Source organism: Caulobacter sp. GW822-FHT07D08, from assembly GCF_058798735.1.
In genome coordinates, this window is record NZ_JBXAKU010000005.1 from 1 (window position 1) to 57,671 (window position 57,671).

General features: G+C 68.9%; 45 protein-coding genes (1 of these 45 running past the window's edge). 22 read left to right on the forward strand and 23 right to left on the reverse strand.

From position 1 onward, the window contains the following. Positions 1–264 precede the first annotated feature (264 nt). Together AC1RJ9_RS11030 and AC1RJ9_RS11035 are read right to left on the reverse strand one after the other, a co-directional pair. A complete protein-coding gene (locus tag AC1RJ9_RS11030; RefSeq protein ID WP_492836930.1) occupies positions 265–2,205 on the reverse strand; it encodes a hypothetical protein in 1,941 nt (646 codons plus the stop codon). Between the two features lie 88 nt (positions 2,206–2,293). Next, on the reverse strand, positions 2,294–4,045 hold the full coding sequence (locus AC1RJ9_RS11035) for a DUF6311 domain-containing protein (protein WP_492836931.1): 1,752 nt from the start codon (positions 4,043–4,045) through the stop codon (positions 2,294–2,296). A gap of 166 nt (positions 4,046–4,211) precedes the next feature. Here AC1RJ9_RS11035 and AC1RJ9_RS11040 point away from each other — a divergent pair, with 166 nt between their 5' ends. Both AC1RJ9_RS11040 and AC1RJ9_RS11045 read left to right on the forward strand, forming a co-directional pair. Then, a complete protein-coding gene (locus tag AC1RJ9_RS11040) occupies positions 4,212–4,748 on the forward strand; it encodes a hypothetical protein (protein WP_492836932.1) in 537 nt (178 codons plus the stop codon). Positions 4,749–4,851: 103 nt separating this feature from the next. Beyond that, the gene (locus AC1RJ9_RS11045; RefSeq protein ID WP_492836933.1) at positions 4,852–5,985 is read left to right on the forward strand and encodes an alkaline phosphatase; all 1,134 of its coding nucleotides are present in this window, start codon (positions 4,852–4,854) and stop codon (positions 5,983–5,985) included. 176 nt (positions 5,986–6,161) lie between these two features. Here the strand turns inward: AC1RJ9_RS11045 and carB are convergent, their stop codons facing one another. The 3 genes from carB to AC1RJ9_RS11060 form a co-directional block, all read right to left on the reverse strand. Further along, on the reverse strand, positions 6,162–9,461 hold the full coding sequence (carB, locus tag AC1RJ9_RS11050) for a carbamoyl-phosphate synthase large subunit (protein WP_492836934.1): 3,300 nt from the start codon (positions 9,459–9,461) through the stop codon (positions 6,162–6,164). A 287-nt stretch (positions 9,462–9,748) separates the two neighbouring features. Continuing rightward, positions 9,749–10,948 (reverse strand): patatin-like phospholipase family protein, encoded by a 1,200-nt coding sequence (locus tag AC1RJ9_RS11055; protein WP_492836935.1) that lies wholly within the window; start codon positions 10,946–10,948, stop codon positions 9,749–9,751. Positions 10,949–11,245: 297 nt separating this feature from the next. Next, positions 11,246–11,455 carry a cold-shock protein gene (locus tag AC1RJ9_RS11060; protein ID WP_099575950.1) on the reverse strand — a complete coding sequence of 70 codons (210 nt, stop codon included), beginning with the start codon at positions 11,453–11,455 and terminating at the stop codon, positions 11,246–11,248. Between the two features lie 296 nt (positions 11,456–11,751). Between AC1RJ9_RS11060 and AC1RJ9_RS11065 the strand changes: the two genes are divergently transcribed. Next, positions 11,752–11,961, forward strand: coding sequence for a hypothetical protein (locus AC1RJ9_RS11065; RefSeq protein ID WP_492836936.1), 210 nt, complete (start codon positions 11,752–11,754; stop codon positions 11,959–11,961). Positions 11,962–12,279: 318 nt separating this feature from the next. Here AC1RJ9_RS11065 and AC1RJ9_RS11070 read toward each other — a convergent pair whose 3' ends face one another. Both AC1RJ9_RS11070 and pgsA read right to left on the reverse strand, forming a co-directional pair. Next, the gene (locus AC1RJ9_RS11070) at positions 12,280–14,061 is read right to left on the reverse strand and encodes an SLC13 family permease (protein ID WP_492836937.1); all 1,782 of its coding nucleotides are present in this window, start codon (positions 14,059–14,061) and stop codon (positions 12,280–12,282) included. 84 nt (positions 14,062–14,145) lie between these two features. After that, the gene (pgsA, locus tag AC1RJ9_RS11075) at positions 14,146–14,763 is read right to left on the reverse strand and encodes a CDP-diacylglycerol--glycerol-3-phosphate 3-phosphatidyltransferase (protein ID WP_492836938.1); all 618 of its coding nucleotides are present in this window, start codon (positions 14,761–14,763) and stop codon (positions 14,146–14,148) included. A gap of 231 nt (positions 14,764–14,994) precedes the next feature. Here pgsA and AC1RJ9_RS11080 point away from each other — a divergent pair, with 231 nt between their 5' ends. Both AC1RJ9_RS11080 and AC1RJ9_RS11085 read left to right on the forward strand, forming a co-directional pair. After that, positions 14,995–16,680, forward strand: coding sequence for a sensor histidine kinase (locus AC1RJ9_RS11080; protein WP_492836939.1), 1,686 nt, complete (start codon positions 14,995–14,997; stop codon positions 16,678–16,680). 239 nt (positions 16,681–16,919) lie between these two features. Then, a complete protein-coding gene (locus AC1RJ9_RS11085; protein ID WP_492836940.1) occupies positions 16,920–17,246 on the forward strand; it encodes a hypothetical protein in 327 nt (108 codons plus the stop codon). Between the two features lie 84 nt (positions 17,247–17,330). Here the strand turns inward: AC1RJ9_RS11085 and AC1RJ9_RS11090 are convergent, their stop codons facing one another. Beyond that, positions 17,331–17,621, reverse strand: coding sequence for a hypothetical protein (locus AC1RJ9_RS11090; RefSeq protein ID WP_492836941.1), 291 nt, complete (start codon positions 17,619–17,621; stop codon positions 17,331–17,333). A 784-nt stretch (positions 17,622–18,405) separates the two neighbouring features. Here AC1RJ9_RS11090 and AC1RJ9_RS11095 point away from each other — a divergent pair. After that, positions 18,406–18,855: a hypothetical protein gene (locus tag AC1RJ9_RS11095; protein ID WP_492836942.1), complete on the forward strand. Its 450-nt coding sequence runs from the start codon at positions 18,406–18,408 to the stop codon at positions 18,853–18,855. Here the strand turns inward: AC1RJ9_RS11095 and AC1RJ9_RS11100 are convergent. After that, positions 18,852–19,262, reverse strand: coding sequence for a hypothetical protein (locus AC1RJ9_RS11100; protein ID WP_492836943.1), 411 nt, complete (start codon positions 19,260–19,262; stop codon positions 18,852–18,854). The genes AC1RJ9_RS11095 and AC1RJ9_RS11100 overlap by 4 nt on opposite strands. A 153-nt stretch (positions 19,263–19,415) precedes the next feature. Here AC1RJ9_RS11100 and AC1RJ9_RS11105 point away from each other — a divergent pair, with 153 nt between their 5' ends. Beyond that, a complete protein-coding gene (locus tag AC1RJ9_RS11105) occupies positions 19,416–20,507 on the forward strand; it encodes an HPP family protein (RefSeq protein WP_492836944.1) in 1,092 nt (363 codons plus the stop codon). Here AC1RJ9_RS11105 and AC1RJ9_RS11110 read toward each other — a convergent pair. Beyond that, positions 20,504–21,157, reverse strand: coding sequence for an arylesterase (locus tag AC1RJ9_RS11110; RefSeq protein ID WP_492836945.1), 654 nt, complete (start codon positions 21,155–21,157; stop codon positions 20,504–20,506). The genes AC1RJ9_RS11105 and AC1RJ9_RS11110 overlap by 4 nt on opposite strands. A 57-nt stretch (positions 21,158–21,214) precedes the next feature. Between AC1RJ9_RS11110 and AC1RJ9_RS11115 the strand changes: the two genes are divergently transcribed. From AC1RJ9_RS11115 to AC1RJ9_RS11125, 3 genes are all read left to right on the forward strand, one after another. Beyond that, positions 21,215–21,904, forward strand: coding sequence for an ABC transporter ATP-binding protein (locus AC1RJ9_RS11115; protein ID WP_492836946.1), 690 nt, complete (start codon positions 21,215–21,217; stop codon positions 21,902–21,904). Further along, entirely contained in the window at positions 21,901–24,423 is a 2,523-nt protein-coding gene (locus AC1RJ9_RS11120; protein WP_492836947.1) for an ABC transporter permease, read from the forward strand. The genes AC1RJ9_RS11115 and AC1RJ9_RS11120 overlap by 4 nt, the downstream gene beginning before the upstream one ends. 105 nt (positions 24,424–24,528) lie before the next feature. Next, complete coding sequence (locus AC1RJ9_RS11125; RefSeq protein ID WP_492836948.1) at positions 24,529–25,191, forward strand: glutathione S-transferase family protein; 663 nt, start codon at positions 24,529–24,531, stop codon at positions 25,189–25,191. Between the two features lie 223 nt (positions 25,192–25,414). On the opposite strand, the gene AC1RJ9_RS11130 is transcribed toward AC1RJ9_RS11125, so the two are convergent. After that, complete coding sequence (locus tag AC1RJ9_RS11130; protein WP_492836949.1) at positions 25,415–26,311, reverse strand: hypothetical protein; 897 nt, start codon at positions 26,309–26,311, stop codon at positions 25,415–25,417. Positions 26,312–26,456: 145 nt separating this feature from the next. On the opposite strand from AC1RJ9_RS11130, the gene AC1RJ9_RS11135 reads away from it, so the two are divergent. From AC1RJ9_RS11135 to AC1RJ9_RS11165, 7 genes are all read left to right on the forward strand, one after another. Further along, positions 26,457–26,741, forward strand: coding sequence for a toxin-antitoxin system TumE family protein (locus AC1RJ9_RS11135; RefSeq protein ID WP_492836950.1), 285 nt, complete (start codon positions 26,457–26,459; stop codon positions 26,739–26,741). Next, a complete protein-coding gene (locus tag AC1RJ9_RS11140) occupies positions 26,738–27,088 on the forward strand; it encodes an HVO_A0114 family putative DNA-binding protein (protein ID WP_492836951.1) in 351 nt (116 codons plus the stop codon). The genes AC1RJ9_RS11135 and AC1RJ9_RS11140 overlap by 4 nt, the downstream gene beginning before the upstream one ends. A gap of 285 nt (positions 27,089–27,373) precedes the next feature. Then, positions 27,374–27,847 (forward strand): transcription elongation factor GreA, encoded by a 474-nt coding sequence (greA, locus tag AC1RJ9_RS11145; RefSeq protein WP_492836952.1) that lies wholly within the window; start codon positions 27,374–27,376, stop codon positions 27,845–27,847. A gap of 100 nt (positions 27,848–27,947) precedes the next feature. After that, positions 27,948–29,093: a mitochondrial fission ELM1 family protein gene (locus AC1RJ9_RS11150; RefSeq protein WP_492836953.1), complete on the forward strand. Its 1,146-nt coding sequence runs from the start codon at positions 27,948–27,950 to the stop codon at positions 29,091–29,093. A gap of 46 nt (positions 29,094–29,139) precedes the next feature. Then, entirely contained in the window at positions 29,140–29,367 is a 228-nt protein-coding gene (locus tag AC1RJ9_RS11155; RefSeq protein ID WP_492836954.1) for a hypothetical protein, read from the forward strand. A gap of 114 nt (positions 29,368–29,481) precedes the next feature. Then, positions 29,482–30,492, forward strand: coding sequence for a UDP-2,4-diacetamido-2,4,6-trideoxy-beta-L-altropyranose hydrolase (gene pseG / locus AC1RJ9_RS11160; RefSeq protein ID WP_492836955.1), 1,011 nt, complete (start codon positions 29,482–29,484; stop codon positions 30,490–30,492). A 51-nt stretch (positions 30,493–30,543) separates the two neighbouring features. Next, positions 30,544–31,398: an SDR family NAD(P)-dependent oxidoreductase gene (locus AC1RJ9_RS11165; protein WP_492836956.1), complete on the forward strand. Its 855-nt coding sequence runs from the start codon at positions 30,544–30,546 to the stop codon at positions 31,396–31,398. On the opposite strand, the gene pseI is transcribed toward AC1RJ9_RS11165, so the two are convergent. Further along, positions 31,395–32,447: a pseudaminic acid synthase gene (gene pseI / locus AC1RJ9_RS11170; RefSeq protein ID WP_492836957.1), complete on the reverse strand. Its 1,053-nt coding sequence runs from the start codon at positions 32,445–32,447 to the stop codon at positions 31,395–31,397. The two genes, AC1RJ9_RS11165 and pseI, sit on opposite strands and share 4 nt — an antisense overlap. 120 nt (positions 32,448–32,567) lie before the next feature. Here pseI and trxB point away from each other — a divergent pair, with 120 nt between their 5' ends. Next, positions 32,568–33,575, forward strand: a complete 1,008-nt coding sequence (gene trxB, locus AC1RJ9_RS11175) for a thioredoxin-disulfide reductase (protein ID WP_492836958.1) — start codon at positions 32,568–32,570, stop codon at positions 33,573–33,575. Positions 33,576–33,753: 178 nt separating this feature from the next. Here the strand turns inward: trxB and AC1RJ9_RS11180 are convergent, their stop codons facing one another. Then, positions 33,754–34,983, reverse strand: coding sequence for a cell wall hydrolase (locus AC1RJ9_RS11180; protein WP_492836959.1), 1,230 nt, complete (start codon positions 34,981–34,983; stop codon positions 33,754–33,756). A 15-nt stretch (positions 34,984–34,998) separates the two neighbouring features. Continuing rightward, positions 34,999–35,478, reverse strand: coding sequence for a Dps family protein (locus tag AC1RJ9_RS11185; RefSeq protein ID WP_492836960.1), 480 nt, complete (start codon positions 35,476–35,478; stop codon positions 34,999–35,001). A gap of 60 nt (positions 35,479–35,538) precedes the next feature. Between AC1RJ9_RS11185 and AC1RJ9_RS11190 the strand changes: the two genes are divergently transcribed. Further along, entirely contained in the window at positions 35,539–37,938 is a 2,400-nt protein-coding gene (locus AC1RJ9_RS11190; protein ID WP_492836961.1) for a hybrid sensor histidine kinase/response regulator, read from the forward strand. Positions 37,939–38,075: 137 nt separating this feature from the next. On the opposite strand, the gene AC1RJ9_RS11195 is transcribed toward AC1RJ9_RS11190, so the two are convergent. After that, positions 38,076–38,825 carry a helix-turn-helix transcriptional regulator gene (locus AC1RJ9_RS11195; RefSeq protein ID WP_492836962.1) on the reverse strand — a complete coding sequence of 250 codons (750 nt, stop codon included), beginning with the start codon at positions 38,823–38,825 and terminating at the stop codon, positions 38,076–38,078. Between the two features lie 133 nt (positions 38,826–38,958). Between AC1RJ9_RS11195 and AC1RJ9_RS11200 the strand changes: the two genes are divergently transcribed. After that, positions 38,959–41,451: an FG-GAP-like repeat-containing protein gene (locus AC1RJ9_RS11200; RefSeq protein WP_492836963.1), complete on the forward strand. Its 2,493-nt coding sequence runs from the start codon at positions 38,959–38,961 to the stop codon at positions 41,449–41,451. A 164-nt stretch (positions 41,452–41,615) separates the two neighbouring features. Beyond that, positions 41,616–44,954 (forward strand): amidohydrolase family protein, encoded by a 3,339-nt coding sequence (locus tag AC1RJ9_RS11205; RefSeq protein WP_492836964.1) that lies wholly within the window; start codon positions 41,616–41,618, stop codon positions 44,952–44,954. 113 nt (positions 44,955–45,067) lie between these two features. Here AC1RJ9_RS11205 and AC1RJ9_RS11210 read toward each other — a convergent pair whose 3' ends face one another. The 3 genes from AC1RJ9_RS11210 to AC1RJ9_RS11220 form a co-directional block, all read right to left on the reverse strand. Next, on the reverse strand, positions 45,068–46,336 hold the full coding sequence (locus AC1RJ9_RS11210; protein ID WP_492836965.1) for an MFS transporter: 1,269 nt from the start codon (positions 46,334–46,336) through the stop codon (positions 45,068–45,070). Between the two features lie 128 nt (positions 46,337–46,464). After that, entirely contained in the window at positions 46,465–47,262 is a 798-nt protein-coding gene (locus AC1RJ9_RS11215) for a DUF1868 domain-containing protein (RefSeq protein WP_492836966.1), read from the reverse strand. After that, a complete protein-coding gene (locus tag AC1RJ9_RS11220) occupies positions 47,262–49,511 on the reverse strand; it encodes a TonB-dependent receptor (protein WP_492836967.1) in 2,250 nt (749 codons plus the stop codon). Before AC1RJ9_RS11220 ends, AC1RJ9_RS11215 begins: the two co-directional genes overlap by 1 nt. A 172-nt stretch (positions 49,512–49,683) precedes the next feature. Here AC1RJ9_RS11220 and AC1RJ9_RS11225 point away from each other — a divergent pair, with 172 nt between their 5' ends. After that, the gene (locus AC1RJ9_RS11225) at positions 49,684–50,841 is read left to right on the forward strand and encodes an ROK family transcriptional regulator (RefSeq protein ID WP_492836968.1); all 1,158 of its coding nucleotides are present in this window, start codon (positions 49,684–49,686) and stop codon (positions 50,839–50,841) included. Here AC1RJ9_RS11225 and AC1RJ9_RS11230 read toward each other — a convergent pair. The 5 genes from AC1RJ9_RS11230 to AC1RJ9_RS11250 all read right to left on the reverse strand — a co-directional run. Next, complete coding sequence (locus tag AC1RJ9_RS11230) at positions 50,838–51,620, reverse strand: DUF1868 domain-containing protein (protein WP_492836969.1); 783 nt, start codon at positions 51,618–51,620, stop codon at positions 50,838–50,840. The two genes, AC1RJ9_RS11225 and AC1RJ9_RS11230, sit on opposite strands and share 4 nt — an antisense overlap. Further along, positions 51,620–54,295, reverse strand: a complete 2,676-nt coding sequence (locus AC1RJ9_RS11235) for a TonB-dependent receptor (RefSeq protein ID WP_492836970.1) — start codon at positions 54,293–54,295, stop codon at positions 51,620–51,622. The genes AC1RJ9_RS11230 and AC1RJ9_RS11235 overlap by 1 nt, the downstream gene beginning before the upstream one ends. Before the next feature lie 98 nt (positions 54,296–54,393). After that, positions 54,394–55,527, reverse strand: a complete 1,134-nt coding sequence (locus AC1RJ9_RS11240) for an ROK family transcriptional regulator (protein ID WP_492836971.1) — start codon at positions 55,525–55,527, stop codon at positions 54,394–54,396. Positions 55,528–55,688: 161 nt separating this feature from the next. Then, positions 55,689–55,901, reverse strand: a complete 213-nt coding sequence (locus tag AC1RJ9_RS11245; protein WP_492836972.1) for a hypothetical protein — start codon at positions 55,899–55,901, stop codon at positions 55,689–55,691. Between the two features lie 67 nt (positions 55,902–55,968). Then, positions 55,969–57,671 carry the 3' portion of a beta-glucosidase gene (locus tag AC1RJ9_RS11250; protein WP_492836973.1) on the reverse strand. The gene runs 484 nt beyond the window's last position, so 1,703 of the gene's 2,187 nt are visible here — the last part of the coding sequence; the start codon falls outside the window, past its right edge — the gene reads right to left on this strand; the stop codon is at positions 55,969–55,971.

Genomic DNA, 57,671 nt, shown 5'->3' on the forward strand with positions numbered 1-57,671 from the left:
CCATTCATCGTCACGCGAAGCGCTTGCCCGGCCTTGTGTTCACCGGCTTGGAAGACGCGTTTCCACACGGCCTCGGTGGGTCTCTGACGTTGAATTTCGGATGTGCTTGACTGAGATTGGCGAGGGTTCTGCTAGGGGTCGAAGCACGCCATAGGCTTCCGGCCGGCCGGCGGACATTCAGATCGCGACCGCCGACCACTGTCCGCCTCGGCGAACGTCCGCCTTGTGGCGGGAACGACCACCGTGGCGGCGCCTCCAGGTCCCCTACCGCATCACCGGCGTCGGGATGATCCGCATGGCCTCCAGGCCAGCGCCCAATTGGCGGTCGTCGGGACCCGCGCCCAGTTCGCGCGGGGTCTTCGGGTCGAGGATGTCGAAGGTCACCTTCACGGTCTGCCCCTTCAGGGCTTCCGGCGGCAGGGCCAGCAGGTAGTCGTGGCGCAGCGCCGTGTGCAGGCCGAAGGTGAAGGTCTCCGGCTGACCGCCCGGCACGGAGACCGTGACCGTGCGCGACGGCGACTGCGGCGGCAGGAAGCCGAAGGCCGCGACCTGCACCGAGGCGCTGGAGAGCGTCCGCTGGGACGGCGAGATCGGCAGTTCGACGACCGCGCGCTTGCCGCCGGACCAGACGCCGCCGCCCTCGGGCAGGCCCCAGCCCTCGCGCAGATAGGGCACGCCCGAGCCGCCCGCCTTGAACAGCAGCGACCGCGGCTCGATGCACGGGCCGATCACCACCACCACCAGGCCGACGGGCTTGCCCGAGCGGCAGCCGGGCTTGTCATAGGCGTCGCCCGGCAGGGTCACGACATAGTCGACATCGCCCGGGCGGTCCGGACGGCCGTCGGCCAGCAGGCTCAGCACATTGCCGCCGTGGGGCGAGCGCAGCATGGCGATGGTGGCCATGTAGGTGGTGACCGGCTTGGTGTCGGCCGCCGAGAACATCACCTTCTCGCCCTGCAGGCCGCGCGTCAGGCGCACCTCGCGCACGTCGTGCAGGATGGCGTTCAGCCGGGGGACGTCCAGGACGCTGGGCCGCAGGAACAGGCACAGCATCACCACCAACTGGGCGGCGAAGGCCGGGGCCGGGCCGATGGCGGCGACCCAGGCGGGCGCGATCTTGTCGGAGGCGGCCTCGGCGGCGGTGGCGCGCACGCCCAGCACGGTCAGGAACCAGAGCGGGGTCACGAAGGCCAGCAGGGTGAAGACCCCGAAGCTGTGCTTGAGAACGGCGTATTCCGAGCCGTCGCCCTTGAACACGTACATGCCGTACTGGGCCAGCGCGGCCAGGGCCGCGGCCGCGCCCAGCGAGGCCAGCAGCACGGTGGCGGCGGTCGGGCCGGCGTCCTCCTGGACCGCGCCGGGATCGCGGCGCAGCTCGACCAGCAGCACCCAGGCCGACAGCAGGGCCAGCACGATGGCGGCGGCGGCGAGACCGTTCAACGGCATCTCGCTGGCCAGGTGCAGGCTGCCGTTGTTGGCCGCCATCCAGCGCATGCGCCAGAAATAGGGGCTGCCGACGACGCCGCCGGCGATGGCCAGCAGGCCGACCAGGCCGACCCAGTCGAAGCGGCGGGCGTGGATCAGGTCGCGCAGCCAGGCCAGGCCGAGCATGGCCATCAGGGCGCCGGCCAGTTTCAGGGTCGGCACCAGGTGGAAGCAGCCGCAGAACAGCACCGCGGCGGTGGCGTAGACCACATACAGCGGACGCGAGCGGGGCAGCAGCGCCGCGCCGCCGGCCAGGCACAGCATGGCCACGGCCTCGCCGACGATCTGCGGGAAGAAGAAGTTGTCGACCAGCTCGGCCCCGAACGCCCCGCGCACGGCGAAGATGTTGACGACCATGAAGCCGAGGCTGGCGATCAGATAGGTCAGCGACACCCGCCGCGCCTGGTCGAACAGCACGAGCCAGACCACCGCCGCCGACAGCACCCCGGCCATCAGCAGGGCGTTCAGCTCGGACCAGCCCAGGGTGGCGAACAGGGCGGCGACCCGATGGCTGAGCTTGGGGTAGATGAACATCTCGGCCATGAACTCATGGCCCTGCTGCGGGATCAGGAAGGCGTGGCGCACGATCTCCATGACCTGCAGGTGGTAGGAGCTGTCCACCGACAGCGACAGCAGGCGGTCGGTCGACAGCAGGCCGGCCAGCAGCAGGCACCAGACGGCCGCGCCGACGCCCCAAATCCACTTGGTGTTGTTGCCCACCGGATTCCCCAACTCGATTCTCACGCGCCCCACGCGCGAAGTTTTCTAGCAGCAAAACGCCAGGACGAAAGCTTGGAGGGTGAAAGCTCTAGGGGACCGCCGCCAGCTCGCCGGGCTTCACCGGCGTCAGGCCGGGGATCCCCGCCAGGTCGCGGCCGCAGGCCACGCCGGAGCCGAAACGATGGCAGTCGGTGCGCTTGGCGACCGGCTCCAGCACGCCGCCGCGCGTCACGCCGTCGGCCACCACGACGGTGATGCGCCGATCGCCGGGGGCTGCGTCGACGAAGGTCTCGGGACGGGTGACGATGCAGGGCGGGTCGCTGTCGCGCGCGGTCGGGAAGGTGTTGCCCGTGCCGCCAGTGCGGCCGATGGCCTGGAACATCTGCCGCATGACCCTCAGGTCGCGCCAGTTGGCCGAGCAGTAGTAGGTCGGCGCGAACACCCAGGGCCGGTTGGCCATCCTCGGGCTGGAGACCAGGGCGACCGGATAGCTCAGCGGGTCCAGCGAGGCGAAGGTCTCTCGCACGCCGTGGCGCAACGCGCTGGTGTCGATCGCCTGCACGACCAGGGCGGAGGCCAGCACCGCCAGCGCCGTCCGGCGCGGCAGGCGGCTGGCCCAGGTGACGGCCAGGGCCAGCAGCAGGTAGCCGACCGCCCAGAAGAACCGTCCGTAGGCGCGGAAGCCGCCGATCACCTCGGCAATCTCGCCCTTGGGCCGCGGCAGGTCATAGACGTGGGTCTTGAAGGCGTAGGCCGACCAGCCCACCGCCCAGACCGTCAGGCCCAGCAGGGCCAGGGTCATCGGCGCCCAGCGCACCCAGAAGGCCTTGGAGACGCCGCGCCGGCGCACGGCCAGGGTCGCCTGAAAGCCGGCCATGGCCAGGACCAGCAGCAGGGCCCCCGCGCCCAGGTACTGGAAGCCCTCGAAGCTCTGACCGCCCGTGGCGTCCATCACGCCCTCGTACCACGAGCCGTTCCAGGCCTGGCCGGCCAGGGTCGAGGCCTGTGGCCAGAACGGCCCGACCAGGTTCATCGAATAGAGGCCCAGCGCCGTCGACGCGCCCGTCCAGCCCCGGCCGTCCTGGTAGTCCAGAAACCAGACCGAGACGGCGATCGCCGCGCAAGCCAGGGCCGCGGCTCCGGCGACGCGCGCCACGGCGCCGGCCCGGCGCTGCAGCAGCTCGGCCAGCAGGGCCGCGCCGAACAGCGCCCCGACCGGCGGCAGGTGATAGGCATGGACCCCGACCACCAGGGCCAGCAGGGCCGCGAAGCCGCCGATCCGTCGCCAGGTCAGGCCCTCGCGCGCCGACCGCACCGACAGGGTCAGGGCCAGCAGCAGGATCCAGTGACCCGACAGGGCGATGTGGCCGAACTGCCGGGCGATCCAGGCCGGGACCATCAGCGCCATCAGCCCGCCCAGCAGCAGCGTCCAGCGGTCGGTGACGCCCAGGGCTCGCAGCAGGGCGATCATGCTCCAGGCCTGCAGCGGATAGGACAGCAGCAGGAACAGGCCGATCGGGTTGAACACATGCGACAGGCCCGTCGCCTTCAGGATCAGGGACAACCAGGGGATGCTGTCGGTGAAGACGATCGAGATCGGCTTGTCGCCCAGCCCGCTCACCGCGGTCAGCGGCCAATGCCAGGGCTGGCGAAGGAAGGCCTCGTAGCCCGCGTTCATCACGGCCATGTCGCCCTTGGGCCGGGTCCAGAACGCGGCATGGGCGAAGGCGATGTCGAAGCCGAACATGAAGCCGCACAGCACGACCGGGATCAGCGTCGCCGCCAGGGCGAACAGAATCCGGCTCCCATCGCTTTTGGGATCGACCTTGAACGAAACCATGCGCTCCCCCGAGAACTCGAGGACCTGCTTAACATCGAAGCTTGGCCCCGCGCAGCCCTGGCGACGTCCGGGTGTCGCCTATGATAATTACATATGTAAATAATTTAGACTTGTAATTCTCGGAATCCCCGCCAAACCTCCCTCGGAAACGAATGGAGGCCAGGCCATGGCGGTGCGGGATTTCGGAACGCGGACGACAAGGCGGCTGTGGACGCCGCTGATCTTCTCAGGCCTGGCCGTGGTCGGGATGCTGGGAGTGCTCCTGTTCACTGGCTTCGACCTGGCGCTGTTCGAGCGCGCCAACGCCTTCCTGCCCCGGCCCCGTCCCGAGCAACTGGCCCGCTATCGCCCCCTGGCCCAGACCGAGTGGCGGATCGTGCAGGCCAATCTCGACGCCCGCCTGAAGCAGACCCTGCCGCTGGAGCTGGGCGCGGTGTGGTCCACCCGCACCGGCCAGATCTGCGGCCTGGTCAACGGCCGTGGCAGCTTCGGCGGCCTCTCCAGCATGGTGCGGTTCTACACGGTCGACCAAAAGCCGGTGTTCCACCGGGACGTCGAGCACGTCGCGTTCCAGAAGGCCTGGTTCGAGTGCCGCCGCGACCAGTACGTGACCCTGCACGCCGGAACCATGGAGCCCGGCTTCTGCGGCAGCGAGGCCGGGCGGCGGCACTGCTACACCGTGCGCGGCGGGGCGCGCGAGTAGGTCGACGGCCTCGGGCGCGCTGTCATACTCATGTCACACCGATCGCGCGCCACAGCCGCTAGAAGCCGTCTCCATCGAAACCTTGCTTCCCTGGGAGACGCCTATGTTCAAAGGTCTTTTGGTCGCCGCCTCTTTGTCGCTGGCGATCGGATCGCCCGTTCTGGCGGAGCCCGTCTCCCCTCAGAAGGCCAAGAACGTCATTCTGTTCCTGGCGGACGCGGGCGGCGTTCCGTCGGTGCACGCCGCCAGCCTGCTGGGCTATGGCGAGCCCTTGAAGCTGCACGTCCAGCAGTGGCCCAATCTGGGCCTCAGCGAGACCTCGCCGGTCGACCAGTTCGTCTCGGACTCGGCCAACGGCATGTCGGCGATCATGACCGGCGTGAAGACCCGCAACGGCGTGATCAGCCAGTCGCCCGCCGCCGTGCGCGGCAAGACCGACGGCGAACCGACCAAGACCCTGCTGGAATACGCCGAGGAGCGCGGCCTGCGCACCGGCGTGGTCACCTCCCAGCCGATCACCGACGCCACGCCGGCGGCGACCTACGCCCATTCGAACGATCGCGGGAAGTGGGGCGAGATCTTCCAGCAGGCCTTCGCCCCCCGCTATGGCGACGGGGTCGACGTGCTGTTCGGGACCGGCCGCGCCAAGATCGGTCAGCAGCTGGCCACGGCGGGAACCGGTTTCGACCAGATCGCCAAGGCGCATGAGCGTCCGATCTACGCCCGGCTGGAGGACGCCCCGGCCGCCAACGCCCGTCCCGTGGTCGTGGCCGACGAGATCGACACCCGCGCGGCGACGCTGCGGGCGCTGGACCTGCTGAAGGGCTCGCCCAAGGGCTATCTGCTGGTGGTCGAGTGGGACGCCCACACCGACGACCCGCGCGAGGGCCTGCAGCACATCGTCGATTTCGACAAGCTGATCGCCGAGATCGAAAAGCGCGTCGACCTGAAGGACACCCTGCTGGTGTTCACCGCCGACCACTCCTTCGGCCTGCAGGTGGACGGCGGCCGGCGCGGCGAGCCGCTGCTGGAAGGCTACGAGGCCTGGAAGGCCAGCCAGAAGGACGAGGACATCATCCGCCTCAAGAACGTCATGGTCAACCGGAGCCACACGGGCGAGGAAGTCGCCGCCCTGGCCACCGGCCCCGGGTCCGAGCGCGTGCGCGGCTACTTCCCCAACACCCACCTGTTCGACGTGATGATGGACGCCTGGGGCTGGAAGAAGGACGCGAAGTAGGGTCTGAGCGGCCCTGTTCTTCTTGTCATCCCGGGAGCCTCGAAGAGGCTGACCGGGACCCAGGGACCGGCGCAGTGCGGTCGCCCCTGGGTCCCGGCCCTACAGCCCGCTACGCGGTCTTCCGGCCGGGATGACAAGAATTTGGAGTTCTCCCCCGCATCGCGGGGAAGGCCCCCCTACTCCGCCGCATAGCTCTGCAGCGGGCGGACTTCCAACGCCTCTTCCGGGGCGCCGGCGATGGCTTGCGCCGCCGCCAGGGCTCCGGCCGAGGTCGTGTAGTACGGCACCTTCATCATCAGGGCCGTGCGGCGGATCTCGAAGCTGTCCTCCAGGGCCTGCTTGCCCTCGGTGGTGTTGAACACCAGCTGGACGCCGCCGTTCTTCATCACGTCGACGATGTGCGGACGGCCCTCCAGGACCTTCTTCACATAGTCGACCTGCACGCCCTGCTCGGCCAGATAGGCCCGGGTGCCCTCGGTCGACAGCACCGTGAAGCCGGCCGCCTGCAGCAGCTTCACCGGCTCGACGATCCAGGGCTTGTCGCTTTCCTTGACCGAGACGAAGGCCACGCCCTTTCGGGGCAGCTTCACGCCGCCGCCCAGCTGGCTCTTGGCGAAGGCGCGCGCGAAGGCGGGGGCCATGTCGGCCTCGCCCTCACGCTTCCAGTCCAGGCCCATGACCTCGCCGGTCGAGCGCATTTCCGGGCCCAGCACCGTGTCGACGCCGGCGAAGCGGGCGAACGGGAAGACCGCTTCCTTGACCGCGATGTGGTCATAGGGAACGTCCTTGAGGCCGAAGCTGGCCAGGGTCTCGCCGGCCATGATCTTGGCGGCGATGGCGGCGACCGGTTGTCCGATGGTCTTGGCCACGAACGGCACGGTACGCGAGGCGCGCGGGTTCACTTCCAGCACATAGATGCGCGGATTGGCCGAGTGCGGCTCCTCGATGGCGAACTGCACGTTCATCAGGCCACGGACGTTCAGAGCCAGGGCCATCTGCACCGTCTGGCGCTTCAGCTCCTCGATGGTTTCGGCCTTCAGCGAGAAGGGCGGCATCGAGCACGCCGAATCGCCCGAGTGGACGCCGGCTTCCTCGATGTGCTCCAGCACGCCGGCCACGAACACGTCCTTGCCGTCGCACAGGGCGTCGACGTCCACCTCGGTGGCGCGGCTCAGATAGTGGTCCAGCAGGATCGGGTGCTCGAACGAGATCTCGCCGGTGTTGGCGATGTAGCGTTCCAGATGCTCGTGGTCGCGGATGATCTCCATGCCCCGGCCGCCCAGCACGTAGGACGGACGCATCACGAACGGGAAGCCGATCTGCTCGCCGGCGGCGCGGGCCTCGTCCCAGGTGCGGGCGATGGCGTTTTCCGGCTGGGCGATGTTCAGGCCGTTCAGCAGCTGCTGGAAGCGCTCGCGGTCCTCGGCCAGGTCGATGGCGTCGGGGCTGGTGCCCAGGATCGGGATGCCGGCTTCCTCAAGGGCGTGGGCCAGCTTCAGCGGGGTCTGGCCGCCGAACTGGACGATGACGCCGGCCAGCGTGCCCTTGCTCATCTCGACATGCAGCAGCTCCAGCACGTCCTCGGCCGTCAGCGGCTCGAAGTACAGGCGGTCGGAGGTGTCGTAGTCGGTCGAGACGGTCTCGGGGTTGCAGTTGACCATGATCGACTCGACGCCGATCGCGTCCAAGGCAAACGCGGCATGGCAGCAGCAGTAGTCGAACTCGATGCCCTGGCCGATCCGGTTGGGACCGCCGCCCAGGATCACCGCCTTCTTGCGGTCGGTCGGCTCGCTCTCGCACTCGGGGACCTGGCCCAGGGCCCCGGTCTCGTAGGTCGAGTACATGTAGGGCGTCGAGGCCAGGAACTCGCCGGCGCAGCTGTCGATGCGCTTGAACACCGGACGGACCGACAGTTCCTGGCGCAGGGCGCGCACGGCGCCTTCGGTCGAGCCGGTCAGCTTGGCCAGGCGGGCGTCGGAGAAGCCTTGGGCCTTGAGGGCGCGGAAGCCGGCGGCGTCCTTGGGCAGGCCACCGGCGCGGACCCAGCCTTCCTGGCGGATCAGCTCGGCGATCTGGCGCAGGAACCAGGGCTCGTAGGAACAGGCGGCGTTAACCTCTTCCACGGTCAGGCCGTGGCGGAAGGCCTGGGCGATGACGCGCAGGCGGTCCGGGGTCGGGGTGCCCAGGGCGCGGATCACCGCGGCCTTGCCGGTGTCGGGATCGTCGGCGCCGTGGATTTCCACCTCGTCGAAGCCCGACAGGCCGGTCTCCAGGCCGCGCAGGGCCTTCTGGACGCTTTCCTTGAAGGTCCGGCCGATGGCCATCACCTCGCCGACCGACTTCATGGCCGTGGTCAGCAGGGGCTCGCTGCCCGGATACTTCTCGAAGGCGAAGCGCGGGATCTTGGTGACGACGTAGTCGATCGAGGGCTCGAACGAGGCCGGGGTCGCGCCGCCGGTGATGTCGTTCTTCAGCTCGTCCAGGGTGTAGCCGACGGCCAGGCGCGCGGCGACCTTGGCGATCGGGAAGCCGGTGGCCTTGGACGCCAGGGCCGACGAGCGCGACACGCGCGGGTTCATCTCGATGACGACCATGCGGCCGTCCTTGGGGTTCAGGGCGAACTGGACGTTCGAGCCGCCGGTCTCGACGCCGATCTCGCGCAGCACGGCGATCGAGGCCGCGCGCATCCACTGGTATTCCTTGTCCGTCAGGGTCAGGGCCGGGGCGACGGTGATCGAGTCGCCGGTGTGGACGCCCATCGGGTCGATGTTCTCGATCGAGCAGACGATGATGCAGTTGTCCGCCGTGTCGCGGACCACTTCCATCTCGTATTCCTTCCAGCCGAGGACGCTTTCCTCGATCAGGACTTCGGTGGTCGGCGACAGGTCCAGGCCGCGTTCGACGATCTCCTCGAATTCCTCGAGATTGTAGGCGATGCCGCCGCCGGTGCCGGCCAGGGTGAACGATGGACGGATGATCGCCGGCAGGCCGACGAAGGCCAGGCCTTCGCGGGCCTCGTCCATGTTGTGGGCGGCCTTGGACTTGGGGCTCTCGAGGCCCAGCTTGTCCATGGCGTCGCGGAACTTCTGGCGGTCCTCGGCCTTGTCGATGACCTCGGCCTTGGCGCCGATCATCTCGACGCCGTACTTGGCCAGGGTGCCGTCGGCTTCCAGCGCCAGGGCGGTGTTCAGAGCGGTCTGGCCGCCCATGGTCGGCAGCAGGGCGTCCGGGCGCTCCTTCTCGATGATCTTGGCGACCATCTCCGGGGTGATCGGCTCGATATAGGTCGCGTCCGCCACGTCCGGATCGGTCATGATCGTGGCCGGGTTCGAATTGACCAGGATGATGCGATAGCCCTCGGCGCGCAGCGCCTTACAGGCTTGCACGCCCGAATAGTCGAATTCACAGGCCTGACCGATGACGATCGGGCCCGCGCCGATGATCAGGATCGAGGAAAGGTCTGTTCTCTTGGGCATGGCTAACTCGCGCAAAGACACGGTCGCGCACATCCGCGCGCCCGCTGTCGACCATCTTGCAGGTTAAGCCGCCCGTTTAGAGACGGAGTCGGACGGGCGCAAGCCCCGCGTCTCACGAGGCGGTTAACGCCAGTCTTGCCGAACGAAGTTCAGCGAGCGTCGCAGCTCTTCAGGTCGAAGAACTGACGCGGAAGGCTGTCACGGTCCGCGTCGTCGCGCGGGACGGTTGGCTCGGTCCTGAGCGCGCAGACCGCCTTCTCGACGGCAATGCGGCGAACATGAAAGCTTTAGGGGTTCGCCGCCGCCGAGGCGTCCTTCGGCGCCGCGGCCATCGCCTTCGCCTCCGCCGAAGGATCGGTGGGCGCGACCCAGGCGGCTCCCGTCTTGCCCATCTTGTAGCCCAGGGTGAACAGCGACCGCAGGCTCTTGGACGAGAAGTCCAGGCCCGAGAAGTCGCCCTGCGCGTCGTCCGGGATGGCCGTGTACTGGAAGACCCCGCCATTGCGGCGCGTGAACGCGGCGTTGGCGGTCAGGTTGGTGCGCATCTGGGCCTTGTTCATGGCGATCCACGAGCGCCCCAGGATCGACAGGGCGTCACCCTTGGTGAAGCCGAAGCCGCCGTCGATCTGACCGTTGACGATCACGCGCACCTCGCCGGGCCCGGCCTTGTCGCGCCCGGGCAGGATCGACAGCAGCAGGGCCTCGGGCGCGATGAAGAAGGGCGTGGTCACGCTGCCGTCGACGTGCATCTCCGAGAGCTTGCGATTGGCGCCCTGGACCTCGATCAGGCTGGGCGGGAACACGCCCGGAATGCTGGCCGAGGCCACCAGCACGTCGCGGAACAGCTGCAGGGACGCCGCGTCGCCGCGCGCGGCGATGGCGCCCATGTCCCAGATCACCGTCTGCTCGGTGTCGAGATTGGTCGTGGCGATCAGCAGCCGCCGCCCCTTGGCGTTCTCCAGGGCCACGGCGTAGAGCATGGGATAGTCGACATACTTGTCGACCAGCTGCCGCAGCGCGTGGTTGCGGAAGATGCTGGGCGCGAAGAACAGGTCCAGCCCGCGCCTCTGCAGGATGCGGTCGACGGCGTCGCTGGTGTAGGCCTGGGTCAGGCGCCGATCCCAGTCCTTGCCCAGAAAGGCGAAGGGCGCGGTCAGGGCGCCGGTCGAAACCCCGGTGACGATGTCGAACTCCGGCCGGGTTCCCGCGTCGGACCAGCCGACCAGAACGCCCGCCCCGTAGGCGCCGTTCGAGCCGCCGCCCGAGATCGCCAGCACATTGACCTTGCGCCCCGCGATGCGGTCGTGAACGCCCTGGGCGAACTTCAGGCTGGCCTCCGGATCGACCGCGCTGAAGCGGACATCGACCAGGCCGCTCGGGGCGACCGACCCCAGGTCGGAAGCCGTGAACGCATCGCGCGGGAGGGTGCCGCAGGCCGTGAGGACCAGGACGAGGGTCAGAGCGGCTAAGGCGCGAAGGCCGCGCATGGGGCGTCTCCGGATTTGGGGCGATGATTAGCCAAATTGGCCCGCCAGGGGAATGACCCGTCTGCCCCAGGCCGATGCTTGCAAGTCATTATTGATAGAAAATGAGACGATCTCGCGTGGTGGACGATGGTCACGGAGGCCCCGACCGCGCGGGCCGAACGCGCGCGGCGCGGCGAGCGGCCAAGTGAAGGCGGGCGAGTGAAAGCGGGCGAGTGAAGACGGCGGCCCAAACGAAAACAGGCCAGCGCGAGCGCTGGCCTGTTCCCTTGAACCCGTGGGTCCGACTGCGAGGGTCGATTAGACCGCTTGCAGTTGGCCGGCCGAGGTCTTGCCGCTGCGGCGGTCGACTTCCGGCTCGAACGAGATCTTCTGACCTTCGTTCAGCGAGCCGAGGCCCGCGCGTTCGACGGCCGAGATGTGCACGAAGATGTCCGCGCCGCCGTTGTCCGGCTGAATGAAGCCAAAGCCCTTGGTGGAATTGAACCACTTCACGGTGCCAGTAGCCATGGTGAATATCCTTGTAGACAGGTGTGTTCGTCGGCCGAAAACGTCCCGATCGACGATCAAATTTCGTTGGAAGTTCGGAAGGCGCGTCCGGCGCTCCACCACGGGAGCAAGGAATAGCAGGCCGAGCGGCAGCGAATTCGATAGCCCACAATCGGCGATTTTATTTCAGAAATCAAGGCCGGAATTTCCGGTCTACTTAACGGGAATCCCGGACCCAGGCTCGGCTTCAAGCGTTGCCTCTCGGGCGGACTCTACCGTTCGCCAAATTGGCGCCCCACGACATCCGGAGCTTCGACATGACCCTGATCGAGAAGATCCCCACCCTCAGCGACGCCGAGCTCAAGACCCTGCTCGCCAACGCCCGGCGGCTGGACGTCACCGGCACGCCCGACCAGCGCCGCCAGGCGGCCGAGGTGAGGACGCCGCTGGAGCGCGAGGACTCCCGCCGACGCGCCGTCCGCTCGAAGACCTCGATCAGCGCGAAATCGGTCTTGCGGGACTCGTAATTGCAATTCATTCTCAGAAGCATCATCGCGAGGAGACGACGATGGTTCTGCGGGAGACGGGCGCCAGCTGGCTGGCGTCGATGATGCGGGCCGAGCGCGAGCCGGAAGAGCGGTCAGCGCTGCTGGACGGGGCGCCCGAGCCTGAGAGGCTTGCGGCGCTGGAAAGACTCTCCTCCCCTCTTGGGGGAGTTGGATCGGCGCGGATACGCGACGAGACGGAGGGGGACGGCGCGGGCGCCATGGCGCGGCGCTGACCCCCTCCACCGCCGTTCGGCGCCCCCCCCTCCCCCAGCAGGGGGAGGAGAGACAACCCCGCCCCTACTTCACGAACGGCCAGATCCAGGCGATCAGCCAGGGCGCGATCAACAGGATCAGAACGGTGAGCGGCGCGCCCAGCCGGGCGTAGTCCCCGAACCGATAGCCGCCGGGCCCCAGCACCAGGGTGTTGCACTGGTGGCCGACGGGCGTGAGGAAATCGCAGCCCGCTCCCACCGCCACGGCCATCAGGAACGGGTCGGGCGACAGGCCCAGCCGCTGGGCCACGCCCATGCCGATCGGGGCGGCGATCAGCACCGTGGCGGCGTTGTTCAGGAACGGCGTGGCCGCCATGGCCACGGCCATCATCGCCGTCAGGGTGGCGATCGGCGGCAGGCCGTGGAAGGCCCCCGACAGCCAGGCGGAGATCAGGTCGGCCCCGCCGGTCTTCTGCACCGTGTCGCTGACCGGGATCAGGGCCGCGACCAGCACCAGCACCGGCGCCTCGAGGGCGGCATAGGCCTCGCGCATCCGCAGGGCGCCGACGGCCACCACCAGCACCGCCGCGCCGAAGAAGCCCGCCGCCACCGGGACGACGCCGGTCGCCACCAGGGCCATGGCCACCGCCAGGATCGCCACCGGCAGCAGCGCGTGCCGCACCCCGCCCAGCCGCACCTCGCGTTCGGCCAGCGGCAGAAGACCCAAGGCCTGCAAAGCGCCCGGCAACGACTGCTCGGCCCCCTGCAGCACCAGGATGTCGCCGGCCTTCAGGCGGATGGTCGCCAGGCGGCCGGCCATGCGGTGGCCGCTGCGCGACACGCCCAGCAGGTTGACGCCGTGGGTGTCGGAAAGGGTGACGCTGCGCGCCGACTGGCCGATCAGGTCGCTCTCGCGGCCGATCACCGCCTCGACCACGCGGACCTCCTCGGTCGGCTCGGTCATGGCCACCGGCCGGTCGGCGTCCCGCAGGCGCAGCTTGGCCGCGACGATCAGCTGATTCAGTTCCTGCTGCTCGCCCTCCAGCAACAGGACGTCGCCGGGATGGATCTTGAGGTTGGCGTGCGGCGCCTCGATGCGCTTGCGTCCGCGCAGGATGGCGACCACCGAGACCGCGCCCTCGGCGGCCTTCTTCAGGGCGCCGACGCTGCCGGCCTGAAAGCTCCAACCCTCGGGGACCTCGACCTCGGTGACATAGGCGCTGGCCGCCAGGGCCGCGTCGACGTCGATGGCCGCCTTGCGGTCGCGCGGCAGCAGCCGGTAGGCGAAGGACAGATAGGCGACGGCGATGAGCGTCAGTATGCCGCCGACCGGGAAGAAGTCGAACATCCTGAACGGCTGGCCCAGGGCTTCCTGGCGCACCTCCGAGACGATGATGTTGGGCGAGGTGCCGACCAGCACGGCCAGCCCTCCGACCAGCGAGCCGAAGCTCATCGGCATCAGCAGGCGACCGGGCGACACGCCGGTGCGGCGGGCGATCTGCAGGGCGCTGGGCATCATCAGGGCCAGGGCCCCGACGTTCTTGGTGGCCATGGACAGCACGGCCGTGGTTCCGGCCAGCACGGGAACCTGGGTGCGCTCGTCCTTCAGCCTGGGCAGCAGCGGGGCCATGACCAGGTCGACGATCCCCGAGCGCGCGACGGCGGCGCTCAGCACCAGGGCGCTGGCGATGATGATGACGATGTCGTTGGCGAAGCCGTTGAAGGCCTCCTTCACCGGGATCAGGCCCATGGCCATGCCGGCCGCCAGCGCGCCCAGCGCGATCAGGTCGTAGCGCCACCGCCCCCAGACGAACGCGGCGATAGTGGCCGCGATAAGACCGAACGCGAGGCCTTGTTGTAGTGTCACGTGTGGAATTCCCCGAAGCTATGCTTCGGGGAAACGGGCGGAGCGGTGAAAAGATGCTCCCCCGATGCGGGGAAGGATCCGGAATTAAACCAGCGCCTTACGCGCCGCTTCCCAGTATTGCGCGCCGGTGATCAGGGTCACCAGGGTCGCCAGCCACAGCAGGCCGTGGGCCACGATCGTGAAGCCGCCCATCACGCTGGGCTCCGGCGACAGGCCGAACGCGCCCCAGCTGGCCAGGATCAGCTCCGCGCCGATGGCCACCAGCTGCAGGGTCGTCTTCCACTTGGCCAGCAGGGTCACCGGCAGCTTGACGCCCTTGCCCGCGCCGACCTCGCGCAGGGCGCTGACCGCGAACTCGCGGAACAGGATCAGGCCGGCCGGCAGCACGACCATGGCGTTGGGGCCCAGGGCCATCAGGCCCAGCAGCGCGCCGCAGACCAGGATCTTGTCGCCGATCGGGTCGAGAATCGCGCCCCAGACGCTGACCGCGTCCAGCTTGCGCGCCAGCCAGCCGTCGAAGAAGTCGGTCACCGAGGCCACCACGAAGGCGTAGAACGCCCAGCGCTCCAGCCGCAGCTGGGTCTCCGCGGTCAGGGTCTCGCTCAGATACGGCACGGCGCCCGCCGCGGCCGCCAGGGCGACGAACATGAACAGCGCCATCACGAGGCGCGAGCCGGTCAGGATATTGGGCAGGTTCTTCATGGCGCTGTTCATAACGCACAAAGGCGGGCCTGGGCTACGGCCGCTCCCCTGGAGCCTTCATTAGAGGGCTCTGACCTTGAGATCTGAAGCGCGTCCGGGCGGCGAAACCGCCCACGCCTTGCCCGCGCGCTTTAATCGAGACGTCCGATTTTTGAGACGCCGGGCGCGACTCGCTTCGCTATACAAACCAGGAGAGCGACGCTGCGCTCGTCATCGCGGGTCCGTCCAGGCATGGAAGAACGGGATCGAGGCGGCCTTGGCGGCCGACGCCGCGTCAGCTCGGTGCGCGGCCGGCTCGTGCTCCTGACTGTCAGCCTGCTGGTTCCGGCCCTGCTGTCGATGGGCTTCCTGCTGGCCGGCGCCGACCGCGAGTCGCGCGGGCGGCTCTATCAACAGCTGGTCACCACCGCCCGGGCCCTGAGCGGCGCGGTCGACCGCCAGGCGGCGGTGGGCGTCTCGGTGGTCGAGACCCTGGCCACCGACCAGGCCCTGATCAACGGCGACTGGGCCGCCTTCGACGCCCGCGCTCGCCGCGCCATGGAGCGCCGCGCCGGCTGGATCGTCGTCGCCGACCAGGACGGCCAGCAGGTGCTCAACACGCTGAAGCCCTATGGAACGCCCCTGCCCCGCATCAAGCGCACGCGGGAAGAGGCCGCCGCCTTCTCGGCCGGGCGCAGCAAGGTCTCGGACCTGCTGGACGGCCCCGTGGCCGGCAAGCCGGTGATCACGGTCGGCGCGCCGATCGTCGTCAAAGGCAAGTTCTACGTCCTCTCCTACGTGGTCGACTCGGCCTCGTTCACCTCGGTGTTCCGCCAGCAGCGCGTGCCCGACCGCTGGGTCGCCACCCTGCTGGACAACCACCGCCACGTGATCGCCCGCTCGCGGCTGAACGAGGCGTTCACCGGACATCTGGCCTCCAAGGACATGGAGGAGAACCTCCGCCACTCGACCGAAGGCGTCAGCAAGAGCGTCTCGCTGGAAGGCGTGCCGACCATGGTCGCCTACACCCGCTCGCCCCAGACCGGCTGGACCCTGGTGGTGGCCATCCCGCGCGAGGACCTGGCCAGCACGGTCAACCGCGCCGTGGCCCTGGGAACCGGCGTCTTCCTGCTGCTGCTGGTGCTGGGCGTCGCCCTGTCGGTGGTCTATTCCCGCCGCATCAACCAGGAGATAGGCCGCCTGGTCTCCGACGCCCGCCTCATCGGACGCGGCGAGACCCTGCCGCCCGCCGATCCCGACAGCCTGGAGGAGATCGCCGCCGTCCACGCCGCCCTGCGCCAGGCCTCCCGCGAGCTGAAGACCCGCGAAGAGCGCCAGGCGGTGATGATCAACGAGCTGAACCACCGCGTGAAGAACACCCTGGCCACGGTCCAGGCCCTGGCCCGCCAGACCTTCGCCAAGATCCCGAATTCCACGGACGGGAGCGCGCCGCTCGAGGTGTTCACCGACCGGCTGATCGCGCTCTCGGGCGCCCACGATCTGCTGACCCGCACCGGCTGGCGCGAGGCCGACATGGCCGCCGTGGTCGAGGCCAGCCTGGGCGCGCATGTCGAGCGCGTCGACCGTTCCGGTCCCGAGGTGGCCCTGGCCCCGCACACGGCCGTGGGTCTGTCCATGGTGTTCCACGAACTGGCCACCAACAGCGCCAAGTACGGGGCCCTGTCCGCGCCGGGCGGCCGGGTCGAGCTGACCTGGAAGCGCGATCCGGTCACCGACAACCTGCTCTTCACCTGGCGCGACGTCGGCGGCCCGCCGGTCACCCCGCCGGCGCGATCGGGCTTCGGCACCCGCCTGATCGAGAGCTCGATCCGCCGCGAGCAGAAGGGCCAGGCCCGGTTCGACTTCCGCCCCGACGGCCTGGTCTTCGAAGCCAGCCTGCCGCTGCCCGAACAGGCGCGGTGGAGCAATGCGTTCTGAGGAAGGAAAGCTCCGCCGGTCCGCCCTCGCGCCGGGAGCCTCCACCGACCTCCCGAACAGCGGACATTCCGGTCGTCTGTTCGGGGTGGGGAAGTGACGACCCTGCGGGCTTTCGGGTCCCGCTCTGCCAACGAGAAACTTCGCTTGCCGGTCCTTGACATGCCAAGATCACAGGCTCGCAATCATCCAAGGGACTTCAGGTCGGGTAGCATCCCAGAGGGACGAGGAGCGGGGGGCGCATGTCCAACGACGAGGGTGTCAGTTCGAAGAAGCTTTGCCGTATCTGCTGTGAGCCAATTGCCGCTGGCGCACGCAAGTGCATCCACTGCGACAGCTTCCAGGACTGGCGCGGGAACCTCGGCGTCAGCGCGACCGTGCTCTCGCTACTCGTTGCGTTGGTTTCCGTCCTGACCGCTTCCGCGCCCATTCTCACGAAAACGCTGACGCCCGAACGCTCCGATCTCGCCTTCGCTTTTCAAGGTGCCAACTCATACCAGCCCTCGCTGAGGCTGACTCCTTTTGGGATTCCCAGCGAGGGCAAATTCCGAATCAACGCTGCGGTGTGACGAATCGCATGGCGGAGGCATTGATGGGCGCGGGGCTGGAGATCACGCGATCCGGCCGGGGTTTTCGAACCCCAAGCACTTCGCTCAATGGAAGATGACGCTGACAGGCACGTGGCGTCGAAGTCGCGCATCGTGGCCTCGTTGATCGTGCCGGGCTCGGTATATCCGCTCGCGCCGCTGCTTCACCAGGCCCGCGTGTCCGTCCTGGCCCACCAGCCGGGTCGAACGTTGCAGCCCCTCGCTCGCGAGGCCGTTGACGAGGATCAATGTGCTGCTTTGCCGGATGCGCCTCTCATTGCGAACTTCAAAAAGGAAACAGGCTATGACCCGCACCAGATTCGCCGCCGCTGCGATCGGAATTGGCGTCTTCGCCATCCCCTTGGGCGCGCAGGCGGAGCCTCAAGCCCAAGGCGCAACGCCGTCTCAGAGCTCTCCGGGAGGCCCGATGATGGGGCGCGGCCCGGGGTCGGGAATGGGAATGCGCGGGGGCGCGCAGGCCGCATACGGCTGGTCCATGATGACACCGGCCGAACGGCAAGAGCACATGGCCAAGATGCAAGGGTTTGCGACCCGTGCGGAATGTCAGGCCTACGTTACCGAGCACCATAAACTGATGGCCGAACGGGCGAAGCAGCGCGGCTTGTCGGTGCCTGCAGAGCCACGCCGCGATCCTTGCGCCGGCCTCAAGTAGGTCCTCTCAACCGAATGCAAGTCCTTGTCACGGCGACACTGAGCTCGCGCCGCCACGCGAAATCCTTTCAGGGCTTGGGCATGTTGAGCCGACCGAGTCAGAAATCGAGCAGGCTGCCGCCTTCGAAACTGCTGCGGTCAAGGCCGGACTGGGGTCGTGTCCCTGGTAGTGGTGTAGCTGGGCGTTAGCGGAGCCGCTCGCGACGCGCGCCTTCCACATGGCGCCATAGCGAGCGAGCGGGCTCGGCGGGCCGGTGCACGGTTGGTGGGTGGTCACCTACCAACGGACGTCGCTAACTTCCAACTAGGGTCGAGAGCGCCCGCCAGCATTCTTCCGGCAAGCGGCCCCTCGGATCGCCAGTGTCGGGACGATCGTCGATCCCGATAGATTCCGCCACGGACGCGGGGATGACGGCGTACTGCGTGAGGACCTGACGCGCTTGCGCAGAGTCAGCTAAACCCTGATCGCATGAGCTACACCGACGCCGAAATCGCCGCCCTGGCCGAGGGGCTGCTGGACCGCAGCCTGCCCAAGGACCAGTGGACCCACGCGGCCCACCTGACCGCCACCCTTCGCCTGGTCCGTCTGCGCGACGCGAACCTGGAGCGCGACCTGCCGTGGGTGATCCGCACCTACAATGTCGCGGTCGGCGGCCAGAACACCGAGACCAGCGGCTATCACGAGACGATCACCCAGGCCTATCTGGCCGCGATCCGCGCGTTCGAGGCGGCCCTGCCGCCCGGAACGTCCGACGCCGAGGCCGTCGCCCTGCTGCTGGCCACGCCGCTGGGTGACAAGAACTGGCCGCTCACGCACTGGTCGCGCGAGCGGCTGTTCTCGGTCGAGGCCCGCCGCTGGTGGGTGGACCCCGACCTGAAGCCGCTGGCCCATCCGCCCGCGCCGCGGGACGGCCTCTAGTTCTTGGCCCAGGGGATGAATTCGCCCAGCCGGACGCCGCCGGTATAGCCGGCCGCCGCGCCGCGCCCGCCGTTGTCGCCCACGAACAGGTTGTTGCCCTCGCACAGGGTCGAGGTGTCGCCGACCAGCAGCGCGTTGTTCGAGTTCAGGTCGTCGAGGCCCGCGGTCGGCCGGTTAACGTACAGCGTCGGGCTGCCGCGCAGGCGGTAGACGATGGCCGTGCCGTTGATGATCTGGGTGGTGATGATCTTGCGCGTCTCGAGGCAGTTGACCCCGGCGAGAACGGTCCGCCCTTCCAGCATCTTGGCCAGCGTCGCCTCGCCCTTGGCGTTCTCGGCCTGGGCGCCGGAGGCCGCCAGGACCCCCATCGCCGCCATCACGGCCCAGGTCTTAGGTTGAATACCCATTTTCTCCGTCGCCCCCCTTCGCGATCGACTCCAGGGCGCGAAGCCCAACCTCAGATAGCCGCAAGTCAATGTCGGGCCCTGTGGCTTTCCTTGAACGGCCTGTACAAAAATCGAAAGGACCCGGACGGTCATTCGGTCTATGAGCGCCGTCCGATGACCAGCCTCCACGCCTTCGTCCGCGGCAAGACCCCCCTCCGGCCCATCGACGCGCTGCGGGGCGGAGGCGGCGCGGTGCTGGGCCTGCTGTTCGCCGGGCTTCTGGGACGGCTGGCGGTGGGCGGACAGGATTGGCTGCATCCGCTGCTGGTGGCGCCGATCGGAGCGTCGGCGGTGCTGGTGTTCGCCGTGCCGGCCAGCCCGCTGGCCCAGCCGCGCGCGGTGCTGGGCGGCAATATCGTCTCGGCCCTGGTCGGGATCACGGTGGCGATCCTGGTCCCGCAGACCCTGATCGCCGCGCCGCTGGCCGTCGGCCTGGCGATCGGAACCATGATGCTGCTGGGCTGCCTGCACCCGCCGGGCGGGGCGGTGGCGCTGATCTGCGTGATCGGCGGCCCCAAGGTCGCCGAGGCCGGCTATCTGTTCGCGCTCAATCCGGTGGCGGCCGATAGCGTGCTGCTGACCGTCGCCGGCATGGCGTGGGGCCGGCTGACCGGACATTCCTATCCGCACCGCCCGCCCGCGCCCGCCGTCAGCCCGCACCACACCCAGGACCCCGCCCCCGGGCGCCGCGTGGGCTACAGCCCGGTCGACCTCGACCAGGCCCTGGCCCGCTACGGCGAACTGCTGGACGTCAGCCGCGAGGACCTGGACGCTCTGTTCCGCCAGGTCGAGCTGTCGGCCGCCCAGCGGCTGCACGCCCAGATCCTGTGCGGCGACGTGATGTCGAAGGACGTCATCAGCCTGCACCACGACCAGTCGGCGCAAAGCGCCCTGGCCTATCTGGCCGAGCACGACCTGCGCGCCGCCCCGGTGGTCGACGCCGACAACCGGGTGATCGGCATGGCCCGCCGCGCCGAGCTGCAAGCCAGCCGCCGCCGCACCGTCGAGGCGGCGCTGGATCCGTTCGTGCACAAGGTGATGGAGACCACCCCGATCGCGGCCCTGCTGCCGATCCTGTCCAGCGGCCGCGCCCACGAGGCCATGGTGGTCGACGGCGAGCGGCGGCTGATCGGGGTGATCACCCAGACCGACCTGATCGCGGTGCTGTACCGCGCCCACGTGGTCGAGGCGGTGGTGGGGGCTTAGGCGCGAGCTTTCAGGGCCTTGGCCACGACCGGGGCCAGGGCCTCGCCGATCTTCCTGGCGCCGACCGCGTTGGGGTGGACGCCATCCCGCTGCAGCAGGGCCGAATTACCGCCCACCCCGGCCAGGATGTTGGCGTAGAGCGGAACCCCGAACTCACGCGCCAGGCTGGGATAGAGGGCGTTGAACTCGCGGGCGTAGGACGCCCCGATGGCCGGCGGCGCGCCGACGCCGACCAGCACCGCGCCGATGCCGCGGCTTTTAAGCTTCCGCAGGACGCCGCGCAGATTGGCCTTGGTCTGGGCCGGCTCGACGCCTTGCAGCAGGTCGTTGCCGCCCAGCGCCACCACGCAGACCCGGGTGTCGGCCGCGACGCTGAAGCCGACCCGCGCCAGCCCGCCGCCGCTGGTGTCGCCCGAGACGCCGGCGGCCCGGACCACGGCCGAAACGCCCAGCTTGCCCAGCGCCGCCTGAAGTTGGGCCGGCATGGCGTCGCGCGCCGGCAGGCCCAGGCCCGCGGTGATCGAGTCGCCTAGTACGGTGACGATCTCGGGCTTGTTGGGGGCCTTCGGCGCGGCGGCGATCTGGGTCAGGAGGCCCAGGCCGAGCAAAATGCGGCGGCGGCTGGGAAAACGCTGTGCGGTCGGGCTCATGCCTTCCTATGTAGTCAGGCTGCCGGCCGAACAAGGACCGGCCTTACAGGAAACACCATGACCGACGACGCCTCGCCCCTGGTTCCCCCCCTGGTTTTGAGCGCCGTCGCCCTAACCCTGCCCTCCTCCGCCGGACCCGTGAACATCCTGCGCGGCGTCGACCTGGTGGTGAACGCCGGCGAGCGCGTGGCCGTGGTCGGGCCGTCGGGCTCGGGCAAGTCGTCGCTGATCGCGGTGGGAGCGGGGCTGGAGGAGCCGACCGCTGGGACGGTGCGGCTGTTCGGCCAGGACCTGGCGACGCTGAGCGAGGACGGCCGGGCCCGCCTGCGGCGCGGCCGGGCGGCGCTGGTGTTCCAGGCCTTCCACCTGCTGCCCAACATGACCGCCGAGGAGAACGTCGCCACGCCGCTGGAGATCGCCGGGACGCGCGAGGCCCTGCCGACCGCCCGCGACTGGCTGGGCCGCGTGGGCCTGTCCGGACGCCTGACCCACTATCCGCACCAGCTGTCGGGCGGCGAGCAGCAGCGCGTGGCCCTGGCCCGCGCCCTGGCCGCGCGGCCGGCTTTGCTGTTCGCCGACGAGCCGACCGGGAATCTTGATGGCGCGACGGCCGCGTCCGTGGCGGACCTGATGTTCAACCTGGTCTCCGAGGTCGGGGCCGCCCTGGTCATGGTCACCCACGACCCAAGTCTCGCCACCCGCGCCGACCGCATCGTGCGGATGGCCGACGGGCGCATCGCCTCGTGAGCCGGGCGCCTCTCGCCTTCCGTCTCGCGGCCCGCGAGCTGCGCTCGGGCGTGCGCGGTTTCCGCATCTTCCTGGCCTGCCTGGCCCTGGGCGTGGCCGCCATCGCCGCCGCCGGCTCGACCGCCGAGGCCTTCCGCCAGGGCCTGGCCAGCCAGGCGCGCGAGATCCTGGGCGGCGACCTGTCATTCTCGGTCGAGAACCGCGACTTCACCGACAAGGAGCGCGCCGCCTTCGACAGGCTGGGCGTGACGACCTACGCCGCCGTCGCTCGCGCCATGGCGCAGGCCCCCAGCGGCGAGCGCCGCCTGGTCAGCCTGCGCGGCGTCGACGCCCGCTTCCCGCTGGCCGGGAGGGTGACGCTTGAGGGCGCGCCGAACCTGGCCGCCGCCCTGGCCGACCGCGACGGCGTCCCCGGCGCGGCGGTCGAGCCGGCGCTGCTGGACCGCCTGCACCTGAAGATCGGCGACCGGTTCGAGGCCGGCCCGATGACCCTGGTCGTGCGCGCCCGGCTGGTCAGCGAGCCCGACGGCCTGTCGCGCGGCTTCTCGATGGCGCCGCGCGTATTGGTCCGTAGCGAGGTGCTGGAGCGCTCCGGCCTGCTGGCCCCCGGCGGCCTCACCAGCCGCACCGTCCGCGTGGCGCTGAAGCCCAGCGAGGATCCCCGCGCGATCGGCAAGGCCGTGCAGGCCGCGCTGCCGGAGTCCCACCTGCGGGTCCGCGACCGCCTGGACGCTGCGCCGGGCGCGCGGCGGCTGATCGACCAGCTGGAATATTTCCTGGGCTTCATCGGCCTCGCCTCCCTGGTGGCCGGCGGCCTGGGCGTGGCCGGCGCGGTCTCGGCCTATCTGTCGACGCGCGAGCCCGCCATCGCGGTGCTCAAGGCCCTCGGCGCCGAGAGCGGGCTGATCCGCGACCTGCACCTGATCCAGATCGGGGTGCTGGCCCTGCTGGGCGTCGCCATCGGCCTGGCGGTCGGGGCCGTCGCGCCGCTGGTGCTGGGTCAGCTGGCCGGCTCGAGCCTGCCGATCCCAGCGCTGTTCAAGGTCTATCCCTGGCCGCTGGCCAAGGCCGGGCTGTTCGGGATCCTGGCGGCGGCGGCCTTCTCGCTGATCCCGCTGGCGCGCGCCCGGGTCACGCCGCCCTCGGCCCTGTTCCGCCGCGCGCCCAAGGCCCGCCTGCCGCTGGGCCTGGAGACCCTCGGCGCGGTCGTCGCCGGCGTGGGCCTGGCCGCCCTGGCCGTCGCCACCGCCCCGACCCCGATGGCCGCGGCGATCATGATCGCCGGCGTCGCCGTCGCCTTCGGCCTGCTGACCGTGCTGGGCCGCTCGGCCGCCTGGCTGGCGGGCAAGGCGCGCGGCCTGACGCGAGGCCCCGTCAAGCTGGGCCTGGCCAATCTGGCGGGTCCCGGGTCGGCGGCGCGGACCGCCAGCCCGGCCATCGGCCTGGGCGTCGCCCTGCTGGCCTGCGTGGTGCTGATCCAGTCGGCGCTGCTGGCCCAGGTCAGCGACGTGGCCCCGCGCACCGCCCCGGCCATGGTCTTCACCGAGATCCCCGGCGACCGCGCCACCGCCTTCGACGCCGCCGTGGCCAGCGTCATCGGCCCGCTGCGCGAGGACGCCTATCTGCGGATGCCGTTCGCCACCGGCCGGATCATCGCCCTGAAGGGCAAGCCGGTCGACGTCAAGACCATCAAGAGCTCGGAACGCTGGGCCTTCGACAACGACCTCAGCCTGTCGCTGCTGGCCAAGGAGCCCAAGAGCGCCGGCGTGGTCTCCGGCCGCTGGTGGCCCGCCAACGACGCCGGCCCGCCCAAGGTCGCCCTCAGCGCCGAGATCGCCCAGGCCGCCAACCTCAAGGTCGGCGACAGCATCACCGTCCTGGTGCTGGGCCGGGAGATCGAGGCCAAGGTCGCCGTGCTGCGCAAGATCGACTTCGGCGGCTTTGGCCCCAGCTTCAACCTGATCTTCAACCCCGCCACGCTGGAGGGCGCGGAGCTGCGCAGCGTCGCCATCGCCCGCCTCAGCCGCACGCAGGAGGCGGCCCTGACCCGCAAGCTCGGCGAGGTGTTTCCGGGCGTCAATGTGATCAGCGTGCGCGAGCAGCTGGACGCGGCGGCGGCCCTGTTCGACCGCCTGGCGCTGGCCGTGCGCGGTGCGGCGGCGGTCGCGGGCCTGGCGGGCCTGCTGGTGCTGGCCGGGGCCATCGCCGCCGGGGCCAGGGCTCGGGCGCGCGAGGCCGCGACGCTGAAGGTGCTGGGCGCCACGCGCGGCCAGATCCTGGTCGCCTACGTCATCGAATATGGCGCGGTGGGCCTGATCGCGGGGGCGGCCGGCGTCGCGTTCGGCTTCGCCGCCGCCTGGCCGGTGGTGGTCAAGGTGTTCGAGGCCAGCTGGAGCGTCGACTGGAGCGGGGTGCTGGCGCTGCTGGCCGGCGCGACGGGCCTGGCGACCCTGGGCGGGCTGATCGCCGCCAGCCTGGCGCTGTCGCAACGTCCCGCGCCGGTGCTGCGGGGCGACTAGGCGGCTCGGCCGGCTTGGCCTCGCCCGTCGGCGCCAGACCTTGCCGAACGCTGAACGCGCGACCATCGTTCGCCCGCCACGTTATCCATAATGAGGAAGCGCCCGATGCTCGTCGTCCATCACCTCAACAATTCGCGCAGCCAGCGCGTGCTCTGGCTGCTCGAGGAGCTGGGCGTTCCGTACGAGGTCAAGCGCTACGAGCGCGACGCCAAGACCATGCTGGCGCCGCCGGAGCTGCGGGCGATCCACCCGCTGGGCAAGTCGCCGGTCATCACCGACGACGGCAAGACGATCGCCGAGACCGGGGCGATCGTGGAGTACATCATCGAGACCTACGGCCAGGGCCGGCTGATCCCGGCCGCCGGCGGTCCCGAGCGGCTGCGCTATACCTACTGGCTGCACTATGCCGAGGGCTCGGCCATGACGCCCCTGCTGCTGAAGCTGGTCTTCACCGCCCTGCCGGAGCGCGCGCCCGGCCTGCTGAAGGGCCTGGTCAGGTCGATCGCCAGCAAGGCCCAGCAGGGCTTCGTCGACCCGCAGCTCAAGGCTCATGTCGACTACTGGGAGGCCGAGCTGACCAAGACGCCATGGTTCGCCGGCGCCGAGTTCACCGCCGCCGACATCATGATGAGCTTTCCGCTGGAGGCCGGCGCGGCGCGGGCCGGGGCGGGCGACCGCCCGCACGTGAAGGCCTTCCTGGCCAAGATCCACGCCCGCCCCGCCTACCAGCGCGCGCTGGAGAAGGGCGGGCCCTACGCCTACGCGTAAGGGGCGCTGCGTGGCGCAGGCCGTGGGCCGGGATAGAGCGCCCCGTCACCCTAGTCCCCAGCTCCCCTTTCGTCGCGCCCTGAAAAAACCGCCAGAGGTCTGGCGGCCCTCAAGGGTGAAGCCGACACGACCTAGTCTGATTTCCCCCAGGGGCGTGAATCCCTGACTGACGTTTTTAGAGAAGGAAGAGGAAAGGCGTCGGCCCGCCGGTCGACCGCAGTCGCTACGGGCTCGTTAGAATCCCCCAATGAACTAGCTGATGCGCAGGCACCCCTGCTTTCAAGGCCATGCTCCCTACAGCGGAGCGTTCGTGCTCATTCAGCCTAATGGACAGCTCAGATATCATAGTCTCCAGGCCATTAGCCATGGAGTCGCTGCCATGTCGCGAAGCGCTCAGATAGTCGTATATTGTATCAATGACTTGATCGGGAATTGAGTTCTCAGCGAACCTCTGAGGCAAGTAGGCTGGTGGTTGATTATCCAGGGAAAAGGGATTTGCCACGTCTCCAATTTTAAATGAAAACTGACGTGACTTCGATTTTTCTATATCTAACCGTATGCTTTTGATCTGTTCGTATAGATCATCGAGCAGCTTGTCGCGAGGGTCCGCATCAACTCGAAGCTTCTGTCGACCTCTAGCGTGGGTGAGGGGATTGGAGACTGTGAAGTTGGGGCTCTCAATCGTCGAGAGATGCTGGGAGAGCTGCACTTTCAGTCCTTCGAACGACCGAAAGTCGTCGCGATCAAAAAAGATCGCCCGGTGTTGGGCGTTGTCGAACGGCAACGATGTCCCAACGGCAGCGATATGGATCACGGGCTTGGCCAAAGCGTGCCGGACGCCGAGCTCGTAGAGCACGTTCGCGTTCAGAAAGGTGAGATCCGCGATGCAGACGTCGTCTTCCATCACGCGTTCGAAGATCGCATCGTTGATCATGGCCGGATCCGCGATCGTGTCGGCCCGGCTGACGATGTAGCCTGCGCCTTCGAACACCGGCTTGATGGCGCCGTGTAGCACCCAGTCGGCGTGCCTGCGCTCTGGGCTGCCGTCGCCGCCGATCGGCGTGATGACGAAACACCGCTTTGGCTTCGGCGTCGTCTCCTGAGCGGTCTTCTCGGCCAAGTGGAATCCCCCGTCGTGCTCACCTCGGACCTATGAACCATGCCGCATTGCGGGCCTGCAACGGCGCAAGGCCGCACCTCCGCAAGAATGCAAAGGTCTGTTGTAGTGATTGACAACGCGGCGGCGCGTTGTTATCTACAACAACATGAACGCGGCGCTCCTTCTCGACGAACGCCAGATCCTCAGCCCGACGGCCTTCGTCGCGTTGAAGGTGTGGAGGGTTCCGGCGCCGGTGCGCGGCTCTAGCCACGATCTGAAGTACTCGTTCGTCCTGGTCGAGAACGGCCAATCGGTCGTCCGCTATGACAACGAGGCCGGCAAGGGCGACCACAAGCACCTGCCGACCGGCGAAGTCAGCGTCACGTTCACGAGCCCCGCCCAGCTGCTCAATGAATTCTGGGCCGACGTCGATCAGTGGAGGTCGAAATGAACACCGTCACGCTCTCGATCGGGGGCAGAGAGAAAATCAACAGCCGCGCCCTGGCCGCCCTGAGCGGCGAGCGGCAGGGCGCGCACATCACGTTCGAGTCTCTGGACGTCCTGTGGTCGACCATGACGAAGAAGCGCTGGGAGTTGCTGCAGGCCATGTGTGGGCAGGGCGGCCTGACCTATCGCCGGCTGGCGGAACTGGTCGGCCGCGACGTGAAGGCGGTTCACACCGACGTCGGAGCGCTGATCCTCGCCGGCCTGGTCGAGAAGTCTGCCGACGGCGGTGTCGTGTTTCCCTACGATCGGATCCACGTCGACTTCTGGATGCAGACGCCATCGGCCGCGTAGTCGAGCAGGTCGGGAGCGTTCCGCACTTGAAGTCGAAACGTCAACATCGTCGCCAGCGCCTACTATCGGTATAGGGGCTCACATCCCGGGGGACGCGATGATCGAGAAGACGAAACACCCTCGCCAATTTCTCTGGCTGACATCCGTAGCCAAACCGGTCGCTGACCCCAAGCTGGCCGCCCCCCTTGCGTCTACCGATCTGGCTGCCTATCCTCCCAGCCCCCGGTTGTGAGCGCCCTCGACCGGAAGAATTTCCTCCCAAAGGCGTCCGAGCTAAAATCCGCAATGGAAAAAGTGCCGATGACCGTCGGTGGGTATCAAACCCTCGACGAAGAACTGAAGCGTTTGAAGACCATCGAACGACCGTCCGTGATCGCCGCGATCGCAGAGGCGCGTTCGCATGGCGACCTGTCGGAAAACGCCGAGTATCACGCGGCAAAGGAGCGTCAGGGCTGGATCGAAGGCCAGATCGCCGAGATCGAGGACAAGATCGCGCGCGCTCAGGTGATCGACGTGTCGAAACTGTCGGGAAAGCAGGTGAAGTTCGGCGCCACCGTGTCGGTGGTCGACGAGGACACCGAGGACGAGGCCCGCTACCAGATCGTCGGCGAGCACGAGGCCGACGTGAAGTCGGGCCGGATCTCGGTGTCGTCGCCGCTGTCGCGCGCGATGATCGGCAAGGAGGTCGGCGAGGTGGTCGAGGTCAACACGCCCGGCGGCACCAAGGCCTACGAGATCCTCAAGGTGGAGTGGCTGTAAGGCGGTCCGCCGCCCCAGCCGCGCCATAAATCGAGTACAATGAAGCGAGGCTGCTTTTTGGAGCGGCCTCGCTTCGTTTGCGTGTTCCCGGGGTCGCCACTTGGCCGAAACGCCGAAACCTCCCTTGAAAGTGTGGGCCGTGTCCGACGGGCGCGCCGGCATCGAGGCCCAGGTCGTGGGCCTGTCGGAGGCGATCGCGCGTCTGTTCCCTTGCGAGGTCACCGTCAAGCGCGTGGGCTGGACCGGCGCCATCGGCCGCCTGCCGTGGTGGCTGAACCTCTTGCCCAAGCGCTGGCTGACGCCGGAAAGCGGCATCCCCCGGAACAAGGATGACGACTGGCCCGACCTGTGGATCGCCGCCGGCCGCGCCACCCTGCCGCTCTCCATCCGCGCCAAGCGCTGGTCCGGCGGCAAGACCTTCGTGGTCCAGATCCAGGACCCGCGCGTGCCGGCCACCATGTTCGACCTGGTGATCCCGCCCAAGCACGACCGCCTGACCGGTGACAACATCCTGCCGATCACCGGCTCGCCGCATCGCGTGACGCCCAAACGGCTCGAGACCGAGTACGCGGCCTTCGCCGAGGTCATCGATCCCCTGCCCCGGCCGCGCGTGGCGGTGCTGATCGGCGGCAAGTCCAAGGCCTTCGACCTCTCCAGCGAGCGCGCGGCCCAGATCGCCCACTCGATCCAGATCCCGCTGGAGCAGGAGGGCGGCTCGCTGCTGATGACCTTCTCGCGGCGCACGCCTGAGCCGGCCCGCGCCCTGATGACCGCGCGCCTGCGCCACCTGCCAGGCATGATCTGGGATGGGGAAGGTCCGAACCCCTATTTCGCTTTCCTGGCCGCCGCCGACTATATCCTCGTCACCGAGGACTCGACCAACATGGCCACCGAGGCGGCCTCGACCGGCAAGCCGGTGTTCGTGCTGAAGATGGACGGCTCCAGCCTGAAGTTCCGCATGTTCCACGAGGAGCTGGAAAGCCAGGGCGCGGCGCGGCCTTACGGCGGCGCGTTCCACGGCTGGACCTATGCGCCGGTCAACGAGACCGACCGGGCGGCGCGCGAGGTCCTGGCCCGGATCGGGGTGGAGATTCCGAAGCCGGCGGTCGAGGCTCCGGCGGTCGAGGACGCGCCGAAGCCGAAACGAAAGCCTCGGGCGAAGACGGTCGAGGCGGTCAGTGAAGCGCCAGCCGAAAAGCCCGCGCCGAAGCCGAAGAGGCCCAAGGCGACAAAAGCAAAAGCCTGATTTTTGCTGCTTGCGAGCGCGCGAATGTTCGCGTTACGTTCGCAACATGGTTCAACGCCCTACGCCGATACCGATCACCAAGACGGCCCGCAACGAGCAGCGTAAAGCGGTCGCGACCACCTGCAACGCCGTGTCCGTCGCGCTCCTCATCTCGGTGGGCCTTCAACCGCTGATGGCTGGCCATTTCAGCCCCTCGAACTTCCTCAGCGCCGTCGGCACGTTCATTGCCCTGCAGGTCGTTCTCCACTATGTCTTGAAGACGTTGGAGGACTAATGGACCCTTTCCTTCAGTTCACGCTGACGATGCTAGGCGGCGCGGGCATTGCGCTGGTCGTGTTCTGGCTGTCCATGCGCAGCGACCGCCGCTGAGCCTCGCCCTTCTCCAAACATGACCCGCATCCTGTTCGTTTGCGCCGCCGGATCCAGTGTCGGCGGCGGCCACGTCATGCGGTCCCTGACCCTGGCGCGGGCCCTTGAAGCGCGCGGCGCGACCTGCGCGTTCCTGGTTTCGCCCGAGGTCGCCCCCGAGGTCGCCAAGCTGCTGGACGCCTTCGCGCCGGACATGGCCCGAGCCAAGACCGATGACGGCTTCGACGCCCTGGTCTTCGACAGCTACGCCCTGACCGCCGACGACCACCGCGCGGTGGCCAAGGGCCGCCCGACCCTGGTCATCGACGACCTGGCCGACCGGCCGCTGGCCGCCGATCTGGTCCTGGACTCCGGCCCGGCGCGGACGGCGCGGGACTATGACCGCCTGGTCCCGCCGACCGCCAGGCTGCTGCTCGGCCCCGGCTACGCCCCCGTCCGCCCGACCTTCGCAGCCTTGCGCGAGGCCGCGCTGGCCCGCCGCGCCCAGCGCCCGCCGGTGAGCCGGATCCTGGTCTCCCTGGGCCTGACCGACGTCGGCGGAATCACCGGCCGCGTCGTCGACCTGCTGCGCCCGATCGTCGGCGCGGTGACGCTGGACATCGTCCTGGGCGGCGGCGCGCCCAGCCTGCCAGGCCTGCGGGCCCTGGCCGCCGACGACCCGCGCCTGACGCCGCACGTCGACACCCAGCACATGCCCGAGCTGATCCTCGCCGCCGACCTGGCCATCGGCGCCGGCGGCTCGACGACCTGGGAGCGCTGCGTCCTGGCCCTGCCCGCCCTGACCCTGATCCTGGCCGACAACCAGGTCGCGGCGGCCCGCGCGCTGGAAGCGGCCGGCGTCACGACCTGCCTGGCGGTCGAGGCGCCGGACTTCGACGCCACCTTCGTCGACGCGGCGCGGACCCTGCTGGCCGACGCCGACAAACGCGCGGCCCTGTCGCTCGCCAGCGCCGCCGTGTGCGACGGGATGGGCGCGGATCGGACGGCCGAGGCCTTCCTGATCCACGCCCTCGCGAAACCCGCCCTCTAGCGAACGGCGTTCATCTGCCTCTATCTTGGCGGCGATCCAGGGAGGGGCGACATGGCGCAGAAGAAATCGGTGGTGATCACCGGCGTATCGACCGGCATCGGCTGGGGAGCCGTCAAGGTGCTGATCGGCAAGGGCTTTCACGTCTTTGGCAGCGTCCGGAAACAGGCCGACGCCAACCGGCTGCAGGCTGAGTTCGGCGACGCCTTCACGCCCCTGGTGTTCGACGTCACCGATGGTCCGGGCGTCCGCGCCGGCGCGCGCCAGGTCGAGAGGGCTCTGGCCGGCGCGACCCTGGCGGGCCTGGTCAACAACGCCGGCATCGCCGTGGCCGGCCCGCTGCTGTACCTGCCGATCGACGAATGGCGCCAGCAGCTGGAGGTCAACCTGACCGGCGTGGTCATCGTCACCCAGGCCTTCGCGCCCCTGCTCGGGGCCGGCGGCGCGCAGCCGGTCAAGGAGCCCGGCCGCATCGTCAACATCTCCTCGGTCGGCGGCCGCAACGCCAACCCGTTCATGGCCCCCTACTGCACCAGCAAGTTCGGGCTGGAGGGCCTGTCGGAATCCCTGCGCCGCGAGCTCCTGCCCTTCGGCGTCGACGTCGTGGTCGTCGCCCCCGGCGCGGTCGCCACGCCGATCTGGGACAAGGCCGACGAGACCGACACCACCCGCTACGCCAACACCGTCTACGCTCCCGCCCTGGAGCGCCTGCGGTCCTACATGCTGTCGATCGGCAAGTCCGGCCTACCGCCCGAGACGATCGGCGAGGCCATCCACACGGCGCTGACGGCCGCGCGGCCCAAGGTCCGCTACGTCGTCTCGCCGTCGCCGATGCAGGTGCTGATGACCGAAATCCTGCCCAAGCGGACGCTGGACCGGATCACGGGCAAGAGGCTGGGGCTGATCTAACCCACCATCGACCAGTCCAGCGGCTCGCCGCGCGCGATGTCGCGGGTGGCGGTCTTGCCCAGGACGTTGTCCAGCTCGCCCGGCGGCAGGCCGTTGCCGGGGCGGACCGAGCGGATGTTGGCGCGGGAGAGCGGTTCGCCGGCTTTCACATCGGCGGTGACGTAGAGCGAGCGGCGGAAGAGCAGGCTGCCCTGCTCGGCGCCCAGCACGTCGTAGTGCGCCGCGCCTAGCGAGGCCCAGGCGTTCTTGGTGTCGTCGACCAGGGCTTTAAATTCGAGCGGCTCCAGGCTGAAGGCGGCGTCCGGTCCGCCGTCGGCGCGGGCCAGGGTGAAGTGCTTCTCGATCACGCAGGCGCCCAGGCTCACCGCCGCCACCGAGGCCGCCGTGCCCGGCGTGTGGTCCGACAGGCCGATCGGGCAGCCGAAGCGGGCGGCCATGTCGGGGACGGTCCGAACATTGGCGTCGGCGAACGTGGCCGGATAGCTCGACACGCAGTGCAGCAGCAGCACCCCCGCCGCGCCGGCGCCCAAAGCGGTGTCCAGGGCCGTTCGCATCTCGGCTAGGTTGGCCATGCCGGTCGAGATGATCAGCGGCTTGCCCTTGGACGCGGCGTACTTGATCAGCGGCAGGTCGACGGCCTCGAACGAGGCGATCTTGAAGGCCGGGGCGTCCAGGGCGTCGAGCAGGTCGACCGCGGTTTCGTCGAACGGGCTGGAGAAGATCGTCACCCCGCGCCGGCGGGCGCGCTCGAAGATGGCCGCGTGCCATTCGAACGGCGTGTGGGCCTCGGCGTAGAGCTCGTAGAGGGTGCGCCCGTCCCACAGGCCGCCCTTGATCCGGAACTCGGGCCGGTCGACGTCCAGCGTGATGGTGTCGGCGGTGTAGCTCTGGATCTTGATGGCGTCGCAGCCGGTGTCGGCGGCGGCGTCGACCATCGAAAGGCAGCGCTCGAGGCTGCCGTTGTGATTGCCCGACAGCTCGCAGATCACATAGGGCGGGAAGTCAGCGCCGATCTTGCGGCCGGCGATCTCGATGAAGGGGGCGGACATGGCGGATCACCCGGGAACGTGGTCACCGCCAGTTTAACCCATCAAAAGTGGATGAGGCGTCAATCGATCTGGGGGCGTCTTCGAGTAGCGCCGGAGCGGAATCGCGCCTAGATATCCGCCATGTCCACGACCGCTCCCCGCCAGACCCGTTGCCTGATCATTGGTTCGGGCCCCGCCGGCTACACCGCCGCCATCTATGCCGCCCGCGCGCTGCTGAAGCCCGTGCTGATCGCCGGCATCCAGCCCGGCGGCCAGCTGACCATCACCACCGATGTCGAGAACTATCCGGGCTTCGCCGACGTCATCCAGGGTCCCTGGCTGATGGACCAGATGCGCGCCCAGGCCGAGCATGTCGGGACCGAACTGGTCAACGACATCGTCACCTCGGTGGACCTGTCCAAGCGCCCGTTCATGGTGAAGACCGACAGCGGCCAGGACTGGATCGCCGAGACGATCATCATCGCCACCGGCGCCCAGGCCAAGTGGCTGGGCCTGGAAAGCGAGAGCCGGTTCCAGGGCTTCGGCGTTTCCGCCTGCGCCACCTGCGACGGCTTCTTCTATCGGAATAAAGAGGTGATCGTGGTCGGCGGCGGCAACACGGCCGTCGAGGAAGCGCTGTTCCTGACCAGCTTCGCCAGCAAGGTCACCCTGGTTCACCGCAAGGACGAGCTGCGGGCCGAGAAGATCCTGCAGGAGCGCCTGCTGGCCCACCCGAAGATCGAGGTGGTCTGGGACAGCGTCATCGACGAGGTCATTGGCCAGACTGACCCGATGGGCGTCACCGGCGCGCGCCTGAAGAACATCAAGACCGGCGAGACGACCGAGGTCGCCGCCGACGGCGTGTTCATCGCCATCGGCCACGCGCCGTCGTCGGAGCTGTTCGCCGGCCAGCTGGAGGTTGGTCCGGGCGGCTATCTGAAGGTCAAGCCCGGCAGCGCCTCGACCGCGATCGAGGGCGTCTACGCCGCCGGCGACGTGACCGACGACGTCTACCGCCAGGCGGTGACCGCGGCCGGCATGGGCTGCATGGCCGCTCTGGAGGCCGTCCGCTTCCTGGCCGAGGAAGACCACAAGGCCGCGCACCATCCGATCAGCCACGTCGAGGCGAACAAGATCGGGGTTTGGTGAGGGCGCGCCGACGAAAGTTCTCCCTCCTCCCCCTTCATGGGGGAGGTGGATCGGCGCGGATACGCGACGAGACGGAGGGGGCTAGTCATGCGCCCATGGCGCGGCGCTGCCCCCCTCCACCGCCATTCGGCGGTCCCCCTCCCCCAAGAGGGGGAGGAAAGGCTACCCTGGCCCTCCCCTAATTCAGCGGATTCAGCAGACTCGGCGGCCGAGCCTTCGGTTTCGGCGGCGGCGGCGGCGGCGCGGGCGGAGCGGCGACCACCGCCGGCGCGGGCTCGCTGACCGCCTCCAGCGCCTTGTTGATCCGGGCGATCTCGTCGGCGGTCGGGATCCGCCGCCCCGCCACCGTGCCCTGCATCGTGAGGCGTTCGCCGGTCGGCGAGGTCTCGTCCGGCACGCTGACCAGCTTGGCGTCGGGCAGGGCCAGGTTCGAGACCCCCAGCATCTGGGCCATGGCGCCCGTCGCCACCGGGCTGGCCGGCGTGTTCTGGGCGGCCAGGATCTCGGGCGTCGCGGCCTCCAGGGTGCGCGGGTCGGCGGCCATCAGGATGTCGGCGCTGACCGTCTCGTTGCCGGAATAGCGGCCGCTGAAGGCCTTCAGCGTCCCGGCCGGACCGGTCCAGCGATAGAAGATGTGCTGGCCGAACTGCTTCAGCTTGACCAGGGTCGGCGCCCAGTACGGCGAGACATAGTCGGCGTGGTAGTGCGTCGCCACGCCCACCGGCTTGAACACGAAACCCTTCAGGGCGCGCCGCGCCACCGCCTCGGCGTTGGCCCAGATCACGGGGACGGGCTCGCGCGCCAGCGAGCCGTCGCAGGCGAAGCTGAACTGACAGCCGGTGGCCCGCGCCGCGCCCTCGTAGATCACCCCGCAGATCGACTTCGGATAGCCCGGGTGGCGCATGCGGTTGATCACGGTCTGGGCCACGGCCATCTGGCCCTCGCCCGACTCGAACCCGGCCTCGTAATAGACCGCCTGGGTCAGGCAGTTCAGCGCCTTGGCGCGGGCCTCGGCCGCCCCCGTCAGCACGAACGGCCTGGCGGCCTCCAGGGGCTCCGGAACCGCCGGACGCAGGGCGTTGATCACCCGCGCCTCGTCGAAGTCCGGAGCCCGGTCGCCCAGGCGCGGGATGTCCTTCAGATCGATGACCTCCCAGCCCTCGACGCGACCCCAATAGTCCTGGTGCGGGCGGGGATCATGACGCTTGGCCAGGGCCAGCATGGCGGGGTCGAAGTCCGCGACATAGTGGCGCAGCGCGCGCTCGGTGAAACTGCCCGTCACCCGCATCAGGCCGGCCTCGCGCCCGGATCCGGACGGCACGTAATAGGTCGCGCACGCGGAAAGGCCGCCGACGACCAGCACGGTCGCGGCGGCCTTCCAGGCCAGAGGCGCTGTCAGGGTCTCCACCCCGTCCCGGTCAGCTTACTTGCCGCCCAGGGTGGAGCGGATCATCCAGGCGTGTTTCTCGTGGGCCTGAAGGCGCTGGGTCAGGAGGTCGGCCGTGACCTCGTCGCCGGCGTCGTCGGCGGTCGGGAAGCTGGCGCGCAGGGTGCGGATCACCGTCTCGTTGTCGGCCAGAAGCTCCTTCAGCATGGCTTCCCACTCGTTTTCGGGATTGCCGTCCTTGATGCTGGAGAGATTGCCGAACGCGCCGTAGCCCTGCGGAGCCAGCTCGCCCAGGGCGCGAATGCGTTCGGCGATGTCGTCCAGCGCCGCCCACTCCTCCTGGTACTGCCCTTCCAGCAGGACGTGCAGGGACTGGAAGTTCGGGCCGCGAACATTCCAGTGATAGCCGTGCGTCTTCAGATAGAGCGCGTAGCTGTCCGCCAGGACCTTGTTCAGCGAAGCGGCGATGTCGGCGCGCTGCTTGGCGCTCAGTCCGGTGTTCAAGGTGTCGGTCATCACTGATCTCCCGTGTTGCGTGCTCTAGGTAAGCGTGTCCATGCTCATGGCAAGACATCTTTGCGGGGAGCGAAGGTGGAGAAGAGAGACGCCCCGAACTTGGCTTCCGACGAGCACCGTCGAATCCATACTCTAGTTAGCGCTTGGCTCATCCCTCCGGTTCCACCGCCGGCGTGGCGATGCGTCGTCGCCGCGCTGATCGGCGTGGCCATGGCCGTGCTGATGCGCATCGCGCTGCTGGGCCTGCACGGCGGCGTCGGCGCCACCCAGCCCTTCTTTCCGCCGATCATGCTGGTGACGCTGTACGCCGGCTGGCGCTGGGGTCTGATCCCGGTGGCCGCCGGCGCGGCCTTCGCCGCGTGGCTGTGGAGCGACCAGGGCGCCGTGCCGATGTCCGAGGATGAGCTGACCACCATGGTCATCTATCTGCTCTGCGCGGTCATGGTGCTGGTCGCCGCCGAGGGCCTGCGCGGGGCGATGCGCGGACTGGCCCAGGCGCGGGAGGAGCGCGCCGAGGCCGAGGCCCGCCTGCGCGTCACCCAGACCGCGGCGGGCGTGGGTCCCTGGGACTACGACCTGCTGACCGGCGCGGTCCACATGTCGCTGGCGGCCCGGCGGGGCATGGGCGTTCCGGACGACGCGGTGATCCGCCTGGACGACATCCCCCGCTACATCCACCCCGACGACCGCGCCATGATCCAGGCGCACGTGCGGCGGGCCCTGAAGGACTTCGGGGACTACGAGGTCGAGTACCGCCTGGCCGACACCAGCCAGGGCGAGCGCTGGATCCATGCCCGCGGCGAGGTGGTCCGCGACGAGGACGGCAAGCCGATCCGCATGATCGGCCTGAACTTCGACGTCACCACCCGCCGCCGCGCCGAGGAGAGCGTGCGCGAAAGCGAGGCCCGCTTCCGCACGCTGGCCGACAGCGCCCCAGCCCTGATGTGGGTCACGCGCCCCGGCGGCGTCCGCGAGTTCGTCAACAAGGCCTATGTCGAGTTCGCCGGCCTGGACTACGAGGCGGCGGTGGCCATGGACTGGCGCACGCGTCTCTATCCCGAAGACCTGCCCGACATCCTCAAGGCCCAGGCCCAGGGCGAGGCTTCGCGCAAGCCGTTCCAGCTGGAAGGGCGCTATCGCCGAGCCGACGGCGAATGGCGCTGGCTGAAGTCGTTCTCGCGGCCGCGCTTCGATGCGGGCGGCGACTTCGTCGGCTTCATCGGCATCGCCTTCGACACCACCGACGCCAAGCAGGCCGAGGCCAAGCTGACCGGGATCAACGAGCTTCTGGAAGAGCGCGTCGCGGCGGCCGTGGCCCAGCGCGACGCGGCCCAGGCCGCCCTGCTCCAGTCGCAGAAGCTGGAAGCCATCGGCCAGCTGACCGGCGGGGTGGCCCACGACTTCAACAACCTGCTGACCGTGATCATCGGGGCCCTGGACGTGGTCGAGCGCCACCCCGACGACGAACGCCGGCGCGCGCGGATGGTCGCCGCCGCCCTCGCCGCCGCCAAGCGGGGCGAGAAGCTGACCCAGCACCTCCTGGCCTTCGCCCGCCGCCAGCCGCTGAAGCCCGAGGTCTGCCGCGTCGACCGGCTGATCGCCGAGTCCGAGGGCCTGCTCAAGCGCGCCCTGGGCGACGCCTACACCTTCAACCTGCGCCTGGGCGGCGGGGTTCGCTCGGCCAGGATCGACGCCGGCCAGTTCGAGGCGGCCCTGCTGAACATGGTCGTCAACGCCCGCGACGCCACCCCGCCGGGCGGCGAGGTCACCATCGAGAGCCGCCCCGTCACCCTCACCCGCAAGCAGGGCGAGCTGGAGCCCGGCCAGTACCTGCGCGTGGCCGTGCGCGACACCGGCATGGGCATGGACGCGGCCACCATCGCCCGCGCGGTCGAGCCGTTCTTCACCACCAAGGCGCCCGGCGAGGGCACCGGGCTGGGGCTGTCCCAGGTCTACGGCTTCGCGCGGCAGTCGGGCGGCTCGGTCGACATCGAGAGCAAGCCCGGTCAGGGCGCGACCGTGGCCCTGCTGCTGCCCATCGATGAGGGCGCGCCGGTCGCCGACACCACGCCCGCCGTGGACCACGTCCAGGCCCAGGTCCCCTCGCGCGTGCTGCTGGTCGAGGACGATCCCCAGGTCGCCGAGCTTGTCGACACCATGCTGCGCGACCTGGGCCACTCGGTGGTCCGCGCCGGCGGCGTCGAAGAGGCCCTGACCCGCCTGGCCCAGGACGACGGCATCCAGCTGGTGCTCAGCGACGTGATCATGCCCGGCGGCATGAGCGGCGTCGACCTGGCCGAGACGCTGGCCGCCACCCGTCCGGGCCTGCCTGTCGTGCTGTGCTCGGGCTACACCGGCAGCGACGAGGGCCGGGCGCGGGCGGGCGGCTGGCCCTTCCTGAGCAAGCCGTTCTCCCTGGAGAGCCTGGCCCAGGCCCTGGCCCAAGCGCGGCCGCATTGAGGCTCGTCGGGCAAGGCCTATGAATTTCCATAGATTGCGGCGCGCGGCGGCGGATCGGTAGGATAGATTTCTGATCAAGCTCGGAGCCGCCTGACGTGACGCCCGGCCCTGCCGACCCACCCCGCGGCCGCGCGAACTCAACCTATGGCGATTTCACCGCGCACGATGGCTTTGGCGATCGCTTCACCGAGGGTCAGAGCGCCAAGCTTCTCTCGGGCGTTGCGCAGGTGCAACTCGACGGTGACACGGGAAACGCCCAGAGCTTCAGCAACGGCGTCTTGGCGCTTGCCTCCGGCGAGATAGCGCAGACAGTCGCGTTCTCGCGCCGTCAGCGGCTTGCGGCCAGACCATTCGCGCCAGACCTGCCGGATAGAGGCGTTGTGGAAGATGTGCGCGATGCTGACCAAGATCGCACCGTGCTCCTTAATGACCATGCCGAACTCCCGCTCGCCCATCGACGAGCCGAGATTGATGGCGCCGACCGGCGAAAACGGGTCCTGAGGGCTGCTAAGCGGCACGCACAGGGTCGAGACCAATCCGGCCTCGGCGCCCCGCAGGGCCGTCGTCCGTTCCGCGTCGGCGATGCGCTCGATCTGGCTGGCGCCCCAGCGATAGGGCGTCAGGCGCCGCGCCTGCACCCGCATGACATGGACGTCGCTTACCGCCAGGTTCTGGTCGACATAATAGCCCATCCAGTCGTCGCTCATGGTCGTGAGAAACTGAACGCCGGCGCCTTCCAGGTCCGCCGCCTCCGGATCGAGGATGCCGTAGTTTATGGTGTCCAGGCCCAGCACGGCGAGGCCGCTGGTCAGCGCGGAAAAGCGCTCGGTCACGCTGGTCGCGCGCGCGAGGTCGCTGATCAGCCGCTCGCTATCGAAACCATTCATGCCACTCGCCCCCGCGCCGGATCAGACAGTCGTTCAGTGACGTCCGCGCGACAAGGCGGAACGGCGATATCCGGCGCGATCAAATGGCGGCGCCCCCGACTTAAGCCTCTCATTCTACCCTGGAGCGATCACCTTGGCTGACTATCACGGCGCTTCGGGCGCGGACACGCTGGACCAGGTCGCTCTAGGTATCGCCGACTGGAGCAGCATCTATGGCGAGGCTGGCGACGACCTCATCACCATCAGGAACGCCACGGCCATCGGCGGCGCCGGCAACGACACCATCCGCGGCGCGACGACGGGCTCGGGGATCGCCTATTGGACCTCCACCTCGGGCGTGACGATCAATCTGGCGACGGGCACGGCGCAGGACGGCCTGGGCGGCACGGACACGCTCAGCGGCATCCTCACGGTCCAGGACTCCAACTACAGCGACACGATCAGCGGCAGCGCCGCCAATGAAACCTTCTGGCTCAGCGCCGGCAGCGACACGGTCGTCGGCGGCGGCGGTTCGGACACCGTCATCTTCTATGGCCGCAAGTCCAGCGACGCGACGATCACCTACGATGCGGCCAGCAAGACCTTCACGGTCAAGAAACACTTCGCCAACGGCGACAACGGCGTCACCACGCTAACGGGGATCGCCAGCATCCAGTTCACGGGTCCCGGATCGGACAACGTCACGATCCGCGCCAGCAACTATCTGCAGAACGGGCAGTACGTGTTCGGCGACACGCTCTACGCCAACACCTCCACCATCGCCGGAGCCCAGCAGTTCCTGGTCGCCGACTTCACGGGCGACGGCAAGGCCGACCTGTTCGTGCCGACGATCGACTTCGCCTCCAACTACAACGCCAAGGGCCCCGAGCTGCTGTTCGCGGGCGACGGACAGGGTCACTTCGCCGACGCCACCGCCACGACGCTGCCCTCGACGGCCGCCGGCTACTTCGTGGCGCGTGTGCTCTCCGGCGACTTCAACAACGATGGTCGCCCAGACATCTTCGTGTTGGAGTCGGGACCCGACCGCGAGCCCTTCCCCGGCGGCCAGAACCAGTTGTTCCTGTCCGCCGCCAACGGAAAGATGGTCGACGCCAGCGCCAACCTGCCGCAGATCAAGATCTTCTCCCACGGCGGCGCGGTAGGCGACATCAATGGCGACGGCAATCTTGACGTCGCCGTCTTCGCCCTACACGCCTATTCCTCGAAAACTCCGGTCGGCCCGGCGCTGCAGATCCTGCTGGGGGACGGCAAGGGCGGCTTTACCTTGGACACCGCCAGCCTGCCCAAGCCATACCAGGGCACGAACTATAACGCCGGCAACACCTGGGGCGCGCTGATCGACGTCAACAATGACGGCCGGGTCGACCTGATCGCGGGCACCTGGAACGCGGCCTCGCGTCCCAGCGAGGTCTATCTGAACGACGGCAAGGGGTTCGGCGCCAGCACGGCCATGGCTCTGCCGGCCTCGGGCGTCAGCAACGAGTCGATCATGCAGGTCACGCCGATCGACCTGAACGGCGACGGCCTGATCGACCTGGCCCTGTCGGTGACCAATGGCGGCGCCAGCGGCTCCAACGACTTCTACACCGTGCCCTACATCCAACTGTTGGTGAACGACGGGAATGGCAAGTTCCATGACGAGACCCAGCAGCGACTCGCCCAGAGTTCAGCGACGCCGGCCGGAACGAACCTGCCGCTGACCTGGTACAAATTCCTTCAGGCGACCGACGTGAATGGCGACGGCTTCAAGGATCTGCTGGCAAGCGGAGACAACGGCACGGGCTCGGTGATCTTCCTCAACGACGGCACGGGACATTTCACGCGATTCTCGGCGGCGTTGCCGAGCCTGGCCACGGCCCTGACCGACGCCACGGGCAAGGTCTACGCCTTTGCGGCCGAAGAAAACGGGGTGATCAAGACGATCGCCAACGACCTGCCCTCGGCCGCGCCCGTCTTGGCGGCCTTCAACAACATCCTGCGCGAAACCACGCCGACCGCCGTCCACCTGGATCTGCGCAGCCAGGCGCTCGTCGGCGTCGGCAGCGGCCAACAAAGCCTGGCCCAGGCGACCGCCCAGATCGTCAAGGCCGCCAGCGCGACGACCTCCGTCGCGACCCTGGCCTATGAGTTTTTCACCGGAAAGATCCCCAGCCTGGCGGGCATCGACTTCCTGATCTCGCCGACCGGGCCGAATTCGACGAACCTGAACAGCGCCTACTACGCTCAGTTCAACACCGTGAACCGCTACATCAATTTCGCGGTCAACCTCGGCAAGAACGGCGAGGCCAAGGACTCGTTCCTGGCCAAGTACGGCGCGCTGTCACTCTTCGACGCCACGAAGGAAGCCTACAAGATCATCTTCGGCGCCACGCCCACCGACGCCAAGGTCCACACCCTGATCGACACGCGGGTCGACTATCTGGCCTTCTACGGCGGCGACGGCGCGACGGGCATCGGGACCAAGGCGGCGATGGTCGGCTTCCTGCTGGCGGCGGCGGCCACCGAGAACGTCGGGATGTACGCCAAGGCCAACGAGGCTTTCCTGAACGACCTGGCCGACGGCGCGACGTTCGCCGTCGACCTGATCGGGGTCTACGGCAAGGCCGAGTACGCCTATGGGGGCTAGCGTCTTCGGTCACGGATCCTCGCCAGCCTTGCGGTGATCTCCGGCGCCATCGCCGCATCCAGGTCCGTTCGCGAAAACCCGACAACCTCCACCGTGACTCCGCGCGCCTTCCCCCCTAGGCTCCGCTTCCGCGCGTACGGATTGCGTCTGAGGGGGTATTGGGAATGGATCGTCGGCTGACGGCGCTGGTCGCCTTGTTGTTGATGTCGGGCTCGGCGCTGGCGCAGACCGCGCCGCCCGCTCCCGCCCCCGCCGCCGATGCGGCAAAGCCGGACAAGCCCGAGAAGTGGAACGTCAACGCCCCGCCCGGCGTGGCCACCCGCGAAGTGCGCATCACCGTCGACAACGGCACCTGGATGAATGTCGACGTCTCGCGCGACGGCAAGCTGATCGCCTTCGACCTGCTGGGCGACATCTACACGATGCCGATCGCCGGCGGCACGCCGAAGCGGATCGCCGAGGGCCTGGCCTATGACCACCAGCCGCGCTTCTCGCCCGACGGCAAGCGCATCGCCTTCACCTCGGACCGCGGCGGCGGCGACAACATCTGGGTGATGAACCTGGACGGCAGCGACAAGCGCCAGGTGACCAAGGAGGACTTCCGCCTGCTGAACCAGCCCAGCTGGAGCCCGGACGGCCGCTTCATCGTCGCCAAGAAGCACTTCACCACCGGCCGCTCGCTGGGCACCGGCGAGGTGTGGATCTACCACGTCTCGGGCGGCGGCGGCGTGCCGCTGGTCAAGCGCGCCAGCGAGGTGCTGCAAAAGGAGCTGGGCGAGCCGATCTACGCCGCCGACGGCAAGAGCATCTTCTACGTCCGCAACGTCACCTCGGGCCCGATCTTCGAATACGCCCAGGACTCCAACACCGACCTGTTCGACATCGAGCGCTACGACCTGGAGACCGGCGAGGTGACCACCGTCGTCTCGGGCGTCGGCGGCTCGGTGCGCCCGACCCCGTCGCCGGACGGCAAGAAGATCGCCTTCGTCCGCCGCGAGCGCGCCAAGTCCAAGCTCTATGTGAAGGACCTGACCTCGGGCGAGGAGCGCAAGGTCTATGACGCCCTGGACCAGGACGTGCAGGAGACCTGGGCGGTCACCGGCGTCTATCCGAACATGGCCTGGACGCCCGACGGTACAAGCGTGGTGTTCTGGGCCGGCGGCAAGATCCGCCGCGTGGCGGTGGCCGACGGGGCCAATAGCGTCATCCCGTTCAAGATCGACGACACCCGCGTGGTCATCGACGCCATCCACCCGAAGGTCGAGATCGCCCCCGACAAGTTCCAGACCAAGATGCCGCGCTGGGCCAGCGTCTCGCCGGACGGCAAGTCGGTGGTGTTCGAGACCCTCGGCAAGCTGTGGATCAAGCCGACATCGGGTGGGGCTCCACGCCGCCTGGTGACCAGCGACGAGGCCGAGTTCGAGCTGTTCCCGTCGTGGTCGCGCGACGGCAAGACCATCGTCTTCGTCGGCTGGACCGACGCTGGGCTAGGCCACATCCGCACCGTCTCGGCGGCCGGCGGCGCGGCCAAGGACGTCATGAGCCAGCCGGGCCACTTCGGCGTCCCGCGGTTCTCGCCGGACGGCAAGACCATCGTGTTCGAGCAGCGGCGCAGCGGTGGGCTGACCTCGTCGCGCTGGTCGCAGAACCCGGGCGTCTATCGCGTGGCCGCGACCGGCGGGACCCCGGTGCGCATCTCCCGTGAAGGATCCGAGCCGCAGTTCGGCGCGTCCAACGACCGCGTCTTCATGCTGATGTCCGAGAAGGGCAAGCGCCAGCTGGTCAGCACCAACCTCGACGGCGAGGCCAAGCACGTCCACGCCAGCGGCGAGCTGGTCAACGACTACCAGGTCGCGCCCGACGGCCAGAACGTGGCCTTCCGCCAGAACTACGAAGCCTTCGTCATGCCGCTGCTGCCGGGAACGCAGGACGTCTCGGTCGACCAGAAGGGCGGCCCCCTGCCCGTCACCCGGGTCAGCGCCGAGGGCGCGGACTTCATCAACTGGTCGAACGGCGGGGCCCAGATCCACTGGAGCATGGGCCCGACCCTGTTCACGGCCAGCACCGAGGCGCTCTACGCCAACGCCCCGGCCGTTGAGGCTCCAAAGGACGCCCCCAAAGACAGCGCCAAGGAGTCTGGCAAGTTCAAGCCGGTCGCCACGGGCCTGTCCCTGTCGATGGAGGTCGCCGCCGACAAGCCGACGGGCGTGGTGGCCCTGACCGGCGCCCGCATCGTCACCATGGCCAGCAAGGACGGCGGGATCATCGACGACGGCGTCATCGTCATCAACGGCGACCGCATCGTCTCGGTCAGCCCCAAGGCCAGCGCGGTCATCCCCGCCAACGCCAAGCTGATCGACGTGGCCGGCAAGACCATCATCCCGGGCCTGGTCGACGCCCACGCCCACGGGCCGCAGGGCGAGGATGACCTGGTGCCGCAACAGAACTGGTCGTCGATGGTCAACCTGGCCATGGGCTCGACCACGATCCACGATCCGTCGGCCCGCGCCGCCGAGATCTTCGTCGCGGGCGAGATGCAGCGGGCCGGCAAGATCCTGGCCCCGCGCACCTTCTCGACCGGCGAGATCATCTACGGGGCCAAGGCGCCGGAGGTCTATGCCGAGATCAACACGCTGGACGACGCCCTGGCCCACGTGCGCCGGCTGAAGTCGCAGGGCGCCCACAGCGTCAAGAACTACAACCAGCCCCGTCGCGAACAGCGCCAGATGGTGGTGATCGCCGCCCAGAAGGAGGGGATGGAGGTCGTGCCGGAGGGCGGCTCGCTCTACAGCATGGACGTCAGCCTGGTGCAGGACGGCAATTCGACGCTGGAGCACAACCTGCCGGTCGAGCACTTCTACGACGACATCGTCAGCCTGTGGTCGCAGACCAAGACCAACTACACCCCGACCCTGGTGGTGGCCTATGGCGGCCTGGCCGGCGATCCCTACTGGCGCCAGCACATGGACGTCTGGAAGCACCCGCTGCTGTCCAGGCACGCCCCGCCGGCCCTGCTGGCCGCCCGCAACGTCCGCCGCGCGTCCGCGCCGGAAGAGGACTATGTCGACGGCGCCACGGCCCGCGAGGCCAAGAAGCTGGCCGATCGCGGTGTGCAGGTGGCCATCGGCGCCCACGGCCAGCAGGCGGGCCTGGGCCCCCACTGGGAGCTGTGGTCGTTCGTGCGCGGCGGCTGGACCCCGGTGGAGGCCCTGGCGGCCGGCACCATCAGCTCGGCCCGCAGCCTGGGCTACGACAAGGACGTCGGCTCGCTGGAGCCCGGCAAGCTGGCCGACCTCCTGGTCCTGGACGCCGACCCCACGGTCGACATCCGCAACAGCGACAAGATCAACCGCGTGATGCTGGGCGGCCGGCTCTACGACCCGACGACCTTGAACGAGGTCGGCACGGGCAAGCGCACGCGTCAGCCCTACTGGTGGGAACGCTCGGGCGAAGCCTACGGCGGCAGCCAGCCCGCGGAGTCGACGACCGAGGACGTGGGGTAAGAAGCGGCGGATCTGTTGGCTTGAAACACCGGCTGGCCGCTCGGCGGCCCGCCTTTTTCATGCGTCGATCCGCTCACGATCGATCGGGTCCTTGAGGTCGAAATACTGAACCGTCAGACGCGCGCGCCGAAGGACCGGACCGGCGCGATCGCGAGCACGAAGCCGACGCCGCCCGCGGCGGTCATCACCGCCAGCACCAACAGGCTCATCGGGTCAGCGGCCTTGAATCCGTCGAGCAGCAGGCCAAGGCTGGCGCCGAAGACGGCGCTGGACAGTTTCAGCGTGGCGGTCAGCAGGGCGAAGGCGGCCATGTCGGTGCGCACGCCAGTCTGCTCGGCATGGTGGCGGATCGCCGCGCTCATGCCGCGCCAGAACAGTGTCATCACCCCGCCCAGGCCGACGCCATGCGCGCAGCAGGCGACCAGGGCGACCGGCCCCGACCAGGGATCGGCCAGAAAGACCGCGCCGGCGATCAGGGCCAGGGTGGTGAAGCCGAGCGCCTGGGGGCCGACATCGCCGCGGGACGGCCAGCGCGCCACGGCGATCGGGCCGATCAGGTTTCCGAGCACCAGGGCGAACAGCAGGGCCGCGCCGGTGTGGTCGTGGGGCCCGTCGCGCTCGACGAAGGTGACCATGCGCGCGGTCATGCTCAGCGGTCCCGCCTGGGCGGCCGCGGCCAGCAGCAGCCGGCCTATGCCCCGCGGCGTGGTCAGGCCCTTGAGGCGCGGCGGCGTCGCGACGACCGGCGCGGGCCCGGCCCAGCGCACGATCCATCCGGCCGTCAGCGCGATCAGGATCGCGATCGCCCCGACCACGACGATCTCGCGCCCTTCGCGCACGCCCTGCCCGACGACCAGGAAGGAGAGCGCCGCCACGCAGAGCCGGGCCAGGGCGCTCAGCGCCTGGCGCAAGACCACGTACCGCTCCGCGTCGGCCCCGTCGCTGGGCAGCAGCGACACCAGCGCGTTCTGGGCGACATCGTAGACCGCGTAGGCCGTGCGCAGCAGGCCTAGCGCGACGATGAGATAGGCGAACGGAGGCAAGGCGCCGTGAACCGGGCTGAAGACGATCATCAGCGTCGTCGCCGTCGCCAGGCCGGCGGCGAACTGGATCAGCAGGATCCGCCGGCGGCTGCCCTCGGCCCGTCGCAACAGGAAGGCGACGCCGATATCCAGCACCGCGCCATAGGCCATCGAGAAGAACAACAGCAGCCCGGTCTCTGCCGCCGACAGTCCCAGCCGCACATTGGCGTAGTAGGCCAGCAGCAGATCGGTGAAGGTCCAGGCCAGGCTCTTGGCGAAGTGACCCGCGCCATAGGCCGAGCGCAGCAGGGCCGCGCTCGCCGGGCCATTCGCTCGAAGGGGCTTCTGGATCGACGCCATGCCGCGTCTATGGGGCGCGACGGAAACGGTTCAATGACAGCAAATCGGTGACGCCCGGCGCGAAATGGCGGTGGGTTCGCGCCAGAAGGGGACTCTGGCGCATTTGCATTGAGTACGGCCCAGCGGGTCTAGCGCAGATAGAATTGGCGATGAAAGGCGAACATGTCGTCGAAAAGGCAATACTCCGGCGCGCCCAGGTTGATCACGGGCGACTTAGAGGCGACGGCGCCCACCCAGCGCCGCCAGGTCGCCTGGAACAGGCTGGCCTCGCCTTCCGTGAACCAGGCGATCGGATAACCCAGCGAGACGTGGAACCGGTAGCCGTCGTGGTTCGGCGAGCGGATGGCCAGGAGGCGGGACAGGCGGTCGCGCAGGCCGCGCAGCCTGGCCTCCTCGGCGGCGTCGACGGGCAGCAGCAGCAGGGTCAGCGGCCTTGCCGGATCCTGGAGCTGTTCGAGGTCGACCTTCAGGCGGATCGGCGGCGCGTGGTCCAGCGCGAACCCTTTCAGCCGCTCGCCCAGCACCCGGTCGCAGTCGGCGATCGGCAGGTCCAGCGGCAGGTCCGCCGGCCAGCTCGCCTTCAGGCGCGGCCGGTCGTTCGCGCCCCCGAAGATCGTGGTGTGGTAGCTGGACGGCGGCAGCCACGCGATCTTGCGGGCGAACGGCAGGGCCGGGACCTCGCGATAGATGTCCAGGAAGGCGTCGAACGCCGCCGACCGCTCGCCCTGCTGGTCCAGGTGGCAGATGATCGTGTTGCCGGCGAACCGAAGGGGCCGACCGTCTGGCTGAAACTTGCTGAAGACATCCGGCGGATAGGCCGGACGGCTGGCGGCGCCCGCCCGCGCCGCCGGTCCGGCCACCGCGACGCCCGCCGCCGCCCGCAACAGCGCGCGGCGGCCTTCGGAAAGGAGATCGCCCCGCCGCATCAGAAATCCTTGCGCAGGCCGAAGCCGAAGTAGCGGCGGTCGTCGCGCGGCACGAACCGCACCACGCCGCTGCCGAAGGTCGACATCATCGACGAATAGTGGGTGTTGGCCAGGTTCTTGGCCAGCACGGTGAAGCGCCAGTCGCCGGGCGCGGTGACGGTCACGCCGGCGTTCCAGATCCCATAGGCGTCCTGCACCGTGTCGGGGGTCTGGTTGATGCTGTACTGCGTTCGGCTCTGCCAGCTGTATTCGGTCGTCAGCTCGACGGCGAAGGCGCCCTCCAGCGGCAGGCGGTAGTCAGCGCGGACGTTCAGCTTCCAGTCCGGCGAGAACGGCAGCGGCTTGCCGTTGACCTGGCACGAGGCCGCGGTCCCGGTCGGGCATTTGAAGTCGTCGATGCGGGCGTGGATGTAGGCCGCGGCGCCGGTCAGGGTCAGGCCCCGGACGGGCTTGGCCGCCAGGTCGGCCTCGATCCCGCGCGTCGACACCTTGCCGGCGTTGATCAGGCGGGTGACGGGTGAGCCGTTGTAAACGTCGTAGAAATTGACCTGGTAGTTCGAGAAGTCGGTGACGAAGCCGGCCAGGTTGGCCTGCAGGCGGCCGTCGAACAGACGGGACTTCAAGCCCACCTCATAGGCGTCGTTGGTCTCGGGCTTCAGGACCCCCGCGTCCTGGGGCAGCATGCTGAAGGCGACGTTGTAGGCGGGGCCCTTGTAGCCGCGCGAATAGGTGACATAGGCCATGCTCGACCCCGTCAGGTCATACTGCGCGCCCAGGCGGGCGGCGTAGCCGTCCTTGTCGGTCGAACCGGCGCTGACGAAGCTGGTCTGGATGCCCGCGACCGGGGTCGGCGATGAGGAAACGCGCTGGAAGCGGTAGCTCAGCGCGTCGCGCACGCCGCGCAGGCCGGCGATCAGGCGCAGGCGGTCGGAGGCGTTGATCGTCGCCTCGCCGAACAGCGAGGTGTTGTTGTCCGTGACACCGTAGTCGGCCAGGCCGTTGAACACCGCGCGGGTGGTCCCGGTCAGGGTGGTTGTCTCGCGGCGATAGAGCTCGTCGTCGGTCGCGCGCATGAAATAGGCCCCGACCACGTACTCGATCAGGCCGCCCTTCGGCGAGGCCAGGCGGATTTCCTGCGACAGCTGCTCGAAGCCGAGGTCGCCGCGATCATGCTGTTGCGGCAGGCCCGCGACCACGCCGGGCAGGCGGTCCTGGTCCTGGAACTGGATGTTGTCCCAGCGGCGGAAGGCGGTGACGCTGGTCAGGGTGTGGCCGGCGAAGCTCCAGTCCGCCTGCAGCGACAGGCCGCTGTTGAAGTCGCGGGCGTGGGTGTCGAGGTTGCTGTTGATCCGGCGGTTGTCGTCGCCGGGGACGACGGGGCCCAGAGCGGCGGCGAAGGCCGGGAAGTTGCTGACGACGCCGGTCGGATAGGCGGTCAGGTACGTCCGCCGCGCCACGCCGGTCGGGGCGGTGTCGCGCGAGGCCATGTAGTCGGCGACCAGGCGCAGGGTCAGGTCCTGGTTCGGCGTGTAAACCAGCTTGCCGCGCGCGCCGGTCCGCTCATAGCCGTTGACCGTCTCGCCGTTGAAGACGTTGGTGACGTTGCCGTCGTACTTGCCGGTGAAGAGGTTCAGCGACCCGGCCAGCTTGCCGGCCACGATCGGGCCCGAAAGGCCGGCCTTGAACCGCCGTTCGTCGCCGCCCGTGCCGTAGAAGGCCTCGCCATAGGCGTGGAGGTCCTGGCCGGGGTCCTTGGTGACGATGTTGACCACCCCGCCCGAGGCGTTCTTGCCGAACAGCGTGCCCTGCGGCCCGCGCAGCACCTCGATGTGGTCGACGTCCAGCAGGTCCAGCGTCGCCTGGCCCTGGCGCGCCAGCACCACGCCGTCGACCACGGTCGAGACGGTCGGCTCGACGCCGGGCGAGGTCGAGACCGTGCCCAGGCCGCGGATGAACAGCGCCTGGTCCTTGTTCGAGGCCGCGGTGCGGAAGTTCAGGGTCGGCACGATCGTGGCGATGTCGCGCAGGCTGTTGAGGTTCGACCGCGCCAGTCGCTCGCCGTCGACGACGGTGACCGCCACCGGCACGTCCTGCAGCTTCTCCGGCCGGCGCGTGGCGGTGACGATGATCTCGGCGATCGCGTCGTCCGCCTGGGTGTGGGCCGCCTGGGCGTGGGCGGCGTCGAGGGCGACGCTCGTCAAGGCGATGGCCAGGGCGGCGGACGAACAAAGACGGATGCGCAGTCGCATGACGAAATCCCCGAAGCGCCGTGGCGCGGCTTAAATTCACTCGCCGTGGGTGCAATGCAACCTGGAACGAGCCTGTTCGATGCGCTATTGCACTTTTTATGCGTACATTATGTGACGAAGTACAGAGCTCGGATCCAGAATCTCACTTTTCATGCGTGAGATGGATGGCGCCATGATCGAGTCGCGCTATGAGGGCCGCATGGACGCTCCCTCCCCGCCCCCGCGCCCTCCGGAACTGACCCGCAGCGAGCGCCGACTGCTGGGCCTGCTGTTCCGTCGCGGCGGGGCGACCCAGGCGGCGCTGATCGAAGCGACGGACCTGACCCAGCAGTCCGTCTCGCGCCTGGTGGGCGGCCTCGCCGCCCAGGGCATGGTGGTGTTTGGCGAGAAGGCCGGCCTCGGCAAGCGCAGCTACCCGTCCACCTTGGTCCACCTGGCGCCCGATCACACCTATGGCCTGGGCGTGGCGGTGATGGCCGACGCGGTGGCGCTGGCGGCGGTCGACTTCGCCGGCAAGGTCCGGTTCGAGCGCAAGGCCCGGATGGGCGCGATGCCCGTGGCCAAGGTGCTGGCCTGGACCGACGCGGCCCTGGCGGAAGCCGCCGACGCCCTGGGGCGACCGCTGGGGACTCTGGCGGGCCTGGGGATCAGCGTCGCCGGCTCGTTCATCGGTGACGCGCCGGGCTTCAACACGCCCCACAGCCTCGAAGAATGGGCCGGCCTCGACGTCGCCCGACTGTTTTCGGAACGCTACGCCCTGCCCGCCTTCGCCGAGAACGACGGCAGCGCCGCCGCCATGGCCGAGGCGATGATCGGCGTCGGCCGCTGGGCCAAGAGCTTCGCCTATCTCTATCTGGGCGCCGGGGTCGGCGGCGGCGTCGTGCTGGACGGCGAGCTTTGGCGCGGCCGTTTCGGCAACGCCGGCGAGTTCGCGGGCGGCCTGCCGGGCAACATCTATCCGTTCCCCAATCTAGAACTGCTGCGCCTGATCGTGGCCCAGGGCGGCCAGCGGTTCGACACGGTCGACGAAATGATCGAGGCCTATGATCCCAGCTGGCCGGCCATCGACGAATGGATCGCGCGGGTCCGCGACTCCCTGTCGATCATCGCCTCGAACGCCACGGCGATCCTCGACCTCGAAGCGATCGTGATCGGCGGACGCACGCCGCCCGACCTGGCGCGGCGGATGATCGGCCACATCGAGCTTTTCGACCAGAAACGGCGATTGGCGCCGCGGCCGACCGCACGGCTCGTTCCCAGCGAGGCGCCCGGCGAGGCCGCCGCGATCGGCGCGGCCATGCTGCCGTTGCGCGCCGTCTATTTGAGCTAGAGTATCGAGGGGCGTCCCAGGTGAAACTGGCGCTTGAAGGCGAACATGTCCTCCAGCAGGCAGTATTCCGGCGCGCCTAGCTCGATCACCGGACAGGCCCTGGCCAGCCGGTCGCGCCAGCCGGCCAGGGCGGCGCGGAACGCCCGATCCTCCTCCGGTGTCAGCCAGCGATAGAGATAGGCCAGGGTGACATGGAAGCGGTAGGCGTCCTGGCCCGGCGCCCGGATGCCCAGGACGTCCGACAGACGAGACCGCAGGCGGCGCAGCTTGGCGTCCTCGGCCGCGTCCAGCGGAACCAGGCGAATGGCCAGGGGCCGTTCGGCGGGCGGCGGCTCGGCGAGGTCGACCCGCATGCGGAAGGGGAGCTCGCAGTCGAGGTCGAAGGCCTTCAGCCGCTCGCCCAGGATCCGATCGCACTCGGCCATCGGCAGGTCGAGCGGCAGGCCCGCGGGCCACAATCCGGGCCGCCGGTCGGAATCGTTGGCCCCGCCGAAGAGGGTCATGTGATAGCTGGACGGCGGCAGGGCCGTGATCTTGCGGCTGAAGGCGTGGGCCGGCAGCTCGCGATACACTTCCAGAAGGGCGTCGAAGAATTCCGATCCCGGCCCCTGCTGCGGCAGGTGGTGGATGATCGTGTTCCCGCGAAACGGCATGACCCGACCGTCGGCGCGGAACTTGCGGCCGACGTCGGGCGGATAGGCCCCACGCTCACCCGCCAGGGCCGCGCCGGCGAGGCCCAACGCGGGCGCCGCCGCCAGGAGTACGCGTCGGCTGAGCATCAGAACCTCGCCGACACGCCGACCATCACGGCCCTGGGCTGTTTGATCCGCGCCACCGGGATCTCCTTGTCGAGGCCCAGATTGGTGTCCACGCCCTGCCCCGTCAGGTTCGAGCCGTCGATGCGCAGGGTGTAGGTCCGGTCGATGTCATACGATAGCGAGGCGTCGATCTTGTCGGACGGCAGCACCCAGCGGATGCGGTAGAAATTGGCCGGGCTGGTCGTGCCGTTGCCGATATAGCGCTCCTCGGTCATCAGGTCGGTGTGGTTCCAGGCCACGCGAGCGCGCAGCTTGTCGCCCTCGTAGAAGACCGAGAGGTTGGTCGCGTATTTCGGCTGGCCCGGCAGGCCGTCCAGGGTCTTGGGCGCGCCGTCCGCCAGCTTGATCGGAAAGTCGGTCTTCGAGGCGATGCCGTTGAAGTTGACGCCGAAGTTGCTCCAGACGCCGGGCAGGAAGGTCAGGTACTTGATCAGGTTGACCTCGACGCCTTGCGTCGTGGCGGCCTCGTCGGCGTTGACGGCCGTGGTCAGCACGCCCGAAACCAGCGTCCCGCCGCCGACGTCGATGTCGGCCGTGCGGCCCAGCGAATAGATCTCGTTCCGGATCCGCTTGTGGAACAGGGCCAGCGAGGCCAGGCCCTTGCCCTCGTCCAGGTACCATTCCAGCGACAGGTCGAAATTGTCGGAGACTCGCGGCTTCAGATCCGGATTGCCGGTCGTCAGCTTGGGCAACGAGGCGTCCGCCAGATTCAGCGAGCCGCCCAGCAGGGCCATGTCGGTCAGCTTGGGCCGGCCGATCGTGCGGCTGTAGGCCGCGCGGATCTTCTTGTCGGGCGCGAGGTCGTAGATCGCCTGGGCCGACGGCATCCAGTGCGAATAGTCGCTGGCGGCGGTCACCGGGTCGTAGGTGGTCTTGCCGGCCTTGGTCGTGGCGCGGAAGCCGGTGGTCTCGACGTCGGTCGCCTCCAGGCGCAGGCCGCCCTGGACCGTCCAGCGGTCGGTCTTCCAGCGCGCCATGCCATAGGCGGCGTAGAGGTCCTCCTGGATCCAGAAGGCCTTGCTGAAGGCGCTGGCCGTGTCGACGGTCTTGGTCGCCTTCGAGAGATAGCGGTCCAGCATGCCGATCAGCTTACCCTGGTCGACGAAGACCATCTGGCCGGCGTCGCAGTTCAACGCGCAGATCCGCGTGGTCGAGGCCACGTCGGCCAGGGTGTAGGGCATGCCGGTCTGATAGCTCTTGGCGTAGTTCTCGCCGTGCTGGCGCCGGATCGCGCCGCCGCCGAACTCGACGCCCAGGCCCGTGTCCCCGGCGTCCATGTTGTAGGCCGCCTTCAGCCGGCCCTCATAGTTGCGGGCGTCGGTCTTGTAGCGCTCGTCATAGTGCTGCGGGTTCGACGCGCCGGTCCCGCCGACATAGGCGGCCAGATTGTCGTAGGCGGTTTGGTTCACCGGGGTGAAGGCCACCTCGTCGTCGCTGACGTCATAGCGGAACGACAGGCCGTTCTGGCTGAAGTTGTCGCTGATCTGCGGATTGTTGTAGGTGGCTCGCGACGCGGCCAGTTTCAGGCCCAGCGTCCAGTCGCCGGCCTGGTAGTCGACGGCGCTCTGCAGGCCATAGACCTTGCGATCGAACAGCAGCTTGAACGAGCGGACGTTCTGGGCGACGTCGCCGGGCTGGCCGGCGCGCGGTGAGAACACGCCCGAGGTGGCGGTCTGGCCGCTGACCAGGGCGTTGGCGCCGATGCTGGCGATCATGTCGTTGCGCAGCGACTTCTCGTTCTGGCCGAAATAGTAGCCAGTCGTCCGTACACTGAGCTTCTCGCTGACCCGCCAGTCCAGGACGCTCATCAGCGAGCGCCGCTCGCGGGTGTTGTCGTAGGCGTACCAGCGCCGCTCGACCGGGGCCGGGCCCGCGCCGACATAGGGCTGGCCGGTGTTCTTGCCGCTGGCGTCGAACCAATAGGCCGAGCTGCCGCGCTCCAGCTGCGGGATCCACATCTCGCGCCGCCAGTACGAGGCGCTCAGCGTCAGGCCGAACTGGTCGTCCGCGCCAAAGCGGCGGGTGATGAAGGCCTCGGCCTGAGCCACCGGGCGCTCGCCGCCCTTCGACTTGTCCTGAATCTGGTAGCCCAGCTTGGCCGAGAAGCGGGTCTGGTCCTTGCGAAAGTCGAAGGCGCCCGGAAGCCTGAAATTGATCGAGCCGCCGACGGAGTGGCCGTCCATGTCCGGCGTGCTGGTCTTGTAGACCTCCATGCGCGAGGCGATGTTGGACGGCAGGGTCTCCAGGTAGAACTGGCGGCCGCCGCCGTTGGTCTGGTTCTGGTTGTCCGGCGAGGCGATCTGCAGGCCGTCCAGGGTGGTGGTGATGTAGTGGGCGTTGAAGCCTCGGATGCTCGCGAAACGCGGCTCGCCCTGATAGTCGTAGACGCTGACGCCGGCGATCCGCTTCAGCGCGTCGCCGACGCTGAAGTCGGCCATCTGACCGATGTCATCAGCCGAGATCGCGTCCATCACCTGCACCGTGTCGCGCTTGGCGGCGATGGCGTTGCGGTCGGCCGCCCGCTGCCCGACGACGACGATCTCGTCGACCACGGCGGTCTGCCGGGCCTGGGCGACACCGCCCAGCGCCCCAAGCGCGGCGCCCGCGCAGAGCATGGATTTGAAGACGATAGACATGTGAGCGCCCCTTGATGCCTCTGACACCAATTAAGTAACAGTCTGTTATTTAATATTTGTGACGGTCGGGGGGAGAGGAGCCAGTCGCGCCCCGCGGGCTAGAAGAAATGATCGCCGAAAGCCAAGGCCGCCGCGCCGAGCGCCGTGGCGTCGCCCTCCACCCGCGACCGCAGCAGCGGCGGGAAAGCCCGGTCGAGGTCGCGCACGGGCGCGGTATAGAACGCCGAGCGCGCGATCAGGGCGTCGGCCAAGGCCGGGGTCAGGCGGCCGCCCAGCACGATCGCCTCGGGATCGACGATGGCGGCGATGGCCGAGAGGATGGCCTCGAACTGCGCCCGCGCCCGCTCGGCCCATCTGTCGATGATCGGGTCGCCGTCCGGCAGCCCCGCCAGCATGGCCTCGATCGAGTCGAAGCGCCGGCCGTCCGCCTCCAGCAGGGTCCGCAGCAGCTGCAGGGTCGGCCGGTCCTCTCGGCGTTCGGGCGGCAAGACGCCGGTGAACTCGCCGGCGTTGCCGTTGCGGCCTCGCCACAGCCTCCCGTCCAAGACCACCCCGCCCCCCAGGCCGCGGCCGACATAGAGATAGGCGAAGCTGGAGAGCGCCTTGCCGAGACCGTACAGCGCCTCCCCCATCGCCGCGGCGTTGCCGTCGTTGTCGATCCACACGGGCAGGCCGAAACGGGCGCTGAACTCGGCGTCCAGGTCGGCCAGGGCCCACTGCTCCATGACCAGCGGCGTGTTGATCTGCCGCCGCTGCCCCGTGAAGAACCCCGAGACGGCGACGCCCACGCCGAACAACCGGTCGCGATCGATGAGCGCCTCACCCGCCATCTCGTCGAAGCTGTCCGCCAGCCGCGCGATCGCCGCGTCCTTGTCGAAGGCGTCGAAAGGCTCACGCCGCTGGGCCCGCACCCGGCCTTGCAGGTCGATCAGCACGACCGAAAGCGCATCCTCGGCGATCGAAACCCCGTAGGCGAACGCCGCATCGGGGGCCAAGCTCAGCGGCAGGCTGGGCTGTCCCCGCCCGGCGATCACCCGCTCGCCCTCGACGACCAGCCCCTCCTCGATCAGGTCGCCGATCAGGCGGGTGACGGAAAGCGGCGCCAAGCCCGTCCGTCGCGCCAGGTCGGCGCGCGAAAGCGGACCGAAGTCGCGGACCAGGGTCAGCAGGCGACGCTCGTTGTCCGTACGGCCGGTCCGGCCGGCGGTCGTCGAAAAGGGTCGTTGGGGCATGCTGCGAATCCGGCCAGCCGCGAGCGTCTCCGTGCGATAAGGTCATCACGGCCGTCCGCCAAGCGGCGTCGCAAGAAGGCGTCACATCCGGGGCGCGCCCAACGGGGAGATCCAGGCCCGCCGCGCCGAGGCCGAGCCCGGCCGCGGGTCGAACGTCGCCGCTAGCGCGGGCGAACCCTGTCGCGTCCGCCCGTCCTTTCGAGCTTGGCGAGCAACCGATTGTACGTCGATTGTCGTATCGGTCTTCCATCGCGCAGAGACCGCCAGGTCGTCTCGCTCACGCCCAGCACTTCCTGCAGCCAGACCTTGGTCACCGCCGGCAGCGCACGACGAAGGACCAGGACCTGCTCTTGATCAACAAGCACCATGTTCATGTGTCGGATTCCACGGATGAGTCTCTAGGCCAATGCTGGCGGCCGACAGGCCGCCGTAGGGGGAACGTCAGGGCTTCAGGGTCGCGGCCTTGAGATCGGCGCCGCCCTTCAGGGCCAGGTCGTCGGAGGCCGCGCCGACCGCGACCTGGTAGCCGCCCTTGTCGATGATCCAGCGATTGGTCTTGACGTCGAACCGGCCCAGCAGGCGCGCATCGGCGGCAAGCGTGACGCGGCGGGTCTCGCCCGGCTTGAGATCAAGCTTGTCGAAGCCGATCAGCCGCTGCAGCGGCTTGCCTCCAGCCCCGGTCAGGTAGACCTGCGGCGCCGCCTTGCCGGCTCGCGGGCCGGTATTGGCCACGTCGAAGCTGACCGTCAGGGTGTCGCCCCCGGTGACCTTCAGGTTCGAGAAGGCGAACGTCGTATAGGACAGGCCGTGGCCGAAGGCGAACAGCGGCTTGTCGCCGGTCTTGGCGAAGCGCCGGTAGCCGACATCGGCCCCCTCGACATAGTTGACGTCGAAGCGCGTCTTCTCCGGCGCGCCGAGACCCGGCAACTGCTCGCGCGGATATTGGGCCAGCGAAGCCGGGAAGGTCACGGGCAACCGGCCCGAGGCGTCGACTTCGCCAAACAACACGTCGGCGATGGCCTCGCCGCCCCGCGCGCCCGAATACCAGGCCTCGACGACGGCTCCGGCCTGTTTCAGCCAGGGCATGGCCACCGCGCCGCCGGTCTGCAGCACGACGACGGCCTTGGGATTGGCCGCCGTCACCGCCGCGATCAGGGCGTCCTGGCCGTCGGGCAGCGACAGATCGACGGCGTCCTCGCCCTCGCCCATCCACTGATTGCCGAACACCACCACCACGTCGGCGGCCTTCGCCGCGGCCACGGCCGAGGCGACATAGCGGCCGTCGTCGAAGGTCACCTTGGCTTGCGGCGCCAGCTTGCGGATCGCGGCCAGCGGCGAGGACGGGTGGAAGTACTGGCTGCGGAACTGGGCCATCATCCCCTCCCCGCCCAGGGGGATGATCGTCTTCGCGCCGCCGGGCGGCACGACCTGGGAGGAGCCGCCGCCTGACAAAACACCGGCGTCGGCGTGGCCGCCGATCACGGCGATCGACCGGGCGGTCCTGGCCAGCGGCAGCAGGCCTGCGGTGTTCTTCAGCAGCACGACGCCTTCGCGCGCGGCCTCGAGGCTGACCGCGCCATTGGCGGCGTAGTCGATCTCGGACCTGGCGGCGGGGCGATCGAAGAGGCCGGCGGCGAACATCGAGCGCAAGATCCGGCGGCTCATGTCCGAAAGACGCGCGGCCGGGACCTCGCCCTTCTCGACGGCGGCCTTCAGCGGCTCGCCGAACCAGGTGGTCCCGTCCAGCTGCTCGCCGGACTGCTGGTCCAGGCCCTTGAGGGCGTAGTCGGTGGCGTGGACCGCGCCCCAGTCGGACATCACCCAGCCCTTGTAGCCCCAGTCGCGCTTGAGCACGGTGTTGAGCAGGTGGTCGTTGCCGCAGCTGTAGTCGCCATTGACCAGGTTGTAGGCGCACATCACCGAGCCGGGCTGGCCCCTTTCAATGGCGATCTCGAACGCCAGGAGGTCGCTCTCGCGGTGGGCGCCCTCCTCGATCACCGAATTGGCGGTCATCCGACCGGTCTCTTGACCGTTCAGCGAGAAGTGCTTGATCGTCGATATGACGCCCTGGTCCTGGATGCCCTTGATCGCCGAACCCGCCAGGGAGCCGGCGAGCCAGGGATCCTCGCCCAGATATTCGAAAT

Coding starts and splice junctions, on each gene's coding strand:
- AC1RJ9_RS11140 (WP_492836951.1), top strand. CDS start 26,738: ATGAACACCGTCACGCTCTCGATCGGGGGCAGAGAGAAAATCAACAGC.
- AC1RJ9_RS11090 (WP_492836941.1), bottom strand. CDS start 17,621: ATGGCGAAGACGCCAATTCCGATCGCAGCGGCGGCGAATCTGGTGCGG.
- AC1RJ9_RS11080 (WP_492836939.1), top strand. CDS start 14,995: ATGGAAGAACGGGATCGAGGCGGCCTTGGCGGCCGACGCCGCGTCAGC.
- AC1RJ9_RS11040 (WP_492836932.1), top strand. CDS start 4,212: ATGGCGGTGCGGGATTTCGGAACGCGGACGACAAGGCGGCTGTGGACG.
- pseI (WP_492836957.1), bottom strand. CDS start 32,447: ATGTCCGCCCCCTTCATCGAGATCGCCGGCCGCAAGATCGGCGCTGAC.
- trxB (WP_492836958.1), top strand. CDS start 32,568: ATGTCCACGACCGCTCCCCGCCAGACCCGTTGCCTGATCATTGGTTCG.
- AC1RJ9_RS11240 (WP_492836971.1), bottom strand. CDS start 55,527: ATGCCCCAACGACCCTTTTCGACGACCGCCGGCCGGACCGGCCGTACG.
- AC1RJ9_RS11100 (WP_492836943.1), bottom strand. CDS start 19,262: ATGGGTATTCAACCTAAGACCTGGGCCGTGATGGCGGCGATGGGGGTC.
- AC1RJ9_RS11215 (WP_492836966.1), bottom strand. CDS start 47,262: ATGCGGCGGGGCGATCTCCTTTCCGAAGGCCGCCGCGCGCTGTTGCGG.
- AC1RJ9_RS11155 (WP_492836954.1), top strand. CDS start 29,140: ATGGTTCAACGCCCTACGCCGATACCGATCACCAAGACGGCCCGCAAC.
- AC1RJ9_RS11055 (WP_492836935.1), bottom strand. CDS start 10,948: ATGCGCGGCCTTCGCGCCTTAGCCGCTCTGACCCTCGTCCTGGTCCTC.
- AC1RJ9_RS11210 (WP_492836965.1), bottom strand. CDS start 46,336: ATGGCGTCGATCCAGAAGCCCCTTCGAGCGAATGGCCCGGCGAGCGCG.
- AC1RJ9_RS11045 (WP_492836933.1), top strand. CDS start 4,852: ATGTTCAAAGGTCTTTTGGTCGCCGCCTCTTTGTCGCTGGCGATCGGA.
- pseG (WP_492836955.1), top strand. CDS start 29,482: ATGACCCGCATCCTGTTCGTTTGCGCCGCCGGATCCAGTGTCGGCGGC.
- AC1RJ9_RS11185 (WP_492836960.1), bottom strand. CDS start 35,478: ATGACCGACACCTTGAACACCGGACTGAGCGCCAAGCAGCGCGCCGAC.
- AC1RJ9_RS11245 (WP_492836972.1), bottom strand. CDS start 55,901: ATGAACATGGTGCTTGTTGATCAAGAGCAGGTCCTGGTCCTTCGTCGT.
- AC1RJ9_RS11225 (WP_492836968.1), top strand. CDS start 49,684: ATGATCGAGTCGCGCTATGAGGGCCGCATGGACGCTCCCTCCCCGCCC.
- AC1RJ9_RS11230 (WP_492836969.1), bottom strand. CDS start 51,620: ATGCTCAGCCGACGCGTACTCCTGGCGGCGGCGCCCGCGTTGGGCCTC.
- AC1RJ9_RS11235 (WP_492836970.1), bottom strand. CDS start 54,295: ATGTCTATCGTCTTCAAATCCATGCTCTGCGCGGGCGCCGCGCTTGGG.
- AC1RJ9_RS11115 (WP_492836946.1), top strand. CDS start 21,215: ATGACCGACGACGCCTCGCCCCTGGTTCCCCCCCTGGTTTTGAGCGCC.
- AC1RJ9_RS11085 (WP_492836940.1), top strand. CDS start 16,920: ATGTCCAACGACGAGGGTGTCAGTTCGAAGAAGCTTTGCCGTATCTGC.
- AC1RJ9_RS11060 (WP_099575950.1), bottom strand. CDS start 11,455: ATGGCTACTGGCACCGTGAAGTGGTTCAATTCCACCAAGGGCTTTGGC.
- AC1RJ9_RS11105 (WP_492836944.1), top strand. CDS start 19,416: ATGACCAGCCTCCACGCCTTCGTCCGCGGCAAGACCCCCCTCCGGCCC.
- AC1RJ9_RS11065 (WP_492836936.1), top strand. CDS start 11,752: ATGACCCTGATCGAGAAGATCCCCACCCTCAGCGACGCCGAGCTCAAG.
- pgsA (WP_492836938.1), bottom strand. CDS start 14,763: ATGAAGAACCTGCCCAATATCCTGACCGGCTCGCGCCTCGTGATGGCG.
- AC1RJ9_RS11195 (WP_492836962.1), bottom strand. CDS start 38,825: ATGAATGGTTTCGATAGCGAGCGGCTGATCAGCGACCTCGCGCGCGCG.
- AC1RJ9_RS11110 (WP_492836945.1), bottom strand. CDS start 21,157: ATGAGCCCGACCGCACAGCGTTTTCCCAGCCGCCGCCGCATTTTGCTC.
- AC1RJ9_RS11165 (WP_492836956.1), top strand. CDS start 30,544: ATGGCGCAGAAGAAATCGGTGGTGATCACCGGCGTATCGACCGGCATC.
- AC1RJ9_RS11095 (WP_492836942.1), top strand. CDS start 18,406: ATGAGCTACACCGACGCCGAAATCGCCGCCCTGGCCGAGGGGCTGCTG.
- AC1RJ9_RS11035 (WP_492836931.1), bottom strand. CDS start 4,045: ATGGTTTCGTTCAAGGTCGATCCCAAAAGCGATGGGAGCCGGATTCTG.
- AC1RJ9_RS11205 (WP_492836964.1), top strand. CDS start 41,616: ATGGATCGTCGGCTGACGGCGCTGGTCGCCTTGTTGTTGATGTCGGGC.
- AC1RJ9_RS11135 (WP_492836950.1), top strand. CDS start 26,457: ATGAACGCGGCGCTCCTTCTCGACGAACGCCAGATCCTCAGCCCGACG.
- greA (WP_492836952.1), top strand. CDS start 27,374: ATGGAAAAAGTGCCGATGACCGTCGGTGGGTATCAAACCCTCGACGAA.
- carB (WP_492836934.1), bottom strand. CDS start 9,461: ATGCCCAAGAGAACAGACCTTTCCTCGATCCTGATCATCGGCGCGGGC.
- AC1RJ9_RS11125 (WP_492836948.1), top strand. CDS start 24,529: ATGCTCGTCGTCCATCACCTCAACAATTCGCGCAGCCAGCGCGTGCTC.
- AC1RJ9_RS11220 (WP_492836967.1), bottom strand. CDS start 49,511: ATGCGACTGCGCATCCGTCTTTGTTCGTCCGCCGCCCTGGCCATCGCC.